At 58.5% G+C, this 57,671-nt stretch carries 49 protein-coding genes, 1 tRNA gene and 1 pseudogene (1 of these 51 cut by a window edge); 29 read left to right on the top strand and 22 right to left on the bottom strand.

The window, feature by feature from the left end; translation table 11 throughout:
* The 4 genes from ACYQ54_RS11310 to ACYQ54_RS11295 all read left to right on the top strand — a co-directional run.
* A protein-coding gene (locus ACYQ54_RS11310; RefSeq protein ID WP_460082200.1) for a hypothetical protein crosses the window boundary here: on the top strand, nt 1-146 show its 3' portion. The gene continues 109 nt to the left of window position 1, outside the view; only the last 146 of its 255 coding nucleotides appear in the window; the start codon falls outside the window, past its left edge; its stop codon occupies nt 144-146.
* A 152-nt stretch (nt 147-298) separates the two neighbouring features.
* Nucleotides 299-1,063, top strand: a complete 765-nt coding sequence (locus ACYQ54_RS11305) for a hypothetical protein (protein ID WP_460082198.1) — start codon at nt 299-301, stop codon at nt 1,061-1,063.
* A 5-nt stretch (nt 1,064-1,068) separates the two neighbouring features.
* Nucleotides 1,069-1,632 carry a hypothetical protein gene (locus tag ACYQ54_RS11300; RefSeq protein WP_460082196.1) on the top strand — a complete coding sequence of 188 codons (564 nt, stop codon included), beginning with the start codon at nt 1,069-1,071 and terminating at the stop codon, nt 1,630-1,632.
* A 6-nt stretch (nt 1,633-1,638) separates the two neighbouring features.
* The gene (locus ACYQ54_RS11295) at nt 1,639-2,184 is read left to right on the top strand and encodes a hypothetical protein (RefSeq protein WP_460082194.1); all 546 of its coding nucleotides are present in this window, start codon (nt 1,639-1,641) and stop codon (nt 2,182-2,184) included.
* A 39-nt stretch (nt 2,185-2,223) separates the two neighbouring features.
* On the opposite strand, the gene ACYQ54_RS11290 is transcribed toward ACYQ54_RS11295, so the two are convergent.
* On the bottom strand, nt 2,224-2,904 hold the full coding sequence (locus tag ACYQ54_RS11290) for an SOS response-associated peptidase (protein ID WP_460082192.1): 681 nt from the start codon (nt 2,902-2,904) through the stop codon (nt 2,224-2,226).
* Between the two features lie 128 nt (nt 2,905-3,032).
* Between ACYQ54_RS11290 and ACYQ54_RS11285 the strand changes: the two genes are divergently transcribed.
* From ACYQ54_RS11285 to ACYQ54_RS11245, 9 genes are all read left to right on the top strand, one after another.
* Nucleotides 3,033-3,737, top strand: coding sequence for a hypothetical protein (locus ACYQ54_RS11285; protein WP_460082190.1), 705 nt, complete (start codon nt 3,033-3,035; stop codon nt 3,735-3,737).
* 319 nt (nt 3,738-4,056) lie between these two features.
* Nucleotides 4,057-4,146: transfer RNA gene (locus ACYQ54_RS11280), tRNA-Ser, on the top strand.
* Between the two features lie 385 nt (nt 4,147-4,531).
* Nucleotides 4,532-6,859 (top strand): multiheme c-type cytochrome, encoded by a 2,328-nt coding sequence (locus tag ACYQ54_RS11275; protein WP_460082188.1) that lies wholly within the window; start codon nt 4,532-4,534, stop codon nt 6,857-6,859.
* Entirely contained in the window at nt 6,856-8,373 is a 1,518-nt protein-coding gene (locus ACYQ54_RS11270; RefSeq protein WP_460082186.1) for a hypothetical protein, read from the top strand. Before ACYQ54_RS11275 ends, ACYQ54_RS11270 begins: the two co-directional genes overlap by 4 nt.
* A gap of 43 nt (nt 8,374-8,416) precedes the next feature.
* Nucleotides 8,417-9,691: a 2Fe-2S iron-sulfur cluster-binding protein gene (locus tag ACYQ54_RS11265; RefSeq protein ID WP_460082184.1), complete on the top strand. Its 1,275-nt coding sequence runs from the start codon at nt 8,417-8,419 to the stop codon at nt 9,689-9,691.
* A gap of 52 nt (nt 9,692-9,743) precedes the next feature.
* Complete coding sequence (locus ACYQ54_RS11260; RefSeq protein WP_460082182.1) at nt 9,744-10,763, top strand: cytochrome c family protein; 1,020 nt, start codon at nt 9,744-9,746, stop codon at nt 10,761-10,763.
* 12 nt (nt 10,764-10,775) lie between these two features.
* A complete protein-coding gene (locus ACYQ54_RS11255; RefSeq protein WP_460082179.1) occupies nt 10,776-12,485 on the top strand; it encodes a 4Fe-4S dicluster domain-containing protein in 1,710 nt (569 codons plus the stop codon).
* The gene (locus ACYQ54_RS11250) at nt 12,482-13,309 is read left to right on the top strand and encodes a hypothetical protein (protein ID WP_460082177.1); all 828 of its coding nucleotides are present in this window, start codon (nt 12,482-12,484) and stop codon (nt 13,307-13,309) included. Before ACYQ54_RS11255 ends, ACYQ54_RS11250 begins: the two co-directional genes overlap by 4 nt.
* A gap of 2 nt (nt 13,310-13,311) precedes the next feature.
* Nucleotides 13,312-15,918, top strand: coding sequence for a cytochrome c3 family protein (locus ACYQ54_RS11245; protein ID WP_460082175.1), 2,607 nt, complete (start codon nt 13,312-13,314; stop codon nt 15,916-15,918).
* Between the two features lie 56 nt (nt 15,919-15,974).
* On the opposite strand, the gene ACYQ54_RS11240 is transcribed toward ACYQ54_RS11245, so the two are convergent.
* From ACYQ54_RS11240 to ACYQ54_RS11200, 9 genes are all read right to left on the bottom strand, one after another.
* Nucleotides 15,975-17,201 carry a tetratricopeptide repeat protein gene (locus tag ACYQ54_RS11240; RefSeq protein WP_460082173.1) on the bottom strand — a complete coding sequence of 409 codons (1,227 nt, stop codon included), beginning with the start codon at nt 17,199-17,201 and terminating at the stop codon, nt 15,975-15,977.
* Between the two features lie 239 nt (nt 17,202-17,440).
* Nucleotides 17,441-18,103 (bottom strand): phosphoglycolate phosphatase, encoded by a 663-nt coding sequence (gene gph, locus ACYQ54_RS11235; protein WP_460082171.1) that lies wholly within the window; start codon nt 18,101-18,103, stop codon nt 17,441-17,443.
* A complete protein-coding gene (locus ACYQ54_RS11230) occupies nt 18,100-18,654 on the bottom strand; it encodes a thioredoxin family protein (RefSeq protein ID WP_460082169.1) in 555 nt (184 codons plus the stop codon). The genes gph and ACYQ54_RS11230 overlap by 4 nt, the downstream gene beginning before the upstream one ends.
* Before the next feature lie 193 nt (nt 18,655-18,847).
* Complete coding sequence (locus tag ACYQ54_RS11225; RefSeq protein ID WP_460082167.1) at nt 18,848-19,651, bottom strand: ATP-binding cassette domain-containing protein; 804 nt, start codon at nt 19,649-19,651, stop codon at nt 18,848-18,850.
* Entirely contained in the window at nt 19,648-20,526 is an 879-nt protein-coding gene (locus ACYQ54_RS11220) for an ABC transporter ATP-binding protein (RefSeq protein WP_460082164.1), read from the bottom strand. Before ACYQ54_RS11220 ends, ACYQ54_RS11225 begins: the two co-directional genes overlap by 4 nt.
* Nucleotides 20,523-21,374 (bottom strand): ABC transporter permease, encoded by an 852-nt coding sequence (locus ACYQ54_RS11215; RefSeq protein ID WP_460082163.1) that lies wholly within the window; start codon nt 21,372-21,374, stop codon nt 20,523-20,525. The genes ACYQ54_RS11220 and ACYQ54_RS11215 overlap by 4 nt, the downstream gene beginning before the upstream one ends.
* Nucleotides 21,367-22,377, bottom strand: coding sequence for an ABC transporter permease (locus ACYQ54_RS11210; protein WP_460082161.1), 1,011 nt, complete (start codon nt 22,375-22,377; stop codon nt 21,367-21,369). The genes ACYQ54_RS11215 and ACYQ54_RS11210 overlap by 8 nt, the downstream gene beginning before the upstream one ends.
* A 100-nt stretch (nt 22,378-22,477) precedes the next feature.
* Nucleotides 22,478-24,007, bottom strand: coding sequence for an ABC transporter substrate-binding protein (locus tag ACYQ54_RS11205; RefSeq protein ID WP_460082159.1), 1,530 nt, complete (start codon nt 24,005-24,007; stop codon nt 22,478-22,480).
* A 50-nt stretch (nt 24,008-24,057) separates the two neighbouring features.
* Nucleotides 24,058-25,617, bottom strand: coding sequence for a phytoene desaturase family protein (locus tag ACYQ54_RS11200; RefSeq protein ID WP_460084757.1), 1,560 nt, complete (start codon nt 25,615-25,617; stop codon nt 24,058-24,060).
* Nucleotides 25,618-25,736: 119 nt separating this feature from the next.
* Here ACYQ54_RS11200 and ACYQ54_RS11195 point away from each other — a divergent pair, with 119 nt between their 5' ends.
* The 5 genes from ACYQ54_RS11195 (at nt 25,737) to ACYQ54_RS11175 (ending at nt 32,575) form a co-directional block, all read left to right on the top strand.
* Nucleotides 25,737-26,528, top strand: a complete 792-nt coding sequence (locus ACYQ54_RS11195) for a cyclase family protein (protein WP_460082158.1) — start codon at nt 25,737-25,739, stop codon at nt 26,526-26,528.
* Between the two features lie 11 nt (nt 26,529-26,539).
* The gene (locus ACYQ54_RS11190) at nt 26,540-28,096 is read left to right on the top strand and encodes a phytoene desaturase family protein (RefSeq protein WP_460082157.1); all 1,557 of its coding nucleotides are present in this window, start codon (nt 26,540-26,542) and stop codon (nt 28,094-28,096) included.
* Complete coding sequence (locus tag ACYQ54_RS11185) at nt 28,093-28,587, top strand: MarR family winged helix-turn-helix transcriptional regulator (RefSeq protein ID WP_460082154.1); 495 nt, start codon at nt 28,093-28,095, stop codon at nt 28,585-28,587. The genes ACYQ54_RS11190 and ACYQ54_RS11185 overlap by 4 nt, the downstream gene beginning before the upstream one ends.
* Nucleotides 28,588-28,874: 287 nt before the next feature.
* Entirely contained in the window at nt 28,875-31,025 is a 2,151-nt protein-coding gene (locus ACYQ54_RS11180) for a thiamine pyrophosphate-dependent enzyme (RefSeq protein WP_460082152.1), read from the top strand.
* Entirely contained in the window at nt 31,025-32,575 is a 1,551-nt protein-coding gene (locus tag ACYQ54_RS11175; RefSeq protein ID WP_460082150.1) for an indolepyruvate oxidoreductase subunit beta family protein, read from the top strand. The genes ACYQ54_RS11180 and ACYQ54_RS11175 overlap by 1 nt, the downstream gene beginning before the upstream one ends.
* 333 nt (nt 32,576-32,908) lie before the next feature.
* Here the strand turns inward: ACYQ54_RS11175 and ACYQ54_RS11170 are convergent, their stop codons facing one another.
* Nucleotides 32,909-34,042 (bottom strand): aminotransferase class V-fold PLP-dependent enzyme, encoded by a 1,134-nt coding sequence (locus tag ACYQ54_RS11170; RefSeq protein WP_460082147.1) that lies wholly within the window; start codon nt 34,040-34,042, stop codon nt 32,909-32,911.
* 243 nt (nt 34,043-34,285) lie between these two features.
* Between ACYQ54_RS11170 and ACYQ54_RS11165 the strand changes: the two genes are divergently transcribed.
* The 7 genes from ACYQ54_RS11165 (at nt 34,286) to ACYQ54_RS11135 (ending at nt 40,736) form a co-directional block, all read left to right on the top strand.
* Complete coding sequence (locus ACYQ54_RS11165) at nt 34,286-34,993, top strand: GntR family transcriptional regulator (protein ID WP_460082145.1); 708 nt, start codon at nt 34,286-34,288, stop codon at nt 34,991-34,993.
* A gap of 33 nt (nt 34,994-35,026) precedes the next feature.
* Nucleotides 35,027-36,115 carry a cupin domain-containing protein gene (locus tag ACYQ54_RS11160; RefSeq protein ID WP_460082144.1) on the top strand — a complete coding sequence of 363 codons (1,089 nt, stop codon included), beginning with the start codon at nt 35,027-35,029 and terminating at the stop codon, nt 36,113-36,115.
* Nucleotides 36,116-36,189: 74 nt separating this feature from the next.
* Nucleotides 36,190-37,392 carry an ABC transporter substrate-binding protein gene (locus ACYQ54_RS11155; protein WP_460082143.1) on the top strand — a complete coding sequence of 401 codons (1,203 nt, stop codon included), beginning with the start codon at nt 36,190-36,192 and terminating at the stop codon, nt 37,390-37,392.
* A gap of 17 nt (nt 37,393-37,409) precedes the next feature.
* Nucleotides 37,410-38,183: an ABC transporter ATP-binding protein gene (locus tag ACYQ54_RS11150; RefSeq protein ID WP_460082141.1), complete on the top strand. Its 774-nt coding sequence runs from the start codon at nt 37,410-37,412 to the stop codon at nt 38,181-38,183.
* Nucleotides 38,180-38,899 (top strand): ABC transporter ATP-binding protein, encoded by a 720-nt coding sequence (locus ACYQ54_RS11145; protein WP_460082139.1) that lies wholly within the window; start codon nt 38,180-38,182, stop codon nt 38,897-38,899. Before ACYQ54_RS11150 ends, ACYQ54_RS11145 begins: the two co-directional genes overlap by 4 nt.
* Nucleotides 38,896-39,786 (top strand): branched-chain amino acid ABC transporter permease, encoded by an 891-nt coding sequence (locus tag ACYQ54_RS11140; RefSeq protein WP_460082138.1) that lies wholly within the window; start codon nt 38,896-38,898, stop codon nt 39,784-39,786. Before ACYQ54_RS11145 ends, ACYQ54_RS11140 begins: the two co-directional genes overlap by 4 nt.
* The gene (locus tag ACYQ54_RS11135; RefSeq protein ID WP_460082136.1) at nt 39,786-40,736 is read left to right on the top strand and encodes a branched-chain amino acid ABC transporter permease; all 951 of its coding nucleotides are present in this window, start codon (nt 39,786-39,788) and stop codon (nt 40,734-40,736) included. The genes ACYQ54_RS11140 and ACYQ54_RS11135 overlap by 1 nt, the downstream gene beginning before the upstream one ends.
* 13 nt (nt 40,737-40,749) lie before the next feature.
* On the opposite strand, the gene ACYQ54_RS11130 is transcribed toward ACYQ54_RS11135, so the two are convergent.
* A complete protein-coding gene (locus tag ACYQ54_RS11130) occupies nt 40,750-41,208 on the bottom strand; it encodes an Lrp/AsnC family transcriptional regulator (protein WP_460082134.1) in 459 nt (152 codons plus the stop codon).
* A 113-nt stretch (nt 41,209-41,321) separates the two neighbouring features.
* On the opposite strand from ACYQ54_RS11130, the gene ACYQ54_RS11125 reads away from it, so the two are divergent.
* The gene (locus ACYQ54_RS11125) at nt 41,322-42,524 is read left to right on the top strand and encodes a methionine gamma-lyase (protein ID WP_460082132.1); all 1,203 of its coding nucleotides are present in this window, start codon (nt 41,322-41,324) and stop codon (nt 42,522-42,524) included.
* A gap of 257 nt (nt 42,525-42,781) precedes the next feature.
* Here the strand turns inward: ACYQ54_RS11125 and ACYQ54_RS11120 are convergent, their stop codons facing one another.
* On the bottom strand, nt 42,782-43,252 hold the full coding sequence (locus tag ACYQ54_RS11120) for an Lrp/AsnC family transcriptional regulator (protein WP_460082129.1): 471 nt from the start codon (nt 43,250-43,252) through the stop codon (nt 42,782-42,784).
* A 122-nt stretch (nt 43,253-43,374) separates the two neighbouring features.
* Here ACYQ54_RS11120 and ACYQ54_RS11115 point away from each other — a divergent pair.
* A pseudogene (locus ACYQ54_RS11115) lies at nt 43,375-43,635 on the top strand (transketolase); the annotation flags it as partial.
* A gap of 652 nt (nt 43,636-44,287) precedes the next feature.
* Here the strand turns inward: ACYQ54_RS11115 and ACYQ54_RS11110 are convergent.
* The 8 genes from ACYQ54_RS11110 to urtA form a co-directional block, all read right to left on the bottom strand.
* Nucleotides 44,288-44,581: a hypothetical protein gene (locus ACYQ54_RS11110; RefSeq protein WP_460082126.1), complete on the bottom strand. Its 294-nt coding sequence runs from the start codon at nt 44,579-44,581 to the stop codon at nt 44,288-44,290.
* Nucleotides 44,582-44,816: 235 nt separating this feature from the next.
* Nucleotides 44,817-45,191 carry an FmdB family zinc ribbon protein gene (locus ACYQ54_RS11105; protein WP_460082123.1) on the bottom strand — a complete coding sequence of 125 codons (375 nt, stop codon included), beginning with the start codon at nt 45,189-45,191 and terminating at the stop codon, nt 44,817-44,819.
* Nucleotides 45,192-45,274: 83 nt separating this feature from the next.
* Nucleotides 45,275-46,504, bottom strand: a complete 1,230-nt coding sequence (fmdA, locus tag ACYQ54_RS11100; protein WP_460082121.1) for a formamidase — start codon at nt 46,502-46,504, stop codon at nt 45,275-45,277.
* 58 nt (nt 46,505-46,562) lie between these two features.
* Entirely contained in the window at nt 46,563-47,252 is a 690-nt protein-coding gene (gene urtE, locus ACYQ54_RS11095) for an urea ABC transporter ATP-binding subunit UrtE (protein ID WP_460082118.1), read from the bottom strand.
* A 9-nt stretch (nt 47,253-47,261) separates the two neighbouring features.
* Nucleotides 47,262-48,017 carry an urea ABC transporter ATP-binding protein UrtD gene (urtD, locus tag ACYQ54_RS11090; protein WP_460082116.1) on the bottom strand — a complete coding sequence of 252 codons (756 nt, stop codon included), beginning with the start codon at nt 48,015-48,017 and terminating at the stop codon, nt 47,262-47,264.
* Between the two features lie 9 nt (nt 48,018-48,026).
* Entirely contained in the window at nt 48,027-49,190 is a 1,164-nt protein-coding gene (gene urtC, locus ACYQ54_RS11085; RefSeq protein WP_460082114.1) for an urea ABC transporter permease subunit UrtC, read from the bottom strand.
* Nucleotides 49,191-49,200: 10 nt separating this feature from the next.
* The gene (urtB, locus tag ACYQ54_RS11080; protein WP_031268940.1) at nt 49,201-50,127 is read right to left on the bottom strand and encodes an urea ABC transporter permease subunit UrtB; all 927 of its coding nucleotides are present in this window, start codon (nt 50,125-50,127) and stop codon (nt 49,201-49,203) included.
* Nucleotides 50,128-50,295: 168 nt separating this feature from the next.
* Nucleotides 50,296-51,474 carry an urea ABC transporter substrate-binding protein gene (urtA, locus tag ACYQ54_RS11075; protein ID WP_460084755.1) on the bottom strand — a complete coding sequence of 393 codons (1,179 nt, stop codon included), beginning with the start codon at nt 51,472-51,474 and terminating at the stop codon, nt 50,296-50,298.
* Between the two features lie 515 nt (nt 51,475-51,989).
* Here urtA and ACYQ54_RS11070 point away from each other — a divergent pair.
* Nucleotides 51,990-55,403 carry a hybrid sensor histidine kinase/response regulator gene (locus tag ACYQ54_RS11070; RefSeq protein WP_460082112.1) on the top strand — a complete coding sequence of 1,138 codons (3,414 nt, stop codon included), beginning with the start codon at nt 51,990-51,992 and terminating at the stop codon, nt 55,401-55,403.
* Nucleotides 55,390-56,319, top strand: coding sequence for a response regulator (locus tag ACYQ54_RS11065; RefSeq protein ID WP_460082110.1), 930 nt, complete (start codon nt 55,390-55,392; stop codon nt 56,317-56,319). Before ACYQ54_RS11070 ends, ACYQ54_RS11065 begins: the two co-directional genes overlap by 14 nt.
* Before the next feature lie 86 nt (nt 56,320-56,405).
* On the opposite strand, the gene ACYQ54_RS11060 is transcribed toward ACYQ54_RS11065, so the two are convergent.
* Nucleotides 56,406-57,455, bottom strand: coding sequence for a LacI family DNA-binding transcriptional regulator (locus tag ACYQ54_RS11060; RefSeq protein ID WP_460082108.1), 1,050 nt, complete (start codon nt 57,453-57,455; stop codon nt 56,406-56,408).
* Nucleotides 57,456-57,671: the final 216 nt, after the last annotated feature.

Here is a 57,671-nt window from a genome sequence, read left to right as displayed (position 1 = left end):
TCGAAGCGCAGAAAGACATGCATTTTCTGCGTGATGTGAGAAAAGATACGTCCAGCGTCAAAGGCAAGGTGATCAGCACCATTGTGGGGGCGCTGGCGTTGGCGGGACTTTACAAGCTGTTGTCTGGGATCAGGTGGGGACCGTAGCAACAATTTTTTCTACCAAAAAGTTGCCAGACTTTTATCATTTTTGAAAACTCAGTGTTGCATGCTAATGGTCGAGAAATTTTTCTTGATCGGCTGAAGCTTGCACGTTGGCAGACCCAACACGATATTAGTTTGATCACAAGAGGGGATTGGTGATTTTGTTTGGCGCCCGAAGTGTTCGTTTTATCTGGTTTCCAGAAAATGTTGAAAGCCTTTCTGCCTCCAAAATTTTTACAAGTTATGTGGGGTCGGAGCCGGATACTTTTCAAATGAATAAAGTGCCTTCACCGTCCAAACCGTTCTTTAGCCTTGCGAGCGGTTTTGTAGATGGCACAGAGTACAACGTTAGAGTTAATCCAGGTCGAATTGATTTGGTTGCAAAAGGGCAATCAGAGGCAAAGTTCGAGCAGGAGAGGCCATCTGTAATTGTATTATCAGAAGCTCTTAACAAGTTCTCAGATTGGTTAGATAGCGATGGTATGGCGCAGATTGGTGATGTGACACGCGTTTCCATCGTTGCAACTTTAGCTATTCCCTGTTCGGACCAGAAGGCTGCCAACCAAAAGTTTATTGATCTATGCGGTATTCCGATAAAGTCTGAGAATTTGTCCGATTTAATGTTTCAGATCAATAAAAGGAAACATATTTGTGACGATGTCGCAATAAATCGAGTTGTTAAGTACAATGTTGAGGAAACTCAATTCTATGCTGTTCAGTACGATAACGATAGCGGAACAGAGCTTTCTTCTACTCCATTGTCTGATAAGCGCTATTCTGTTTTAGTAAGTCTGGACTATAATACGGTTCCTTCGGGGGTGAAGTACGTAACTGTCGAGCAAAGGTCCTTACTCAAAGGCCTTCTAAGTGAATTGCAAGCATCTTCGGCAGATCCTTCGGTCAAGAAACTCGAGGAATAGGAACAATGACTGATCGTGAAAATCTGAGCATAACCGATTTTGATGAGTCTGAGCTTGGTTCGGCAATGAAAAAGGTTGCAACAGTTTCTTCTTCCTCAACCGGTGATCCTGAAAAATACATGATGAGTGTTGAGGGGAAGGCGTTCAATGGCCGTACTGAGCGTAATCCGGTGTTTTCCAACTGGCAAACGTCTTTATACGGGGACCTTTTTCAAGCCATTTATACGATGAGTGAATTGCCCGAATTTGACCAAATGCACCTGGAGCCAGACGTTGCTAAGAAAGCATCATTGGTGTTGGGGTTCTTGAAAGAACAGCTCAAAATGGAGCCGCCGAAAATTATCAATCAAGATCGCGAAGCCCTTTCTTTTACCTGGGAAGGTGGCGATTTCAAACGTTACCTAACGGTTGCAGAAGATGAGATTGACTTGATGCATCTTTCTTTGCCGCGCGTAGTACGTTGTGAGCAGATCTTATCAGAAGGTGTAGATATAGATTATAAGTCTATATTAGAAAATTTGTCCGCGAACACGCGATCGACATCAGTTGATGTAGACTTGGAAGATTGATGAAATATGCAAAAAGACGATTTGATTAGCAGGGTTGCTATATTTCCCAAATTTGTAAACGAAAATATTTTTGATTTTGAGCAGTTCTTCAACTTTCAATCCAATGATGACAGGAGCATGTATATATCTTCTGTTGTTTCAAAATTCATAATGAGGTGTGAGGATAGAATTCATGAATATGGATCTTCCGTCGCACAGTCCGCAAATCGGCGGCTAATTAGTCAGTTCGGAGAACATGTGCCTTCGGAGAAGGTAAATTATTACGTTGGATATTATGATATTCGATACTGTGACGCGATAAGTCCGGATTTGATGTATTATTCAATGCAGATTAAATGGCGTCCAGAAAACGACTGTGATGCGCATTTCCAGATTGAAATGGTGCAAAAGCCTAATTGTTTGGGTTCTAAACGCGAAAAGCGAAATGACAGGACCATTGGAGTTCACTCGCTCTCGAAAGCTTTGCGAGGTCCCACAAAAGCGCCATTTCCCATCGATAGCAGCCCTGCAAAAATTTTGGATTTGTTACCTGATACACCAAACGGAGTATGATCAGGAGACGAAGGGGCTCTCAGAGTTGGTTGGATTGACTCACAAAGATGTCGCCAACACGTTGGTAAGACCCGGGGTATTCCCCGACTTTGATGAATTCACTTCTCGTCCAACTCGGTAGAACTCAAACTCACTTCCACGATTTTTTGCAAGTAGTTCCTTCGCATCGAAGACCGACGTATTATGATCAAGCCAAGCGTCATATACCGTTTTATCAAGTACAATGGGCATACGGTTGTGCACCTGACTGATGGGCTCAACAGCAGGAGCAGTCAGGATCGTACACGACGTCACATCAAGCGCTTTGTTGTAGGCCCATAGACCGGCGAAAGAAAATGGCGCCATGTCCGGCAGGTGAATGAACCAAGGGTCCCGGCCGCCGTCTTCTCCCTTTGTCCATTCATACCAGCCATCGGCGGGGATTAGGCACCGGCGGGTCTTATACGCATCACGAAACGCCGGCTTCTTTTCCGCATCTTCCGAACGCGCATTAAACATTGGGTACTTACTCTGTAGCTCCTTCGCCCAATGTGGGACCAACCACCACCGACCATCTGAAACAGCTTGGTTTCCATCGTTGTCGAGATAGACGAAAGGCACGTCCTGGGTGGGCGCTATGTTGTAACGGGCCTCGGTGTTCCGCTGCAGGTACTTGTCATTCAGCCGGTAGAGGCGAACGATTTCCCGCCAGGGGCTTATGAGGGTGTAACGGCCGCACATTTATCCGGCTCCTACTTTAGAATTCAGTGCCCGATTGAAGTTACGGTTTCAATTTTATAGTTGCAAATCTCCATGCTAGGTTGGCGGTCGCTTATTTTTGCACTCAATCATCGCTGGGGGCGAAGGCAATGGAAGAAACTATCAAAGAATTAGAAGCCGAAATCACCAGATTGCGCGAAAAAGTTCATTTCTTCGATAAAGTGTTTTGGGCGGTAATCGCCGTAGCTGCGATATTTGGGATATCCGGCGCATGGGGTGTGACCTTAGTAATAAATGCGCGAGATACTATTGCTAAACTAGATCAATCGGTTGCGGTTGCTGAGTCTAGAATAGATGGACTTCAGAAAACGATAGATGAGTCCGAGCGGAAAATAACCATGTCTGTATTCAATGCTTCGGCGCAAATTGAAGAAAGAGGGAGGGTAGTTCAGAGGGAAACCGAAAGAACAATCTCAGAAGTTGTAACTCAATTAAATTCGGCGAAGGAAAATTTATACGCGGATCTTGATAAATATAAAGCCCAAGCGACAGGAGAAATCAAAGAAGAACTTCGAGAACATTTCGAAAATTTAGTCGAGCAGGAATTGAAAGGAATGTTGAGCAGAGTGGATGTTATTCAGGAAGATCTGAATATATTGAATAGTTACAGAGATAGGCTGAGTAAGTTGGAGAAAGAGCAATCGTCTTACTTGAAGGTCGGAGAGTCGATTAGACTTAGGGGGCAGAACGGGTACTTGTACAACACACAAAGTAATGTGGTTGTGCGTAGTTTTAAGAATAACAAACTACTAGAATCGACGCCGTACCACTACCTATGGGATGTAGAGCGGTAGCTAACTCGTCGCTAGGGGCCGAGATTGCTATTTTGAGGTTTTGATATTTGTTCTCACCATAGCTACTAAGCATCGAATCTTAGTGGTGGTGGAAGCCGGTTGAACTCGTTAGCCTTTTCTGCAGATCGCTCTTCCGTCAGCGCCCAGGGAACAAATCAGAACCAAACCGTCGGGGTTTTGCAGAAATCTCTCTGCAATTCCTTATCTGTTCTCTGCATGTTCCTGCGGGAAGTTGCCGGGATGGTGTGCGTGGAAAACCTTCGTCGGAGTTGAAAAAGGGCTTGCTTCCCAAGGCTTCGGGCACTAAACGGGACTGACCGGAGAGGTGGCCGAGTGGTCGAAGGCGCTCCCCTGCTAAGGGAGTAGACGGGCAACCGTCTCGAGGGTTCGAATCCCTTCCTCTCCGCCACTTTCCTTTCCCCATCATAAAAACCCGTCTTGTCTGTCCTGCGTGTGGGTTGGAGCGGTCGCATGTTTGCGGCAAAACGAAGTCTTGTCGTGAGATTTCATCGCGCGGAAACGGCACCGCCAGAGTTCCGTTTTGGACGGGTCGAATGTTGCTGGCAAAGCCGCTGAAACAAGTCATTTCCGGAAATCTGAAAGCGCCAGCTACGGCCAGGACAGTGCCGTCTCGCGCGGTCTTGCGAGGCCTTTTGCGGGTCGGCCTGGGCAAAAATGGGGCAAATTTGTGAACAGTTTTCTTTTGATGTTGTCCTGTGGTTTCCGTAGTGTGATTTTGTATTGGGGGATCGGTGTAAGCGATGGCCTGAGAACATGTTTTGTGTGGATCTGGAATGTCGCGTTTTTCGGAATTTTTTCGGCCGTTTTTGAAATATCTTTTCGGAATACTCATTCTTTCCGGCGCTGACGGTATTGATCGTGCTGCCGCTTTTTCAGATGAATTTCGGCAGTATCACCAGCAATGGCTGCAGTCGGGCGATGTGCGGGCGCTTGTCGACTTTGTGTCACAGCTCGAAGATCGCGATGAGACCGGAAGCCGCCTGCTCCTGGCGCAGGCCGCGCAGAACGATGACCTGCTGACGCCTTCCAGTGACGGACTTGCAGAAGAAGCGCCGGCCGAAGACGCGGTCTCGGACGACACGCTTTTGTCCGACAGCGATGACGACCTGTTGCCGTCTGATTCCGGCGGCGACGATCTGCTGACTGCAGAAGAGCCTGACGGCAGCCTTGCTTCCGAAAGCGACGATCTTCTGGCCGGTGATGATGCTCCGGCGAATGGCGATGATCTGCTCGCCGGGGAGGATTTGCTGGAAGGAGACGATCTGCTGGCGGGGGAAGGGGCCGATGTTTCGGGCGATGACCTGCTGGCCGGAGACGACGATCTTCTTGCCGACGATGACCTTCTGACCGTTGGCGATGATGACGACCTGTTGAGCGGCGGTGGAACCGGGCTGACCGAGACCGTTGAAGGCAAGAAGAAGGAAGAGACGATCCGGCGAACCGCCAATGCCGAACATGAAAAGCTCTTCCTGGAAAGCAAATATCCGTCCGCGAACACCTGCGCGACCTGTCACCCTGGTCAGTACGAACAGTGGTCCGTTTCCCAGCATGCCTATGCGCAATTGAGCCCGATCTACATGGCGATGCAGACCACCATCAACATGAAGACCAGCGCGACCAACGGCGATTTCTGCATCCGCTGCCATAACCCGGTGGGCATGAACATCGGCGAATCTCTTTATGTTTCCAACCTGAAGCGCAATCCGACCTCGCGGGAAGGCATCACCTGCGTTGCCTGTCACCGGGTCAGCCGGAACTACGGAAAGATCAGCGGGCGGTTCGCGCTCGAAGAGGGGGATGTGTTCTCGCCGGTCTACGGTCCCAAGGGCGGCGACGAGCTGAAGCGCGTCCTGAACACTCCTGAGGAATACCGGGTGTCGCAAAGTCGGGATGATCCGGGCCGCAGCATTCACACCGAGGCGAAGCCCTTCTTTGCGCTCACCAAACCCGGGTTTTGCGGCACATGCCACGATGTGACGCTGTTCAACGGCTTCAAGCTGGAAGAAGCCTTTGCCGAATACAAGCGCTCTCCGGCTGCCAAGCGGGGCGAAACCTGCCAGGACTGCCACATGGGCAAGGTCCAGGGAGTCGCCTCCGGCTATGACTATGGCCCGGCGGCGATCGTTGGTGACGTGCCGACCCGAAATCGCAAACTGACCAACCACATGTTCGCAGGACCCGACTACTCGATCATTCATCCGGGCATTTTTCCGCACAATGTAGAGGCGGCGGAGTTCAAGACCCTGGCGGAATGGCTGCAGTTCAATGTCGGTGCCGGCTGGGGAACGGACAAGTTCGAGGACAACGTCAAGGACGGCTACAAGTTTCCGGAAGCCTGGTCGTCCATCGATGACCGCTATGACGGCCGCGAGATCCTGGATACCCAGTTCGAGCGTCTGGAAAAGGCACGTCAGGCACGGCTCCAGGTGCTGCGCAACGGCTTCAAGCTGAGCGACATCACCATTGTCGACAATACCAGCCGGGCTCTCAAGTTTTCCGTCGACGTCAGCAGTGGCACGGATGGCCACGGTGTGCCGACCGGGTTCGACGCCGAACGGCTGATTTTCCTTCAGGTGACGGTCAAGGACAGCAAGGGCAATACGGTCTATGTGTCCGGCGACCGCGATCCCAATGGCGACGTTCGTGATGCCCACTCGCTTTACGTACACAATGGCGAACTGAAGCTGGACAAGGACCTGTTCAGCCTGCAGTCCAAGTTCGTGGTCCGGTTGCTGCGCGGCGGTGAACGCGAACAGGTGCTGGCGGTGAACACCTCGACGGACGTTCTGCCGCTTGTGCGGCCGGAACGCCGGGCAACCACCATTTACGGCCGGCCGCGTGGGGCCAGAAAGCACAAGCAGAACCTGGAGCCGGGGGCGAGCCGCACGGCGACCTACGCTGTTCCCGCCGACGTGCTGAAGCCGGGTGAGCGGTATTCGATCTCGGTGAAACTGATTTCACAGATGGTGCCGGTCAATCTGATTGCGGCCATCCAGGGCGCGGGCTTCGACTATGGCATGAGCCCGGCCGGGATCGCGCGCAAGGTGGTGCAGGGCAGCTCCGTTCTGTGGACCCGCAAGGCGAGTGTCGTGCTCAAATGAGAAATCAGGCAAGCAGCAATCGGTCGGGGCGGATCGGCGCGTGGGCGTTCACAACAGTAGCGGCGGCTGCACTTCTTCTGCAGGCGGGCTCACACGCCCGGGCAGCAGGCAGCGCCCTGAGCGACGACCCTATTCCGATGGTCACGGAAGCGGAAGTCCGCAAGCATCAGGAAGACAGCGGCGGGCCTGCACCCCTGATTGCCGGTGACCACCATTCGAGCGAATTGAGCACGGATGCGGTTCCGATTATCGCGGAAGACGAAGAACTGGTTCCGACACCGCCTATCTTCCAGCGTGGTGAGAAATTTCTCGCCAGCGGCAACCTTTCGCCCGGTATCGAACTGCCAACCGGGGCGATCTGGCAGCCGGCGCTCTGGGTGTTCGGCGATGCTCGCACGGCCATCGGCCATTATGCCAACGGCCTTGACGATCCGCGCCAGTTCTGGGCAAGCCGCATCGACATCTTTGCCAATCTGAAACTGACACCGACCGAGCGTATCCTTATCGGGTTCTCACCCCTGACGGAAAAGCGCCGCAACACGGGTATTCTCTATACGGATGAAGGTGGCGTTGAATATGTCAACGGGCTCAACCCTTATGTGACGACACTGTTCTTCGAGGGCGAATTCGGCGAGATTTTCCCGAACCTTGACCCGGACGACAACCGCAATTTCGATTTCGGCTTTTCCATCGGCCGTCAGCCCCTGTTCTTCCAGGAAGGCATGATGATCAACGACAGTGTCGACGCGCTTGGCATCACGCGGGACACGATTATCATTCCCGGACTGACACCGGACCTGCGGGCAACCGGTGTGTTCGGCTGGAACAATATCCGCCGCGGCGACAACGAACTCGACGACAGCGCCTTCCTGCTTGGCCTGTTCACGGAAGCCGACTTCCGCAAGAGCACGGCCAACCTGGATCTTGCCTATGTCATCAGCGATGAGGACGAAGGCGGCGATGGCTTCTATTTCGGGGCTTCTGCCGTGCAGCGGTTCGGGCTCTACAACACGGCATTCCGGATCAACACCTCGACGGCGATCGAAAAGCGAGGACCCGCCGTCGACAATGGCGTGTTGTTGTTTTCGGAAGTCTCGCGAACCGTGATCGCATCGGAAAACGTCGTCTATGCCAATGCTTTCTGGGCCATCGGCAACTACACGTCCGCTGCCCGTGACAGCCAGACAGGCGGTCCGCTTGGTCAGGTGGGCATCCTGTTTGCCGCGCCGGTTGTCGGTCTGGGCGGATCCGCTCTCTCCAACCGGGCGGACAGTGTTTTTGGTGGGTCGATCGGCCACCAGATGTTCTTCAACGAAGACAAGACACAGCTTGTTCTGGAAGTCGGTGGCCGGAAGGACACCGACGGCAGCGACGCCGGAGTGGTCGCGTTTGGCGGCCAGCTCTTGCATGCCCTCAACAACAGGAGCAGCATTCAGGTCGACGGGTTTGTTTCCGCCGGTCAGGACCGGAAGGCGGGGACAGGACTGCGAATGGAATTGAGAACGAGGTTCTGATGGGAAACATCGGCTCATTTCTGGTCGAAAAGGCGGCTTGCGTATGATCCTGGCACTGCAAATCGGCGGTGGTGCGATCGTAGCTCTCGCCCTGTTTCAGCTCTGCCTCGGGGTCTATTCGTCGATGGCTGCCGTCCTTCGGGAAAGGCGCCTGGACGCCAGGCACCTGCAGCATTTCAACGATCTGGCGCAGGCTGCCCTGCGCAATGCCGAAGTCGACAGGCTCAAGTCCGGAACAACCTGGGCCGGCAAGCGAAAGTTCCGGATTGTCGAAAAGCGGATCGAAAACAAATGCGGCGACATCTGTTCCTTCTATCTTCAACCGCATGACGGTGGCGAATTGCCTCCATTCCTTCCGGGGCAGTTCCTGACATTCGAACTGCCGATCGCGGATCAGCCCGCGCCGGTGATCCGTTGTTATTCCCTGTCCGACAGTCCGTCCCGGCTCGACCGGTACCGGGTGACGATCAAGAAGCTGCCACCGCCGCCGGATGCCGATGAAACCGTGCCCGGCGGGCTGTCCTCGACCTATTTCCATGCCAGCCTCAAGGAAGGCGACGTTGTCGACGTCCAGGCCCCCAGGGGAGGGTTCGTGCTGGATCTCCAGTCCGAACGGCCGGTTGTCCTGATCGGTGGTGGCGTCGGGCTGACCCCGGTCCTGTCGATGCTGAAAGCGCTCGATGATGCCGGCAGTCACAGGGAAGTGCATTTCTTCCATGCCGCGCGCAGTGGCGAGGATATCGTGCTTTGCGAAGAGATCCGGGAGATCGCCGAGCGGCGGAACAATGTTCACTACCGGGTCCTCTACAGCTCGCCGACCGACAATTGCGTCGAGGGAGAGGATTACGATTGCCCGGGCTTCCTGACGGTCGATGTCCTGAAGCGGTATCTGTCGTCTTCCAACTACGAGTTTTACGTTTGCGGGCCACCGCAGATGATGTCCTCGCTGACAGAGCAACTGCGTGACTGGGGCGTGCCGGATAGCGATATCCACTTCGAAGCTTTCGGTCCGGCCTCAGTCAAAACCGTCAAGACACCTGCGAACGCACGGGATGCTTCGGAAAGCGTGCAGGTGGAATTTTCGCGCTCCGGCAAGAAAGTTTCCTGGCAGGACCAGGACGGAACGTTGCTGGATCTTGCCGAGCGCAATGGCATTCGTGTCGCTTCCGGCTGCCGCGCCGGCAACTGCGGAACCTGCGCAACAGCGCTGAAGGAAGGCGACGTGACCTATGTCACGCGGCCCGCCAGCAGCCCGGCGCAAGGATCGGTGCTCATGTGTATCGCCTGCCCGGGGGGCAATATCATTCTGGACGCCTGACGACGCGCGAGGGTGTCCATCATTTTTGGATCAAAGGATTGAGGGATTGGATATGGCTGGATTACTGAAGGGCTTGCGTCAGGCGGCGTCCTGCCTTGCCATCTGTGCGATTGGATATCTCATGCTGGCCGGACTTACGCCGGCTCTGGCCGACCCGGACATGATCGTCGGACCGAACGAATGCGCCGAATGCCACAAGAAGGAAACCTCGATCTGGCAGAACACGCATCATTTCAGCACCTTCCGGGATCTGCCCAAAAGTGAGGATGCCGAAAAGATCGCTGCCAACATGGGCGTCAAGCGGCTGAAAGCAGAGAGCCTTTGCACCAACTGTCATTTCACCATGCAGGCGGTGGGTGGCAAGGAAAAGGCGATTGCCGGAAACTCCTGCGAGTCCTGCCATGGTGCGGCCAAGGACTGGTACAAGGTGCATTCGGGTTTCAGCGGCAAGAAGGAAGGCCAGGAAACCGAGGCCGAAATTGCTGCGCGCTGGGAAAAGGCAGAGGCTGCCGGCATGATCAGGCCCAAGATGACCTACGCCCTGGCGAAAAATTGCTTCAGCTGCCACCTGGTCCCGAACGAGGAACTGGTGAATGTGGGCGGGCACACGCCCGGCAGTGCCTTTGAACTTGTCAGCTGGAGCCAGGGCGAGGTGCGTCACAACACCTGGTACAACAAAGGCAAGTCCAACCCGGAAGCTTCCATCGAACGCAAGCGGATGCTGTTCCTCGTCGGGCGTATCGTCGAGCTGGAAACGGCGCTGATCGGCGTCAGCAAGGCGACCGAGAAGAAAGACTATGCCGTGAAGATGGCCAAGCGGGCGAGCAATGCGACAAAGGTCATGGCAAGCCTTGCCAAGCTGTTGCCCGAAGCACCCGAACTGGCCGAGATCCAGGAAATCGCGAGCGGTGCCAAACTAAAGCTGAACAACCAGGATGAACTGACCGATGCTGCGGCAAAGATCTCCGTCCTCGGCCTCAAGTTTGCTGACAATTATGATGGGACAGCATTCGCAGCCGTCGACAAGTACATTCCGGGCGCCGACAAGTTCAAGGGACCCGTGACGCAGTAGGGAGCCGGAGGGTTGGATCAGGAGCTTCGCGACGAGCGGAACCGGCGCTGGGACGAGCCGTTCGGCAAGGAACCGCTGGACCGGGAAACGGTGGACCGTGTCCTGGCCATGCCGGCGTTTGCGGATGTCAATCCGGGCGACTTTCCCGCATGGTTGCCCGTCGCAAGCGTCATCGCCAATGACGGCCGGATCCGAACCTATCAGAAAGGGGAAACCGTTCTTCGCAAGGGCGACTACGGCAGCTCGCTGTTCGTCATCCTGTCTGGGGCCGTGTTCGGCTTGACCGCGTCTGCGCCAACTCCAGGTTCAGGCCGGAAACAGCAGAAATCCTGGCACCGGTCCCTTGCCCAACTGTTTGCGCGCAGACGCCCGCCGGAGTATCGACCTGCGCGGCGGCGGTCTCGCAGACCCTCGACCGGAACCTCTTCTGGCGGAGACACAGCGAGGGCAAATGCGGTGGAAACCGCGCTTCGTGTGGACGCTGACGATCTGCTCGCGAAACACGAGACTTTCCTGCTCGAAGCCCCGCAGATGTTCGGCGAGCTGGCTGCGCTGACCCGCAGCCCAAGGCGTGCGACCATCTACGCACTGGAGGACGACACCGTCCTGTTTGAACTCCGCTGGCAGGGGTTGAGGGAAATTCGCGACTGGTCGGATGGCTTCCGTAAGAAGATCGACCAGCTCTATCACGAGCGTGGTTTGCTGACCCGTTTGCAGGAGTGTCCGGTCTTTGCCCATGTCGACAGTGCTGCGCTGGCGGAAATCGCAGAAGAGGCCCTGTTCGAGACCTATGGCAATTTCAACTGGACCCACCGGTTCAAGACCGAGATATCCAAGGAAGACGGCGCACAGCACATCATTCAGCAGGAGCCGGTGATCTGCGAACAAGGCAGCCATGTCGATGGATTGTTGCTGATCAACAGCGGCTTTGCCCGCGTCAGCGAACGGATCGATCATGGCGACAGGACCATTGGTCATCTGTCGAAGAACGACGTTTTCGGCCTGGACGCGATCGCGGCGTTTACGCGAGACAAGGTTTCGCCCGTTCTGGACACCAGCCTGCGTGCGATCGGCTATGTCGACGTCATCCGAATTCCAACGCATCTGGTCCAGAAGTACGTTCTTCCCGGGCTCGACCCTTCCTTTCTGCAGCAGGGCAGGCCGGACGATCGTGATGGATCGCGCGGTGAGTTGCGCCAGGGAATGATGGACTTTCTCGTTGATCACCGTTTCATCAACGGCGAGGAAGCCATGCTGATCAATCTGGAGCGTTGCGTCGGCTGCGACGACTGCGTGCGCGCCTGTGCGACCGCCCACGACAACAACCCACGTTTCGTGCGCCAGGGCAGCCGGTTCGAAAACGCGATGATCGCCAGCGCCTGCATGCACTGCACCGACCCGGTCTGCCTGATCGGCTGTCCGACCGGCGCCATTCACCGGGCTGAGGACAGCGGTACGGTGGTGATTGACGACAACACCTGCATCGGCTGCGCGACGTGTGCCAATTCCTGCCCTTACAGTAATATCCGAATGGTCGAGATCCGCGACGAGAACGGCCATTTCGTGACGGACCGCGAGGGGCACCCCATCAGCCGGGCAACCAAATGCGACCTGTGCGCCGATCAGTTGACAGGTCCCGCCTGCGTCCAGTCCTGTCCGCATGACGCGCTTGCGCGAGTCAACATGCGCGATACCGAAAGATTGCTGGAGTGGCTGAAATGAGTTGGCTCCTCAATCGCAACATCCTCCTGAAGCTCGGCGCGGCAGCGGTACTGCTTGCGGCGTTCATGACCGTAAACCAGGCCTACAGGATTTCTTTGCGCGACAGCCAGTTTTTCAACGGCTGGTTTCTGGTTGCGGTCATGGCCGCCATGCTGTTGCTGACCTTGCGCAAGCAGTTGAGCACGTTGCCGCTCGGGCGGGTCCGGCATTGGCTGCAGGTGCATTACTATCTCGGGTTCCTGACCATTGGCGTCTTTCTGGTGCACACGCATCTGCGGTTCCCGAATGCGCCACTGGAATGGCTTTTGTGGCTGCTTTTTGTGCTGGTGTCGGCAAGTGGCTGCGTTGGCGGCATTTTGTCCCGTGTCATCCCCGTGCGGCTGGAAGGGCGCGGCGACCGTGTTCTGTTTGAGCGCATCCCCGTGCTGCGGGCGCAGATTGCGGAAGAGGCCGAAGCCCTGGCATTGGCCTCGCTGGAAGACGGCGCATCTGTCAGCCTTGCCAATGTCTATCAGCGCGAACTCGGGCGGTTCTTTGCGCGGCCCCGGTACGTGTTCGCCCATCTGCGCCAGTCGAGCCTGCCAATCTCGCGGATCATGGGTGAGTTGCAATCCATTGAGCGGTATCTGGACGGCAAGGGCAAGGAGCGCCTGGAGCGGATGCGACAGCTGGTGCGTGCCAAGAATGACCTTGATTTCCAATATGCCAACGGTGGGCTTCTGAAGCTCTGGCTGTTCCTGCATGTGCCGCCGACCTACGCCCTCATCGTGGCGATCCTGGCGCATGTCGTCGTTGCCTATGCCTTTTCAAGCGGAATTGCCTGACCATGAGCCTGTTGCGCAGAATTGGTGTTCAGGAACGCCGCTACGAACGGCCGCAGGACGACTGGGTGTGCGGTCATTTGGCTGACGGGTGCCCGTGCCGTCAGGGACCGGACCGGAAAGGCAATTGCAGGGCAGGGCCTGTCTGCCAGCCAGTGCAGGACGATGACCGCTGGATCTGCCGTCGCTCCAGCCAGGAAGGCGGGCCGTGCGACAGTGGCCCGTTGCCTGACGGAAGCTGCTGCCAGACCCAGGAGCCATGCGTACCCAAGCCAAGCTTGCGCAAGCGCAGGCGGCGGGCGGCGGTTTGGCTTACCGCGCTGACAGCCGGGCTTGTGGCGATCATCCTGTCGGGTGGGGCGGCAAAGGATTATCTGATGCCGGGCCGGCTTGCGGCCCAGCACGCGAACCTGACCGATTGCCAGTCCTGCCATGCCGACGCACGTCCACAGGGCCTCGGCTGGCTGCATGGTCTTGCCGCAACGGCTGCAGGTCCGAAACAGACGGCAACCCTGTGCACAACCTGCCATGACGTCGGTCCTCAACCGTTCACTGCACACACGACTCCGGTAGAGCAACTCCGACAGATGACGCTTGCCCATGAAGCTAAAGGACGGGCCGGGCGTGACGAGAGCTGGACAAACCGCATCAAGTTCTCAATTCCAAGGGCAGGGGAAGCGCCGGATGCAGCAGGATCGGGATCGCCGGCGATTTATTGCGCGACCTGTCACCAGGAGCACCAGGGAAGCCTGGGCAAGCTGACCGACGTTTCAAACGACAGGTGCCAGACCTGCCATGTCGAAAAGTTCGGGCGCTTTGAAGACAGCCATCCGCAGTTCACCGGTTATCCCTTCTTTTTGCGGACCGGCATTATCTTCGATCACAAGTCGCATTTCGGAAAGCACTTCCCCGATACCACTGAAAAACCGGGTGGAACCGGCAAGGCTCCGGCGATGTGCGAGACGTGTCACGAGCCCGGGAGCGGTGGTCGCTACATGGCGGTGCGCGACTTCGAAGGCATGTGCGCCTCTTGCCACAGTGGCGATCTCCTTGGTCAGACCATCGTGAGCGGACCGAAAGGCACGAACTTCCTTTCCGTTCCGGGCCTGGACATGGAAACCCTGATCGAACGGGGGATCGACATCGGGGCGTGGCCGGAATCCTCCGAGGCAGGAATTACCCCCTTCATGAGAGCTCTTCTGGCCTTGGTGCTGGATGGCCGGGATATTGCCGGAGAGGTGTCGGATCTGGATCTTCTGGATCTGCGAAGCGCCGATGAAGACGATCTGGCAAAGGTTCAAACACTGGCCTGGGCGGTCAAGCAGTTGCTGGCGAACATCGAACGTGATGGTCTTCCTGCCGCGATGGGGGCCGAAGCGAGTGACAGCGAAACCATGACAGATCACAGGCAAATGGCCCTGATGGTCGGCGTCATGCCGCATGACGTGATTGCGACCGCCAATCGGGAATGGTTGCCGGAACTTTCCCAGGACCTTGCCCACCACGCTGATGGAGTGCCAACCCGTGCGTTCGAAGACGCCCGGCAGGAACTTGAAAAGAGCAAGGCTGCGGAGGCCGGGGAGGCTTCTCCCCCAACCTCGGGACAGGTGGCAACCGATATTCTGACCGGGACGGATGATGGCGATGATGACGGCGGTCTCATCCTTGGTGGGGGAGCGGATGGGGGTGGTGAACTGGCTTCAGACGACTTGTTGCTGGCACCTGCAGGTGCCGATGAAGCTGCGCCCGGCGATGATATTCTCGCTTCGGAAGACACGGTAGCCGGAGACGACATACCGCTTGATAGTGCGACTGATACCGATCTGTCGGAAGGCCTGGACATTCTGGCGGATGAGGGCACATCAAGTGGCACCGACGGAGACCTGCTCCTGGGCCAACCTGCGGGGGCCGAGGACATACTCGCGGGTGATGACATACTCGCCGGTGAGGACACCCTTGCTGCAGACGAAGACGGCACTGACCTGTTGAGCGATGCAGCGGCAGATGCCTCTGCTTCAACAGACGGTTCCGTTGCGCCCCCCTCGGAACAGCCGTTCGATCCGGAAAGCTGGGCTCTTTACGGCGGCTGGTACCGGCAGGATCACACGATCAGGTATCGGCCGACGGGGCACGAAGATCCGTTCCTGAAAACATGGCTGGACTATTCGGGCCATGCGGCGACGGAACAGGAAAAGGCCTTGCGGGATCCCGTTTTTGCGTCACTCAGCGACCCGGGAGCAGTCGGACGCTGCACCAAGTGTCACAGCGTGGACACGGCTGGCGTCGAAAAATCCGTGCGATGGCAACCATTCGATCCGGCGCAGGTGACGACACGGTTCACACGGTTTTCTCACGACCCGCACATCAGTGCGGTCGGCACGGAAGGATGCGTGACCTGCCATGCGCTGACGACGGGTGCAGATACCTATCTGAAGACCTATGAGCAGGGTGACCCTGCGGTCCATGCGCCGAATTTCACCCCCATCGACAAGGCAACCTGTGCCACCTGCCACACGGAGCGGGCGGCAGGCGAAGAATGTACACTCTGTCACCAGTACCACACGGGTGGGTTCAGTCTTCCGCTGGTTCGCACCGAGGTTCCGAAGGAATAAAGGGATGCCCGGTTGAATTGCCGGTCAGGTGCAGTCGTTACTTGTCAGGTCGGTCGTCAGTCGAAAACGATGGCATATTTGCCGCGTCCCAGGCCGGCGTCGAGAGAGACGGACTTCAGGTAGTCTTCTTTCGCCTGGTCACGCCGTCCCAACTGCAGTCTCAGGTTCGCCCGGCTGTAATAGGCCTTGGCAAAACCGTTGCTGTGCGCAATTGCGGCGTTGAAGTCGTCTTCCGCCTTGTTCAGATGCCCGGCTGCTAGATGCGCCTTGCCGCGGTTGTAAAGGGCGAGAGGATGGTTGGCGACAAGCTTCAGGACCGCGTTGTAATCCGCAATTGCCGCTGCATATTCTTCCAATTGCGCCTGAGCGAAAGCGCGGTTGAAACGGGCGGCGGCATAGTTGGTATTGATCGCGAGCGCCTTGTCGTAGTCGGCAATCGCTTCCCGGAAGAAACCGAGCTTGCGCCTGGCAAATCCGCGATTGTTATAGGCCGCTGCATATCCCGGCCGCATCTTCAGCGCGACATCGTAATTGGCGATGGCAGCGCCATAGTCGCCCATCATGCGGTAGACAAGCCCTCTGTTGTTATAGGCTTCCGGAAACTCCGGCCGCAGCCGGATGGCGACGGTGTAGCGCAGCAGTGCGGCTGAATAGTCCTTCGACTTTGCCAGCGACAGACCCCGGTTGTAATAGGTATTGGCGAGCCGGCGTTGCAAAGGCGCTTCGATCAGGCGGAAGTCCTGACAGGCTGTCTGAAAATCCTGCGTCTGGTCGAGGGTGAAATCGACCTCGGGGCCCTTGCCTTTTTTCCAGTCGGATGCCTTGTGCCCGGTGATCGAATAAACATAATTGCGAGTTTCATCAGGCAGTCGCCCGCCACCGCGTCGCCAGCTGTCGACCCGGTCTTCCCCCGCATTATAGGCCGCAGCCGCCAGACCGACGTTGCCGTAGCCCTTCAACAGGTAGCCCAGCAGGCGGGAAGAGGCTTCGATAGCCTCGACCGGTTCGAATGCGTTTTCCAGGCCCCAGTTGGCGGCCGTATAGGGCATGAACTGGGCGATGCCTTCCGCTCCGGCCGGGCTGATCGCATTCGGATCAAAGCGGCTTTCCTTCCAGATCAGCTTGGCGAAGAAGCCGGGCGGAAGGCCCTGCTTTTTCGCCGCCGCCTCGATGGTGCTGCACATCTGCTGGAGGAAGGCTGTTTCATCCCCGATCGTGTAAAATGGTCCATGTTCCTTGCGCGCCTTCAAGGTAGCCGCCTTTGCAGCGAGAACCGGCGCCATGATGACCGCGCCGGCGGGCTCTTCGGCAGAGACTGGTCTCAAGCCGGAAAGGCAAGCTGTGCCGGCAATCGCTAGGATGAGGAACTGTCGAATAGCCTTGGACACCGCAGGTTCGTCAATCGGGTGAAAGGGAAACGAAATACACGGAAACAACCATAGCCGCCTTGGCAGACCAGCTCAATGTCGGCGCTGTGCCCGTGACCGGGCCACGACCTCGTCAAGGAAATTGAAAGCGGGACTCAGGCCGTGGCTGACAGCAGGCTTTCGGCAAGTCCCGGAAGGTCCTTGAAACTGGAAAACACCACCGTATGCGGGATCTCGGAAACCGGCCGTTTGCGGTAACCTTCGCTGAACAGCGCGAAGGGCATGCCGGCATTGACGGCGGTTTCGGCGTCGACCTCGCTGTCGCCGACATAGACGACCGGCCCACCACCGAGGGACGACTGCAGATAGTGCAGGCCTGTGGGATCGGGTTTGCGGGCGGTCAGACTGTCGCCGCCAACCAGCCCGTCGAAGAAATGCGACAAACCCAGGTCCTCGACAATCTTTTCGGCAGGCCGTTGTGGCTTGTTGGTACAGATTGCGAGCGTGTATCCGGTCTGTTGCAAGAGAGCGAGTGTGACTTCAACGTCTGGGTAGGGGGCTGTCAGGTCGGTCGCATGGGCCTGGTAGTCCTCCAGGAAACTCGAGATCAGACGGGTGCGATCCCTGGACTGCAGGTCGGTGGCATCGATGATGCGATCGACCAGCGTCGGTATGCCATTGCCGATGAAGGAGCGGATGGTCTCAAGCGGCAATGCAGACAGGCCTTCGCCTTGCAGCAGGCGGCTTGCTGCTGCGTGCAGATCCTGGGCGCTGTCGATAAGCGTTCCGTCGAGGTCGAAAATCAGGATCGGTTTCATGCAGCCTTCCATTTGATGGAGCATCCCATGGACGGGATCTGGTCTTCCGGTCCCTTGCCCGTTTCCGCCACTTGCCGCATGGCTTCGAACAGGTCGCGCCGAAGGTCCGCGGGGCCGGTTTCCCGGCGCGACGCATCAAGTCGTCCGCGGTATTGCAGTTCCAGCGCCGAATTGAAGCCGAAGAAATCCGGTGTGCAGACAGCGTCATAGGCGCGGGCAACAGACTGGTCTTCGTCGTAAAGATAGGGGAAGGAGAAGTTTTCCCGGTTGGCCAGTTCGGTCATTTTTTCAAAACTGTCTTCAGGATAGCTTTCAACGTCATTGGCACTGATCGCGGCAACGCCGATGCCGAGCGCCTGAAGATCACGCGCATCACGCAGGATCCTGTCACGGACGGCAACCACATAGGGACAATGGTTGCAGATGAACATGATCAAGGTGCCCTTGGGGCCGGCAATGTCTGACAGCTTGTAGATTTTGCCATCGGTTGCAGGCAATTCGAAATCGGGGGCTTTCCAGCCGAAATCGCAAACAGGCGGAATGGCAGCCATCGTGTCGTCTCCCCTTGGAATGATGCGCTATCTCAAAAGGATAGAGTAGGTCACCCCTGTGTAGAATTGAAGAGACCGTGCGGACGAATTTGGACCTTGGGAAATAGGCAAGGCCTCTGCTGACCTGTTGGGAATAAAGATGCCCGACAGGCGATAGACGACAGGTTTTCGGCGCTGCCGCCGGGACGCTGCGTCAGAACCAGGCTTGCTCAGGATCAGGCAGGGGAATCGCGTCGAGCAGGGTGCGTGTGTAGTCCGCCTTTGGATTGGCAAAGAGCTCCGCAGTTTCGGAGTTCTCGACAATCTCGCCCTTGTAAAGCACCAGGATGCGGGTACACAGCCGCCGGATGACTGATAGGTCGTGGCTGATGAAGGCGAGCGTCAGACCAAGGTCCTTGACGAGGCCTTCGAGCAGGTTCAGCACCTGAGCCTGAGACGACACATCCAGGCCGGACACGATCTCGTCCGCCAGGATGAAATCTGGCTTGAGGGCAATTGCCCGTGCAATGCCGACCCGCTGGCGCTGTCCGCCGGAAAGCTCGTGTGGATACCGCGTGGCGAAATGCCGGGGCAGGCCGACCATGTCGAGAGCTTCATCGACACGGCCCTTGATGTTGTCGAGCCCTTGAAGTCGCAGCGGCCCGGCGATGATCCCGCCGACCCGCCGACGCGGATTGAGCGACGACATCGGGTCCTGAAAGATCATCTGGAAGCGCCGGCGCAAGGGCCGCAGGCTGTCCTCATGGAGATGGGTGATGTCGGTACCTTCGAACCGGATTGCTCCGCTGTCGGGTTCTATCAGGCGGATCAGAGCCCTGCCGAGCGTGGATTTGCCGGAGCCGGAACCTCCGACGATGCCGAGGACTTCGCCTTTGGGAATATCGAAAGAGAGCCCCTTCAGAACGTCGATGCGCGGTGCCGCACCCAGAAGCGGCTTGCGGGACATGTCCGGAAAGGACACGCGCAGGTCTTTCAGCTCGTAGATCGTCTCGCTCATGGCCGGGATCCCGCCGTCAATTGATCGTCAAACGCAGCCACTTCGGCTTCCACCGCTGTAATCACACTCTCGGGCACCGGCGTCAGCGATCCATTCGGATCGGTGTATTTCGGTGTTGCCGCAAGCAGGGCCTTTGAATAGGCATGAGAGGGTGCGGCAAAGAAATTCTCGACGGAGGTTTCCTCGATCACCTTGCCCGCATAGAGCACCGTCATGGACTGGGCGATCTTCGAGACGACACCCAGGTCGTGGGTGACGAACAGCAACGCTGTACCGTGGCGCTGTTGCATTTCGCGGATCAGCTTGAGAATCTGCTTCTGTACGGTCACGTCGAGCGCTGTCGTCGGCTCGTCAGCGATGATCAGCTTCGGTTCCGCCGCAAAGGCGGAGGCGATCAGGATGCGCTGGCGCATGCCGCCGGAAAGTTCGTGCGGATAGGCCTTCATCACCCGGTCGGGCGATTGAATGTGCACTTCCTCCAGCAACTCCAGGGCCCGCTTTTCCGCCTCCGGTCGCTTCCAGCCGAGAATATCGACCAGCCTGTCGGTGATCTGCGGCCCGACGCGCCGGGACGGGTTGAGCGCGGTGAGCGGATCCTGTGGAATAAGGGCCGCCCTTGCGCCGATCCTCTGACGCCGTGCTTTCGGTGAAAGGGTTTGCAGATCCTCGCCATCCAGCAGGATCTTGCCCCCCGTCAGCCTTGCCGCCTTGGGCAGAATGCCGAGAACAGCCTTGCCGATCATGCTCTTGCCGGCGCCACTTTCTCCGACAAGGGCACGCACTTCACCGGGTGCCACGTCAAGCGAGACATGCCGAAGCAGCGGCACGCCGTTCTTCAGCTGGACCGTCAGGTCCTGAATGGACAGAAAGCTCATCGCAGCACCGGATCGAAATGGTCCTTCAGGCCTTCGCCGAGCTGGGAAAAGCTCAGCACCGTCAGGAAAAGCGCGAATAGAGGAAACACCAGAACCCACCACGCCTGATAGATCGAGGTCCGACCTTCGGCGATCATGCCGCCCCAGGTCGGCTGGTCGGTGGAAATGGACAGGTTGACGAAGGACAGGATCGCTTCGACGATCACCGCGATGCCCATTTCCAGCGTCAGCAGAGCAACAATGGTTGGCAGCACGTTCGGCAGGATCTCGGTCAGGGCTGTGCCGAACCGGGTGCGGCCGGCAACTTGCGCCGAGGCGACATAGTCCATCGCACCCTGGCCCATCGCCTCCGCCCTGACGACGCGGGCAAAGCGGGTCCAGTCGATGACGACAATGGCGATGATGACCGACATCAACCCGGTGCCGAGCACGGCGATCAGCAGGATCGCGAACAGAACCGGTGGGAAGGCCATCCAGATATCGATGAAGCGCGAGATCACCAGATCTGCCCAGCCACGATAGTAACCTGCGATCAGGCCGAGGGTCGCCCCGATGAGGCAGGTGAGCGTTCCGGCGACCAGCGCAACAATCAGCGCCAGCCTTGCGCCATAAAGCATGCGGCTGAGCACGTCGCGGCCGAGGCTGTCGGTCCCCAGGAGATAGGCCGGGTCGGCGCCCTGTTCGAAGAAGGGCGGCAGGCGTCCGGCAAAGAGGTCCTGCGCCAGCGGGTCGTGCGGGCTTATCAAGGGCGCGAAGACAGCTGCCAGCACCAGAAAGGTGAGCCAGCCACCGCTGAGCCAGAGCCGCAGGCCGGGCATGCGGCGGATATGTCCACGGGCGTCACGCATGGCGAAGCCTCGGGTTCAGGGCGGCATAGGCCATGTCCACCACCAGATTGACCATTGTGAAGAGCAGAGCGAAGATCAGGACAATGCCCTGGATCAGCGGCAGATCGCGGTTGATCACCGCGTCGATCGCCATGTTGCCGAGACCTTCATAGGAAAACAGACGTTCGATGATGACCGTGCCGCCGATGAGGAAGGTGAACTGGACGCCTATCAGCGTAAGTGTCGGCAGGATCGCATTCGGCAGGGCATCGCGCAGGATGATCGAGCTCTCCGAATAGCCCTTTGTCCGGGCCAGGGTGATGTAGTCGTCGTGCATGCATTCCTTCAGGGACTGCTTGAGGAGCTGCAGGATGATGGCTGCCAGCGGGATCGCCAGTGCAAGCGCTGGCATCAGCATGTGCCCCATGAGATCCAGCACCACGTCGAACCGGAACCGGGCGAGCGCTTCGAAAAGATAGAAGTTGGAGCTGAACTCGAACCCGAGCGACGGAGAGATCCGGCCGGAAATGTGAAACAGTGGCCACAGGACACCGAACAGCAGGATCAGCGCCAACCCCCAAAGGAAATCGGGCAGGGACAGCGCAATGCCGCCTGCAACGTCGATCCCTCCCTCCACCTTGGAGCCGCGGTAAAGCGTTGCGGTGAGCGCGGCTGCACCGCCGATGAAAACGGCGATCAGCAGCGCCATGACCGAGAGTTCGAGCGTGGCTGGAAGTCGGCCGATCACCAGGTCGTAGACCGGCTGGCGCAGGGTGATTGACGTGCCGAAGTCGCCCTGGACCACATTGGAGATCCAGATCACGAATTGTTCGAAAATACTCTTGTCGAGCCCGTAGAGCGCTTTCAGCCGGTCAATATCGGCATCGGTCGCCCCCGGAGGCAGCATCATGGCAATGGGGTTGCCTGGAACAACACGGATGACCACGAACACGATGATCGCGGCCCCGAACAGGGTAATGAGCGTTGTGATGAGGCGCGTCAGCAGCGCGCGCACGATTTGCATGACGGTATTTGGCCTAAAAATCGGAAAAAGTCGCCGCAACACCCTGGGAGCAAGCTTTTGAGGGTGTTGCGGCGAAGGCGGGTTCGGAATTCCGGATTTTTTAAGAGCGCGTCATCAGGGCAGGCAGCAGCGCGCCGGAGGCATGCGGCGTGACCTTGACCTTGTCGCTGTGCAGGATCGGCTGAACGTACTGCAGCAACGGAATGACCAGGGCGTTGTCTGCGATGTAGCGGTCGACGTCCTTCCAGCCTGCGATGCGCTTGTCCTCGTCGGCTTCGCCCCACAGCGGCAGGATCTTCTGCATCAGCTCTTCGCCATCCCACACGGAATGCGGCGAGGGGCCAAACATGGCAAAGCCTGTCGAGGTGGTCGGGTCGCCGATGGCATTGCCCCAGTTATAGAAGGCTGCCGGGGCCAGCGTATCCGCCGCGCGCAATTCGTAGTGCTTGGCGATCTCGTAGACTTCGATTTCCGCCTCGATGCCGATCTTGCGCCACAGGCCGACGATAGCCTGGATAATTTCATAATCCTTTGGCTTGAAGCCGCGTGTGGTCTGGATCTTGAACTTTACCGGATTGTCCGGGCCATAGCCGGAAGCCGCCAGCAGTTCCTTTGCCTTGTCAGGATCGTACGGAACGGTGATGGAGGCATCATAGGCGGTGTAGTCGGGTGTCTGCAGCGTGTCGATGGGAACGCCGTAGCCCGACAGAAGCCGCTCGATGATGGTTTTCTTGTCAATGGCATAGGCCATGGCCTTGCGCACGTTTTCGTCCAGCATCGGATCGACATCGTTGATGAAGATCATGCCGATATCGGAGATCGGTGCTGCGGTGCCGACGATGCCGTCGTTTTCCTTCAGCCGGTCGAATTCCTCGTAAGGCATCTCCAGCGTGACATGGGCATTTCCGGACATCACTTCGAATGTGCGGCTGGAGGCGTCGGTGACGAACTTGATCGTGACCGTCTTGAACTCCGGTGCGCCGCCCCAGTAGTTCTCGTTGGCTTTCAGCCGGACGAAGGCGTTGCGTTCGAACTTGTCGACCATGTAGGGCCCGGTTCCGATCGGCTTGGCCTCGAAGCCGTCCGCGCCGACTTCCTCATAGTATTTCTTCGGCATGACGTAGCCGGTCAGGAAGCTCATCCATTTGAAGATGGTCGGCTCGTATTCCTTGACGTCAGCAGTGATCTTGTTGCCGTCGATCTGGAAGTTGCCGATCTTGCCCCAGATGAACTGGATCGGGTTGCCGGTGTCCGGATTGCCCGCGCGTTCCAGTGACCAGACGATGTCTTCCGGTGTCAGCGGATCGCCGTTGTGCCAGGTGACGCCTTCGCGCACATCCATCCAGATTTTCGATTTGTCGTCGTTCCAGCCCCAACCGGTGATGATGCCCGGTGCAAAGCTGAGGTCCGTGTTCTGATGAATGAACATGTCGAACACGGACTGATAGATGCCCTGGATGGTCGGGTTGACCGCCGACGGGCCGACCGTCGGATCCCAGCTCGGCAGGTTGACGTTGTAGGCAATCACCAGCTCTTCGATGTCGCTGGCAAAGGCGGCGGGTGTCCCGACGGCTGTCAGCAATCCGCTGGCGGCCGCACTTTTAAGAAGTGTGCGTCTTGAAACTCTCATGGTTACTGTTCCCCATTTTACCTCTGGTGCCGGTGCGCTTGTTTTTGTCGCTATCCGGCAAGTTTTTGTGCGAGCAGATATCCTGGCCCTGCGCCGGTTCCCGCACCCGGCCAGACGGCTGCGCCGGTGTGGTAAAGATTTCCAACCGGTGTGGTGCCGTCAGCAAAGCCGCGAACGGGCCTGAACATGAAATGCTGGGTCAGATGATGGCTTCCGCAGACCTGGTCTCCTCCGACCAGGTTGGGATTGTCCGCCTCCAGCAGGGCGGGCGATACGATATGACGGCCGAGGATCTTGGCTCTCGTGCCGGGGGCATAACATTCCAGAATGTCGAGTGCGCGTTCGGCGAAGGGCTCCGCCGCCTGGGCCCAGTCGGTGACTGTGATCTTGCCGGCGGCGTCACCCTTGATTGTGCCGGGCGCCATGCGCACCTGAAGCCAGAGAACATGCTTGCCTTCCGGTGCCCGGCTGGGGTCGACGACGGTTGGCTGACCGCAGACGATCACCGGCTCGTCCGGCAACAGGCCAGCCTGAGCCTGGGCATAGGTGCGGGCCATCTGGTCGAGATCCGGAGCCATGTGAACATAGGCAAACTTTTTCAGCTCTTCGCCTGCGGTCCAGTCGGGCAGGGCGTCCATGGCAAGATGGATCATCATCGTGCCCGGTGCATGTGCTGATTTCTTCAGGCCGAGGTCATACCGTGCATTTCCGGTCTCGCCGGTAAGTTTCAGCAGGGCAGACGGGGCAACATTGGCGATGACGGCCTTGCGCGCCATGACCTGTCGACCATCCTTGAGCTCAATGCCGCGTGCCTGTCCGTTTTCGACAATGACGCGCGTCACCTCTGCGTTGCAGGTCACCGAGCCGCCGGCCGCTTCGATCTGCGAAATCATCGCCTTGACGATCGTGTCAGCGCCGCCCTGACCCAGAACCATGCCGAACGCCTGGTTCGCCATGCCTTCCAGGTAGGGAAACAGCGCACCGCCTGAAATGTCGGGTGCAAAGTCGAGATGCATGCCCCAGGCAGCAAGAAGTGCACGCACCTTCGGCGATGTGAAGGTTGTGTTCAGCCAGTCGCGCGGGGAGGACAGCAGGAACCGACCGAGATCCAGCACGCCGTCAGAACCGCTTTTGCGCCACTCCCTGAATAATATATATGCAAATGCACGTTTTTTTGCCGGACTGCCCAGCAGAGCGAACAATGTCTCCGCGCGGCCGGGGAAATCCGACGTCAGTGACCGCCAGACATGCGCGTCTTCCGGGCAGATATCTTCGATTCGCGACGCTGTCGTTTCCAGATCGTTGCTGACGCCAAGCCAGGTGCCGTCCGGAAAAACGGAGGAGAAACAATCGGATGCAGGTGCGAAGGCAAGGCCGTGGCGACCCAGTTCTTCAGCGTATTCCTTGAAGAACGCGGAGCCGGCAAACAGGGACAGGTTCATGGCTGCCCAGTCATGGCGGAAGCCTGGAAGAGTATATTCCCCGGTTTTGACAGCGCCCCCGGGCTCTTCCGCGCGCTCGAATACGCCGATTTTCCATCCCTGGGCGGCAAGATGAACGGCGCAGGCCAGGCTGTTATGCCCGCTTCCTATGATAATGCCGTCCAACATCTCGGTCACGATAATCCCCTCCATCGTTCGCAGAAGATAATTGCAAATACAAATAAATCTGTCTAGCATTGAATTGTGATAACGAGCCGACAGGCCACAGAGGTACAGAGGGAACGAATATGTCTGCAGAGAGCGCGCTCAGCGGGCTTGGAGCAAAACTCCTGTCCGGAGAAGTGGAAGTGGTGGATTGCACGGGCGTTCTGGGTCCGGATACGCCGATCATCCAGCTTCCGCCCGATTTCGCGAAGAACACGCCGAAGGTCGAGATCCACAAGATCAGCGAATATGATTCCGATGGACCGTTCTTCGCCTGGAACTGGATGGTTCTGGGAGAACACTCCGGTACGCACTTCGATGCGCCGCATCACTGGATTACCGGCAAGGATTACAGTGACGGCTTCACCGATACGCTGGACGTGCAGCGTCTGGTCGCGCCGGTCAACGTGATCGATTGTTCCAGGGAGAGCGAGGCGAACCCGGATTTCCTGCTGACCGCGGATCTCATCAAGGCCTGGGAAGCAGAGCATGGCGAGATCGGTGCCGGTGAGTGGGTGGTGATGCGCACCGACTGGGACAAGCGCGCCGATGACGAGGCTGCGTTCCTCAATGCCGACGAGACCGGCCCCCACAGCCCCGGGCCGACCCCGGATGCCATCGAATACCTTTTGTCGAAGAAGATTGTCGGCTGGGGCAGCCAGTGCATCGGAACCGATGCCGGTCAGGCCGGCGGCATGGAGCCGCCGTTCCCCGCGCATAACCTGCTGCACCGTGACAACTGCTTCGGTCTGGCTTCGCTTGCCAATCTCGACAAGCTTCCGGCCAAGGGTGCGATCCTGATCGCCGCTCCGCTTAAGATCGAGCGCGGCACGGGCAGCCCGATCCGCGCGTTGGCTCTGGTTCCGAAAGCCTGAGGCAGCTTGGGATGGCCGCTCCGCATGTCATCATCGGCTCCGGTATAAATGCTCTTGTCGCGGCAGCTCTGCTGTCGCGCAAGGGAGAGCCGGTGCTTCTTCTGGAACGCTCTGACGTCCTTGGTGGCTGCATGCGTACCGAGGAGATCACGTTGCCGGGCTTCCGGCACGATGTGATGGCGGCCACCTTTGTCCTCTTTCTGACCTCGCCTGCGTATGCGGAGCTGGCGGAAGATCTTGGCCGTCATGGCCTCGACTTCTGCCACACGCCGCATCCGACCGCTGTTCTGCGGCCGGGGGGAGAGGTTGCGAGGCTTACGATGGACCGGGCGGCCAATGTGGCCGCGTTCGAGGAACTTGCAGCCGAAGACGGCAAGCAGCATGCCGCTGATGTCGGCGGCATCGAGGCTGATGCGGAGTTTCTGTTCGCCCTGTTGGGCAGTCCGCTCTGGTCCGGTAAGATGGCGCGCCTGATGGTAAGCCAGGCCTGGAAACGGGGTCTTGGCGGTCTGAAAGCCTGGATCGGTGCCGGTCTCCAGCCGGCGCGGGGCTGGCTGGAAGGAAATTATCAGAGCGAGACTCTGCAGGCGCTCTGGGCGCCCTGGGTTCTGCATACGGGGTTGACGCCGGAAAGCACCTATTCAGGCCAGATGGGCCGGGTCATCGCATTTGCGCTGGAAGCTGCCGGCGCACCGGTGGCAAAGGGTGGTTCGAGTTCCGTTCCGGAAGCGTTCAGGAAACTGATCGAGTCCAAGGGTGGCCAGATCCGCACCGGTGTCGATGTCGAGCGTGTCCTTGTGAAGGACGGCAAGGCTGTCGGCGTGGAAACGGCGAGCGGGGAAACCATCAAGGCGCGGTCGGTAATTGCCTCCGTTACGCCGACACAACTTTACCAACGGCTTTTGAAACAGGAAGCGCTTCCCGAAGCGACGCAGAAATACCGCTACGGCCGGGGCAATTTCCAGCTTCACTATGCTCTGGACGGTGATCCGGAGTGGAATGCAGAAGGTCTGGAAGATGTTGCGCTGATCCACTTGGCAGACGGCATCGACAGTGTGTCCAAATCCGCCAACGAGGCGGAGCGCGGCCTTTTGCCGGAAGTTCCGACGATCTGCGTCGGCCAGCCGCATCGTCTCGACCCCTCACGTGCACCGGAAGGTAAGGGCATTCTGTGGCTTCAGGTTCCTGATGCTCCGCGCAAGATCAAGGGCGATGCCGCCGGCAAGATCGAAACGCAAGTCGACTGGAGCGAAGCCGTGCGCGAAGCCTTTGCCGACCGGCTGGAAGAGATCCTCAAGCGGCATATCCGCAACTTTGATGAGATCAAGCTGGCCCGGCGCGCCTATTCGCCGGCTGATCTCAATGACCTGAATATCAACCTGGTTGGGGGCGATCCCTACGGCGGGGCCTGCAGCATCGATCAGTTTTTCATCTGGCGCCCCTTTACCCATTCCGTTAATAGCGCCACCCAAATCCGGAACTTGCACATGATCGGCGCTTCGACCCATCCGGGGCCGGGGCTCGGCGGCGGGTCCGGCTACAATCTGGCGAAATGGATGGGTGCATGAGCAACGAGGATCAGACGGACGTCGTCACGGAAGAAGCACGCGTTCAGCGGCTTGGCGAGATCGGACTGGAGAATTTTCCACCCTATCTGATGAACCGCATCATGGGCCGCTACAACGCCGCACTGCGCGAGGAAATGGCCAACCTGGGCCTGACGACACCAAAGATGCGTACGCTGGCCGTGCTGTCCGTGATCGACGGACTGCTGATCCGGGAACTTGCCATTTACGCGGTTGTTGAAGTGTCGACGCTCAGCCGGGCGCTGGATGCGCTTGAGCGGGACGGACTGGTCCGCCGGGTTGCGGACAAGGACGACAGCCGGGCCATCCGCATTCATCTGACGTCCAAGGGGCGCGATACCCATGAGCAGCTCTGGCCGCATCTGGCCAGTGCATACCGGCAGATGTTCAAGGGCATCAGCGATGCAGACCAGCGGGCCTTCGTCGCTACGCTGCAGGCAATTTTGAAGAACGTGCGCAAGCACCCGATATGAGTTGATCGCCTATACCAGAGAGAGTTGATTATGACCCATCTGACCGGTTTTGGCGGCTTCTCGGCTAGGCGCGCGTCGCAGGGTGATGTGGAGCATCGGACAAGACGTGCAACGCGGCCCGAGGTGCTGCCAAAACCGGCCTCCGGTGGGTCATTTTCGCCCGCCGGACTTCGTTGCACCACTTGTCCGGTCATCCAGACCGGCCGGCGCGTTGCGCCGCGCCGGCAAACGGAAGTGGCCCATCAGATGGGTCATAATCAAAACTCTTTGGTATTAGGGAGGGGCCGATGGCCGAAAGGTCGTTCAAGGCTGAGGTAGAGCATCTTCGCAAGGGAACAGGTGATACCTTCACGGGTGAAGGTATTCTGGCTATCACGAAGGCGCTTCTGGAAAACGGTGTCGGCTATGTCGGCGGTTATCAGGGCGCGCCGATCTCTCACCTCATGGATGTTCTGGCAGATGCCGAGGACCTGCTGGGTGAACTTGGCATCCGTTTCGAGGCCAACGCGTCTGAAGCTGCCGCGGCCGCCATGCTGGCCGCCTCCGTGCATTATCCCATTCGCGGCGCCGTCACTTTCAAGGGCTCGGTCGGCGTCAATGTCGCCTCGGATGCCCTGGCCAATCTGGCGTCTTCCGGCGTCAATGGCGGCGCGCTTGTCATTGTCGGCGAGGATTACGGCGAAGGCAGCTCCATCATGCAGGAGCGCTCCTACGCCTTTGCCATGAAATCGCAGTTCTGGTTGCTCGATCCTCGGCCCAACCTGACGTCGATCGTCAAATCCGTCGGGGATGGCTTCGCCCTGTCGGAGGCCAGCAATTCGCCGGTCATGCTGATGGTGCGTATCCGCTCCTGCCACGTTACCGGCCAGTTCGAGACCCGGGACAATGTTCCGCCGCCGCTTTCCGTGCGCGATGCGCTCTCCAGTCCGATGCGCGACTTCAAGCGCGTCGTTCTGCCGCCCATGTCCTATGCCCATGAGCATGACAAGATCAATAATCGCTGGCCGGCAGCCGAAAAATTCATTCTGGAGAACCGCCTGAACGAACATTTCGGACCGGAAGAGGGCAAGGTCGGCATCGTCTGCCTTGGTGGCATCTATAACAGCGTCATTCGCGCTCTGCAGCGGCTTGGTCTCGCCGATATCAGCGGCAACACCTCGATCCCGCTTCATGTGCTCAACGTCACCTATCCGCTGGTGAAATCCGAACTGCTTGAATTCTGCGCCGGCAAGGAAGCCGTGTTGATGGTCGAGGAAGGTCAGCCGGAGTTCATCGAGCAGCAGCTCGGAGCAATGCTCTACAAGGAAGGCCGGACGACAAAACTGGAAGGCAAGGGAATTTTCCCGCGTGCGGGTGAATACACCGGCCAGATCATGCTCGACGGCCTTGATACCTTCGTCCGCCAGTATGCGCCGGAGCTGCTGCCGGGCAAGGTTCTGGCCCCGAACGCGCCGAAGCCGGAGCTTCCGGATCTCGCGAAAACCGTGCCTATCCGCCCGCCAGGGTTCTGCACGGGATGTCCGGAACGTCCGATCTTTGCCTCGTTGAAGATGGTGGAACAGGAAGTCGGCCAGCATCAGATCACCGGCGACATCGGTTGCCACCTGTTTGCCTGCCTGCCACCTTTCGAGATCGGCGGGTCGACCATGGGTTATGGTCTCGGGCCTGCCTCGAACGCAGCCTTCGATGGCGGTGGCGAAAGACGGGCGATTTCGATCATCGGCGATGGCGGCTTCTGGCACAACGGCCTCAGCACCTCGATCGGCAACATGGTGTTCAACAAGTCCGACAGTGTCGCGATCATCGTCGACAACTATTATTCGGCAGCGACCGGTGGACAGGATATTCCCTCCAGCCGGGCGCAGAACAAGACCAAGTCGACCAACAACCCCATCACCAAGGCGTTGCAGGGGGCAGGGGTCAAATGGATCCGGCAGATTGACCGGACCTATGATGTTACCCGGATGCGCGAAACCATCCGCGAGGCGCTGACGACCGAATATGACGGTCCGAAGGTGATCGTCGCGTCGTCCGAGTGCATGCTCAACCGCCAGCGCCGGGAAAAGCCCCAGCGCAACAAGGCAATTGCAGGCGGAGAACGGGTCGAGATACCTCGCTTCGGGGTCGATCAGGATGTGTGCACTGGCGATCACGCCTGCATTCGTCTGTCCGGATGTCCGTCGTTGTCCCTTAAGAAGCTGGACGATCCGCTGCGTGACGATCCTGTGGCCCATATCGACCAGTCGTGTGTCGGGTGCGGCAACTGCGGCGAAGTTGCCGACGCGGCCATACTGTGTCCGTCCTTCTATGAAGCCAAGGTGGTTCATAATCCGACCGGGTTCGAGGCCTGGCTTGCCGGCCTGCGGACAAAGACCATTACCTGGCTGCAGACACGGCGGACCGGCTCCCGCCTGACCTTTACCGGGGAGGGCGCGTGATGTCGCTTGCATTGCCTCTGGATGCCAGACCGGCCGATCCGGCACTGGCAGGAATCATCAAGCTCGCCATCATGGCCGTCGGCGGCCAGGGCGGTGGTGTTCTGACAAACTGGATCGAGAGCCTCGCCAGATCGCAGGGCTACCATTGCCAGGCAACGAGCGTGGCCGGCGTCGCTCAGAGAACCGGAGCGACCATCTATTACATGGAGATGGCACCGGGAGATGTCGCCGCTCCTGTCTTCTCGCTCGCACCATCCGCGGGTGATGTCGATATCATTATTGCGGCGGAAATGATGGAGGCGGGCCGCGCGATCATTCGCGGCTTCGTGACCCCCGATCGGACAACGCTCATCGCCTCGACGCACCGCATGCTTGCTGTTTCCGAAAAGACGGTGCCGGGCGATGGCATGGCCTCTTCGGAAGAAGTGAAAGCGGCGGCGGAACTGGCCGCGCAAAAGCTCGTCCTGGCCGATATGGACACGGCAGCCCTGAAAGTCGGCTCTGTGATCTCCGCCTCCCTTTTCGGTGCTTTGGCCGGTTCAGGTGCCTTGCCTTTCGAGCGGGCTGCGTTCGAAGAAGCGATCCGCGCGGGCGGCAAGGGTGTGGAGGCAAGCCTCAGGGCATTCGCTGCCGGTTACGATCTGGCGAAAAACGGCGAAGAGCTAAAGGTTGAGGCCTCCAAACCCGCAAGGCAGGAAATTGTGAGGCCGGCCGGGCCGGACATGGCCCAGAAGGCGTGGGCGTCGCTGGAAGCCAAGGTAGCGGCCTTGCCGGAGCCCGTTCGCGAGATGGCACGGGCAGGACTGCAGAAAGTCGTCGATTTCCAGGACACGGATTACGGTGCGGAATATATCGGCCGGCTGGAAAGTCTCGTCAGCCGGGATAGCGCCGAGAAAGAGTACGAACTCTCTCGCGAGGCCGCAAAATATATAGCCAACGCCATGGCATATGACGACGTGATCCGGGTTGCTGATCTGAAGACGCGTCCGCAGCGTTTCGATCGAATCGAGTCTGAAATGAAGGTCAAGGACGGCAAGCTGTTGCATCTGACCGACTATCTCCACCCGCGTGCGGAAGAAATCGTCGGCCTTCTGCCGGAGAAGATGGGCCGCAGGATGGAAAGCGATCCGGCGTGGATGAAACGGATAGACCGCTGGTTCAACCGTGGCCGTCGTATCCGCACCGACAGCCTGCGCGGCTTTGCAATGCTGTACTTCCTGGGTGGTTTGCGCGGCTGGCGACGTCGGACCCTGCGCCATCGGATGGAACAGGACCATATGGATAGCTGGCTGAAAATGGTGTCAGGCTATCTGCCGGACCGCTACGCCATGGCCGTCGAGGTACTGAAGTGCCACCGGCTGATCAAGGGGTATTCCGATACCCATGCCAGAGGCCTGTCGAAATTCGACAAGGTGCTGGCTGGCGCAAGGTTGGTGGAAAGCAGGGAGGACGGACCGGAATGGGTCGCTCGCCTGCGCGAGGCCGCCCTGAAGGACGAGAAAGGTACTGATCTCGACGGGGCGTTGAAGACGGTCGAGAGCTTCGTGTGAGCGGGTTCCGGCATCCCCCGTCGATTGTCACCCCGGGCGAGCATAGCGAGGCCCGGGGCCTACACATTTCCGGCGTGTCTGGGCTTCAAGGCCGGTTCTCGGGAGATTGATGACGAAGCTGGCCGGTCGTTTCCTCAGTCTTTTCCGATCAGGCGGGGTGTACAGTCCATCCTTCGAGACAGCGTTTCGCGCTTCCTCAGGATGAGGTTGGAACAAGTTTATGATTCAGAGAGGCAACGTTCGGCGCCTCGGCACCGCCCCCTCATCCTGAGGAGGGCCAAAAGGCCCGTCTCGAAGGATGGGCCGCTTGTTCCGGCAAAACTGCTTCCCGATTTACCCTGTCAGGGCTGTCCGCAGTTCCGTCACCACTTCGCGCGTGGCGTCTTCCGTCGTCTGGATGCCGGGAGACAGCCGAAGGGTCGCACCGCGGGTATCGGCGGAAATGCCGGCATTTCGCAGGTGGTTCAGAACCTGGGTGGCCTGGTCTGCGGAGGCAAGGCCGAACATCAGGCTGCCACCGCGCTCTTCCGCCGCGCGGGGTGTAAGAAGTTTGAGGCCGAGTGCGTCGGCTCCTTCGATCAGAATACCGCATAGATGCCGGTTGCTGTTCAATATGGCGTCCCTGTCGGCGCTTGCATGCCATTTGAGTGCGGGAACGGAAGCTGCCGCAGGCATGATCGACGGGGTGCCGTTGTCGAAGCGGCGAATGTCCGGAGCATATTCGAAGGCGTCGATATCCCAGTTAAACGGATTGTCCTGGCTGAACCAGCCGCACAACTCCGGCCTGCAATCCTGAATCAGGTCGGGATGAACGTAGAGGATGCCCGCGCCCGGCGTGCCGCACATCCATTTCAGGCTGGTTGAAACCACAAAATCCACATTCGGTGCCTCGACTGAATAGGGCAGGAGGCCGGCTGCCTGGGTGATGTCGACGCCGATGATGCTGCCCATCGCGCGGCCATGAGCGACAAGGCTATCCAGGTTGGAACGACGGGAAGTAGTTGAGCTGACCCAGGTGATCAGGCAGAGAGCGACATCGCGGTCCCACTCGGCAATCATGTCTTCGTCGGCAACGAAATTAGCGCCCTGACGGGCCCGCACGGTCACCAGCTCGAAGCCGAGCCGTTCCTGCAGGCGGGTCAGAAGAAAGTGGTTGGACGGGAAACAATCCGCGGCCACCAGTACCTTGCGGCCACGCAAGAGGCCGTCAGGCAACGATCGCATCACCATGTCGACGCCCTGGGTGACATTCTCGCAAGTGGTTGCGGAACCTTCAGGAGCGCCGATGATCGCGCGCCAGTGGTCGATGAATTCTCCGCGCTTGCCGAGCAGATACGGCCATTGCTGATCGTCCGGGGCACTCCAGACGGCGGCAAGCTCTGCCATCGCAGTGCTCAATCCGGCTTGCTTGCCGGGATACTGGCCGATGGAGTGATAGAGGAAGTAGCCGTCTTCCCTGGTCGTCATGCGGTCCCCCGAAATATCGTTTCTGTCGGTCAATCAAGGTGCCGAAACAGATCCGTTTCTGCATCAAACACGCTATTGACCGTCACAGGAATATTCGTATACAGTTTTTGAGATAGTTCAAGCTTAAAGGACTTTTCAGATGTCTGAAAAAGGGTTGAAAGCGGTAATGCTTCAAATTGGCTTGAATTTTTCTGTATACGATTTTCTGTTGCTGACAGGCAGTGCAGCGAAGGAGGCGGGCAGGTGACTGATGGAAAATCGTCTGCCTCTGCGTCCGCTGCACAAAGCACCAGCGGACAGATTCACGACCTGCTCATGGGGCGCATCCAGCGTGGGGAGCTTGGTCAGGATGTCCGGCTTGTTGACACCGCCGTTGCTGCCGAATTTGGGGTGTCCCGCATGCCGGCGCGCGACGCGTTGATGCGGCTTGCCCATGAAGGTTATCTCGAGCCGACAACGCGCGGCTTCGTGCTGCCGCGTCTCGATCATCAGGAAATTCTGGAAATTTTCGACCTGCGACGTCTTCTGGAGCCAAGGGCAGCCGCCATGGCGGCGCTAAGCCTGTCGCAAGACGAATTGAAGGGGCTGGACGACATCCTGACGGATGCGCGTACAGCCATGGCCGCTGGTGATACCGAACGGTTGCACCGGGCCTGCGAGATATTCCGCAACAGCTGGATTGCGGCGGTGCCGAACGCTTCGCTGCGCAAGGCGCTGCAGCGCTACATGACCCAGGTTCAGGCCGTGCGGCTGATGACCTTTGCAGATCAGGTCAATCATCCGTTGATCGTTGCCGGCAACACCCAGCTTTACCAGGCTTTCTGCCGCCGGGATGCGGTCGCTGCCAGCGACAGGATCCTGCGGTTCGTTTTCGAAGGGGAGGCCGCCTACCTCGCTGCACATGAGGGCGGGCGACATCAGAACACAATAACCTCCGCGCAGGCAGGCTGACGTGTGGGGCACAAGGGAGCGATGGACAGGAACATGACGGAGACCCGCGCGGAAGTCAGACTACCGACCCAGGACCTTTCGAAGGACCTGCCGTTTTTCACCAAGAAGCTGAACATGCGGCTGGACATGATCTATCCGGCCGACAGCCCGGAAATTGCGGTTTTCTCGGGTCACGGCCTGCGCGTGCGGGTGGAAAAGGGGGCGGATGAAGCTCCGGGAACCTTGCGCATCCTGACCGATGATCCTGATGGATTTGCCGACGGCGAGCGCCTTCTGGTTTCGCCGAGTGGGACGCGCGTCGAGATTGACGAACTCAATCCGCCGCTGATTATGCCGCAGACCGAGCATGCCTTCGTGGTGCGCCGTCTGGCGGACCAGGCCCCCTGGGTGATCGGCCGGGCAGGCATGTCCTACCGGGATCTCGTGCCCACGCGTCTTGGCGGGGCCATGATCGCTTCGCACATCCGGGTGCCGGACGGGCCGGTGCCGGACATGGTGCACTTCCACAAGGTCGGTTTTCAGCTGATCTTCTGCGTTCACGGCTGGGTCGACGTTCTCTATGAAGACCAGGGAGGCATGCGCCGCCTGCGGGCTGGTGACTGTTTCATCCAGCCTCCGGAAATCCGGCACCGGGTGATGCATGCAGCCGATGGTATCGAGGTGATCGAGATCGGCGTTCCTGCCGAGCACATCACCGAGATCGATCACGAGATGACCTTGCCGACACCCCATGAGCGGCCGGACAGGGAATGGCAGGGGCAGAAATTCGTACACAGCCTGGCAAAGGACGGTGTCTTCAGGCCGTTCCGCATTCCGGGTTTTGAAGCACGCGACACCACTATCTGTGACAACACCAAAGGTGTGGCATCTGTTATGGTGGCTCGGCCGTCCGGGGAGGCATCTCCCTGGACGTGCCATGACTGCGATATTCTATTCAACTTTGTGCTGGCAGGCGAAATGACCCTGGAGGGCGAAGGCAAAGATCCTTACCGCCTGTCTGCCGGAGACGCCTTCGTGATCCCGCCGAACATGGCGACGCGATACACGGATGCAACTGCCGACCTGGAACTGCTGGAAGTCAGCTTGCCGGGCCGGTTTGAAACAGAGGTTCTGCACGACTGACAAGATAAAGCCTGTCGAGGAGGAAAGAACAGGCTGTGCAGGATTTCAAGGTCAAGCAATGAGGGGATGACAGCATGAGAAAGTTGACGACAATTGTGGCCGCGGCAGCACTGCTGGGCACAGGAACTGCCGCATTGGCGGATGACACCAAGATCGGCATTCTGATGGACATCACGGGTCCGATCGCCAATTTCATTCCGCCGCTTCAGAACGCGGCCGATCTCGCGGTCAAGCAGGTGAACGAACAGGGTGGCTTGCTCGGCGGCACCGCTGTTGCCGTTTATGGTGACACCACCGGCACCGCCCAGGGCGCGGTCGACGCTGCCCAGAAGCTCGTGAACGTGGAAAACGTGCCGATCATCATGGGCTCGCTCATGTCCGGCACCACCATCGCCGCAGCGGAAGCCGCGATTATTCCGGCAGGTGTGCCGCAGATCTCGCCGACGGCAACATCGCCGGCCATGACTTTCCTGGAAGACAATGGCCTGGTGTTCCGCATCGTGCCCTCCGACAACTATCAGGGTGAGATCCTCGCCAAGATGGTGATGGACGAAGGCATCAAGAAAGTCGCGCTCACCTTCGTCAACAACGACTATGGCGTCGGCATCGGCGAAACCTTCATCGACGCCTACACGGAAGCCGGCGGCGAGATCGTTGCCGAGGCTAAGCACGAGGAAAAGAAGGACTCCTACCGATCCGAACTTGCAAGCCTTGCCAAGGACGATGCCGAAGCACTGGTTGTAATCGCCTATGCAGGTGACAGTGGCGGCAAGATCGTCCGTCAGGCGATCGAAGGCGGTCTCTTCACCAAGTTCATCGGTACGGACGGTCTTCGCGACGAACTTCTGATCCAGAACGTCGGCGCTGATGCGCTGAAGACTTCGTTCTTCTCTTCCCCGACCTCTCCGGCGGAAAACCCGGCCCAGAAGTCGCTGCATGACGCCTTCAATGCCGAATATGGCGAAGGGGCCGACAAGGCATTCGTCGATCAGACCTACGATGCGACCTTCCTGGCGCTGCTCGCGGTTGAAAAGGCCGGATCGACTGACCGGGCCAAGATTGCCGAAGCCCTGAAGGAAGTCGCGATGGCTCCGGGCGAAAAAGTCGGACCGGGTGAATGGGCAAAGGCGATTGCGCTCATCAAGGAAGGCAAGGACATCGATTATGACGGCGCCAGCGGCTCCGCAGAGTTCGATGAAAACGGCGATGTCGGCGGTTATATTGGCAAGTTCGTCGTCGACGGCGACGGCTATAAACAAGTCGAAATCGTCGAATAAGCCGACAAGGCGACAGCGTGATTGAGCTGGAAAAAATCTGCGTCGATTTTGGTGGTTTGCGGGCCATTGACCAAGCAAGCTTCAAGATCGACGCAGGCCGCATTACCGGCCTGATCGGGCCGAACGGTGCGGGAAAAACAACCGCCTTCAACGTCATCGCAGGTGCAATCCGGCCGAGTGCCGGCCGGGTGCTGCTGGACGGGAAGGACATAACTGCGCTCAAACCCCATCAGCGGGCCAAGGCAGGTCTCGCACGCACCTTCCAGATACCCCATGAATTCGGGCATCTCTCCGTCCTGGAAAACCTGATGGCTTCCGCCTCGGCACCAGAAGGCGAGAATGTCTTCAACGTGATTTTCCGGCGCGGGCACTATCAGGCGGAGGAGCGTCAGATCTATGAGACGGCGCGCGATACCGTTCACCTTCTGGAACTGGACCATGTCATCGACGAAAAGGCCGGCAACCTTTCAGGGGGCCAGAAGAAGCTGGTGGAACTCGGCCGTGCGCTGATGCGCAATCCGAAGATCATCCTGCTGGACGAGATTGGGGCAGGCATCAATCGGACGCTTCTGTCCAAGCTGGCCGACAAGATCCTGATGCTCAACCGGGAGCGGGGCCTGACGTTCTGCCTGATCGAGCACGATCTCGATTACGTTTCCAAGCTGTGCGACCACGTGCTTGTCATGGCGCAGGGCACGCTACTGACGGAAGGCACGGTCAACGAGGTGCGCAACGACGAAAGGGTGATCGAAGCCTATTTCGGCGGCGGCAAATATGAGGCGCAGCTATGACCGAAAGACTTGCCGTGACAGGTGTGAGCGCCGGCTATGGCGGCCCGCCGATCATCGAGGATGTGTCGCTGACGGTAGAGCCGGGCGAAATCGCCGTCATTCTCGGGCCGAACGGAGCGGGAAAATCGACGTTGCTGAAGACTATTTTTGCCCTCACGTCGGTGTCTGCGGGCTCCATCAAGCTGGGTGACAGGGAGCTTTCGGGCTGCAAGACATCGGCGCTGGTTCCGCTTGGAGTGTCGGCCGTGCCTCAGACGAAAAACGTCTTTGCGTCCATGACCGTAGACGAAAACCTTGATGTTGGAACCTATGCAGCTCCACCAAAGGATAAAGCGGCAACGCGCGAGCGCGTGCTCTCGTTGTTCCCGGATCTGAGGGACAAGTTGAAACAGCCTGCGGGAGAGCTTTCAGGCGGGCAGCGACAGATGGTGGCCATGGGGCGCGCCCTGATGAGCGATCCGAAGCTGGTGCTTCTGGACGAACCGACTGCCGGGCTGTCGCCTGCCTATCTGGAGCGGATCTTCGACCTGCTTCTCGACATCCGCAAAACCGGGATCACGATATTGATGGTGGAACAGAATGCCCGCCAGGCCCTGCAGATTGCCAACCATGGCCATATCCTGGTGAACGGGCGGAACTATGCCAGCGGCACCGGCAAGGAACTGCTTGCCGATGAAGACGTCCGGCGCCTCTTTCTCGGGGGGGCGGCTGCATGATCGAATTTGTGAATTTCTATCTGTTTCCGGCTCTTGCCATCGGCAGCATTTACGCTCTTGGCGCGGTCGGCATCTCCATGATCTTCGGTATTCTGCGGTTTGCCCATTTCGCCCATGGCGATCTGATGACCCTGGGGACCTATGGCGTGCTGGCCATGGCGGCCATCGTACCGGTCAATCCGTTGCTGCTGATCCCATTCGGCGTGGCGTTGACCATTGTGTCCGCGCTGCTGGTCGATCGCTACTTCTACAAGCCGTTGCGCGAGTTGCCGACCATCTACACGGTGATTTCGTCCTTCGGCATAGCGCTGGTTTTCCGTTCGATCGTTCAACTGGTCTGGGGATCGCAGAACCAGGTATTTTCAACCGGCGTCAAACCGCCCTTGGTCCTGTTCGACACATTCCGGGTATCTGTCCTGCATCTGCAGGCGGTGATCTCAACCGCGATCATTGCCGTGCTGCTGCATTACTTCCTGACCGTGACCAGAACCGGCCGGTCGATGCGGGCGGTTGCCGACGATCCGGAACTGGCGGAAGTGTCCGGCCTCGACACGGCCAAGGTCATTCGCTGGACCTGGATCATCGGCGCGGCTCTGGCGGCAATTGCCGGAACCTTTGCAGCACTCAATACCAGTGCCCACCCCAATCTGGGCTGGAACCTGCTGATGCCGATGTTCGCCGCCGCCATTCTGGGTGGGATCGGCAAGCCGATGGGCGCCATGGCAGGTGGTTTCATCATCGGCCTGGCCGAGGAATTGTCCTCCTATCACTGGATCGGTGACGATGCCCTCATTTCACCGTCCTACAAGACGGCGGTCGCTTTCGTCCTGATGATCGGTCTGCTCATCTTCCGGCCCCAGGGTCTCTTCAAGGGGAGGTTGCTCTGATGGAACTCACCGGTCTCTTTTTCTATGCCGTCAGCCTTCTGATCCTGGGCGGGATCTATGCGATCCTGTGCCTTGCCCTGAATGTGCAATGGGGCATGGGCGGGCTCTTCAATGCCGGTATCGCCGGGTTCTATGGTGTAGGCGCTTATACCTCTGCGATCCTGACAACGGCTGCCTCATCCAAGCATCTCGGTGGCTTCGGTCTGCCTGTGCCGATAGGGCTGATCGGGGCTGCGGTCCTCGCCGGACTGGCGGGGTGGGCGGTTGCCAAGATCTGCGTACGCCTCAAGAGCGACTATCTGGCAATGGCGTCTATCGGCATCGCGGAAATCCTGCGGCTTGTCATCGTCAACGAAAGCTGGCTCACCAACGGCAGCCTGGGTCTTTCACGCATTCCAAGACCGCTGGCGGATCTCACCACCGGGCGGATGGGCGATATCGTGTTTCTCGGCTTCATCTGGTTCGTGGTGCTTCTGGTCTATCTGGCGGCTTCGCGTTTGCACGACAGCCCCTGGGGCCGCAGCCTGCGCGCAATCCGTGACAACGAGGCATCTGCGGCTGCGGCCGGCAAGAATGTCGAGAAGTTCCGGATCCAGACCTTCGTCATCGGCTGTGCCATCATGGGGATCGCAGGTGGCCTGTCGGCGCACTATTTCCGGTTCCTGTCACCAACGGCAACCGATCCGCTGCTGGTGACCTTCCTGGTCTGGGTGATGCTGATGGCCGGTGGCTCCGGCAACAACAAGGGTGCGATCCTCGGGGCCTTGACCATCTGGACGCTGTGGTCGGTGACGGAGATCTTCACAAACCGCCTGCCACCGGAATGGGCGACCCGTAGCTCCTTCATCCGCATGTTGCTGGTAGGCCTGCTTCTGCAAGTGGTGCTGCAGCGCTTCCGGTCCGGGCTGTTGCCGGAAAAATCGCCTCCGGTGAAGTTCCGGCAGGAATAGGCAAAGGGCCCGGTCAGGCTAGCGGTGGAAACACTGCGGTCTTCTTGACGGTACCATAGACGAAACTGGTATCGATCGACGCAATGCCGCCGATCGGATGAATGCGATTGCGAATGAAGGTTTCGTAGGCTTCAAGGTCCGACACCACCACGCGCAGTTGATAGTCCATGGCACCGGTCAGCACATGGCATTCCAGGACCTCCTCGATGGTCTGCATGCGGCTTTCGAACCGGCGCACATCCTCTTCGTTGTGCCGCTCCAGCCGGATGCGGACGAAAACCGTGATCGGCAATCCGTAGGCGGCGGCATCCACATCCACCGAAAACCCCTTGATTGCTCCCGAAGCTTCCAGATTACGCAGCCTTCGCAGACAGGGGGACGGCGACAGATTGACCGCCTCGGCCAGGTCCTGGTTGGTCATGCGGCCGTCCCGCTGCAGGGCGCGGATGATTTGTCTGTCTTTCCTGTCCATTTGGCGCTCTTTTGGCAGATAATGCTAATTTGAAAACTACCACTGACAGATTTTGAAATCTATTGCTCTTGAACTTGGATCATATTGCTCTGGCTGAAATCAGGGAGACAGCCATGAGTGCCTACAAGGGTTTTGCCAGCCGCGCGATCCACCTCGCTTACAATCCGCATGAAAACGAGGGGTCACTGACGCCGCCGCTGCATCTGACCTCCACTTTCGTATTCGAGACGGCAGAGGCCGGTGGCGAGATGTTTGCCGGCGAACGGGCAGGGCACATCTACAGCCGCATTTCCAACCCGACGCTGGATCTGCTGGAACGTCGCATCGCAGATCTGGAAGGGGCGGAAGCCGGTCTGGCCCTGTCTTCCGGCATGGGTGCGATCAGCGCGACCCTTTGGACGCTTGTTGCGCCTGGAGACGAGATCATTGTCGACGAGACCCTTTATGGATGCACCTTTGCTTTCATGCGCCACGGCCTGAGCAAATTCGGCATCAAGATCACCCATGTCGACCTGACCGACCCGGAAAACCTGCGCGGCGTCATTTCCGACAAGACCCGCGTCGTCTATTTCGAGACCCCGGCCAACCCGAACATGCGCCTTGTCGATATCCACCATGTTTCGGAAATCGCACATGAAGCGGGGGCAACAGTGGTTGTCGACAACACATACGCGACGCCTTACCTGACGCGTCCGGTCGAGCTTGGCGCTGACCTCGTCCTGCATTCGGCCACGAAATATCTCGGTGGTCATGGGGATGTCGTGGCGGGACTTGTTGCCGGCCGGGCCGAACAGATCCAGGAAATCCGCCTTGTCGGCATGAAGGACATGACCGGAGCGGTGATGGCCCCGTTCAGTGCCATGCTGATCCTGCGTGGCCTGAAGACGCTGGCCCTGCGCATGGACAGGCACTGTGCCTCGGCGCAGAAAATCGCCGAGTGGCTGGAAGCCCATCCTGCGGTATCAAAGGTCTATTTCCCGGGCCTTGAAAGCTACGAGCAGCACGAACTGGCGAACAGGCAGATGAGCCAGCCGGGTGGCATGATCGCCTTTGAGCTTAAAGGTGGTCTGGACGCCGGTATCTCCATGATGAATGGCCTGAAGATGATCCAGCGGGCCGTGTCCCTGGGCGATGCCGAAACACTGATCCAGCATCCGGCCTCCATGACCCATTCCACCTACACCCCGGAAGAACGCGCTGTCCATGGCATCAGCGACGGCCTCGTGCGCCTGTCCGTTGGGCTGGAAGATCTCGGCGACATTCTTGAAGATATGGCGCAGGCCATGCCGCAGGTTCCTGCGGCCGTTGCTGCCTGAGGGTGGCGCGAACCGCAGGCCAATCCCCACTCTTCAGTCTCTCCTCTCGTCCTCTCAACCTCATCCTGGGGAAGCGCGAAGCGCTGTCTCGAAGGATGGGCGGCATACTCAGAGCAAGAGGCCCATTCTTCGAGACGGGCCGTTGGCCCTCCTCAGGATGAGGGAGTCGGGGATGCGAAGGAATGGCGAAGGAGAGGGAGTGAGGGGGACGTGAGCTGAGGGCGTGAGCAAGTGACAGGGCCGGCAGCCGGCCCGGATCACGGCGTCCGCGCCACGCCGGATTTCACGCGCCGCAGTGGAATGGAGCTTTCGATATTGGCAACGCCCGGCACCTTGGTCAGCTTTCCGGTCAGGAACGTCTCGAAAGCCGCGAGACCGGTGGTCGCCACCCGCAGGAGATAGTCGCGATTGCCGGTCATCAGCCAACAGTCGACGACTTCCGGAAACGCCTGAATGGCGGCTTCGAACTGATCCAGTGTGACGTCGATCTGCTTGTCGAGCTGCACCGATACGAACACCGAAACCTCGTAACCAAGCTTTACCTCGTCGATCAGCGCGCAATATCCGGTCACGATGCCGCGTTCTTCAAGGTGCCGAAGACGGCGGGCAGCCGGCGTCGGGCTCAGGCCGATACGTTCGGAAAGATCTTGAATCGATATTCTGCCGTTCTGACGCAATTCTCGCAGGATCTGAATATCAAAAGTGTCGAGTGTGTCGGAAATCGCCAAAGAAAGCTCCTTTCTTGGTGAAACTCACCAAGACTTAACCGAAGAGCTTAGGAAATAGCAAGAAACCGGTTCTTGTCGGAAGCTAGAGTAACGGCAAGTACGCACTTAACGGGAACGCCTCAATGAGCACCGAACACCTGAAGACCATCGAACAGCGTTTGCTGTGGCTGTCGCACTGGATGATCCATCACGCCAATCATATCCGTCCCAAGGCGGACGGCATCAAGGTTGGCGGTCACCAGGCAAGTTCGGCTTCGATGGTGTCGATCATGACGGCGCTCTATTTCTCGGTGCTGAGGCCGGAAGACCGGGTGGCGGTCAAACCGCATGCCTCGCCGATCTTTCACGCGATCCAGTATCTGATGGGCAATCAGACCCGCGAACCTGAAGGTCGCAGGTTCAAATCCTGCTCCCGCAACCAAATTAAAAACCCCATCAGTAATCCTGGTGGGGTTTTTTGTGGCCTATTGGCGACGTGGATCATATGGAGGGGAAACTCCCCAAAAATTTTGGCAGGTTCACGGCACCCGCACACACTGATCACGGGCCGTTGTTTCGAGAGTCCCAGTGTCAGGGACCATCACGACCAGGCACTTGCCAATTGGTGGCTTATGGGCAGTGACGGCACGGAACGGATGCAGGGTACCAGCTACGCGCAGATTGCTGAAGATGGCCGCTTTGCCGCTTTTACCGGGTTCTTCTGATCTACGCGACACCATCGCAGACACTATCCGAACGCGACGTCTGGCTCTTAGACCGTCTCGCAGCCTTACGGTGTGACGTCGAAATGCTTCCCATCGGGTGAGCATTCGGGCCCCCTGCACGGCGGGGACCACAACAGTCTGGAAATCTGGGCCGGCATCGCCACGTTGCTGGCAGCGGCAAGCTACGCACTTGGGGCACTATTCATCCAGTGTATGAAACTCCCAAGCATGCTGGCAGTTTCTTTTGCCCAGCTTGTTCCTGCCAGCGTCTTGCTGGCAATTGGAGCAGCACTGTTCAGCGAAGCCGCTCCTGCCGAGCATTCAGTCAGGGTCATCCTCTTTCTGGCAGCTCTAGGTACGCTGAGTTCAGCCATTCCGGTCGCTTCATTTTTACCCTTGTGCCGATGGGAGGGGCGTCTTTTGCATCGCTTTCGACTTTCTCCATCCCGTTCGTCGCGGTCGGATTTGGAATATTGCTCTTGGGCGAGACGATTTCCATCGCAGCAATAATCGGCTTTGCGCTTGCTCTGGCTGGATCGTATCTGGTTTCCGCAAACCTCGGCTCGGCGAAGCGGGTAACAGCACCTGAACAGCCATTCCGACCAACGCCAGACAGCCGCGACAATCAGGATTTCCACGAATGACTGGTGAGGAGCGAGAGTTACCGCAGAAGGTGTCCAGACGAATGTCGGTGTAGGTCAGCTAACTTCCGGATCCGCAGGCGTCAGTCAGCAAAGCGCCCCCAAGCCGAAGGTGCAATCTCTCCCACTCCGTTCCTGAAAGCGGCCTGTTAGTGCCGCTGCAGCCAGGTCTTGGTCAATCCCGTCGCAAACCTGTTTTTGCGTCCGCACAAACCTGTGTCAGTGGCTGATCATCCAGGGACGCTTGCTGGGAAAGGTCTTGCTGCCATCGGCCTTGTAGACCGCGCTTGACCGGAAACTTCCCTTCGAACCCGAACAACAGGAGCAGCCCGATGGATGGCGCTTGCGGTTCTCCCGGCTCCTGTCCTCGCGATCCGACTTGGTGGAGAAGGCGGGATTGTGCCGGGACGTCTCGTTGCGCAGATGGGCAGCCCGGTCGCTGGGAGACAGTCCGGACATATGCGGCGCCTGCAGGATTGCGCGCGGGGCTTCCGCCTTGCAGATCGGGCATTCGATCGGATCCGCATGAGCGGACATCGGGCGGTTGGCGGAAAGGGGGCCGCAGGTAGCGCACAGATAATCGTATGTCGGCATGATTGATCCTGAAACACGGAGAGCCGGATTACCGGCGGAAAAGGTTCGAGACGGGCAGGGCCCGTCTCGTCGTCGCGGCCGGATCAGAGATCCGGGGCAAGTGGAACGTCGACGGAACCGTCGATGAAGGTTTTCGGGCCTTCCGCACCTGGCATCATGTCGAAGTCAAAGATGTCGGTCGGCAACCACAAGGTGGCGCAAGCATTTGGAATATCGACCACACCTGAAATATGTCCCTGCACAGGCGCCGTGCCCAGGATGGCGTAGGCCTGCGCGCCGGAGTATCCGAACTTCTTCATGTACTCGATGGCGTTGAGGCAGGCCATGCGATAGGCGATGTGCACGTCGAGGTAATGCTGGGTGCCGGCCTCATCAACCGAAATGCCCTCGAAGATCAGGTAGTCGTCATATTTCGGCGTGATCGGCGAGGGTTTGAAAATCGGGTTCTTGATGCCGTATTTCGCGACACCGCCCTTGATCAGGCTGACCCGGATGTGCAACCAGCCGGCCATTTCGATCGCGCCGCAGAAGGTGATCTCACCGTCTCCCTGGCTGAAATGCAGGTCGCCCATGGAGAGACCGGCACCGTCCACATAGACCGGGAAATAGATCTTCGACCCGCGTGACAGATCCTTGATATCGCAGTTGCCGCCATGCTCGCGCGGGGGAACGGTCCGCGCGCCTTCGGCAGCTGCCTGGTCCTTTGCATCGCCTTTCAGTTGTCCCATATGCGCCGACTGGGTGTTCGGCAGGGCGGCAAGTGCCGGAACGCGGTCGGGATCCGTATCGAATAATGATTTTTCGCGACTGTTCCACATGTCCAGCATCTTGCGGTCCGGCAGGCAGCCGATCAGGCCCGGGTGGATCAGGCCGGCATAGCTGACACCCGGCACGTGGCGGGAGCGGGTGAACATGCCTTCGATGTCCCAGATGGATTTCTGGGCCTCCGGGAAATGCTCCGTCAGGAACCCGCCGCCGTTCTGCTTGGAGAAGAAGCCGTTGAAGCCCCAGAGCATTTCTTCCTTGGCGCCGATGTCGAGAATATCGACGACCAGAAGATCGCCCGGCTCGGCTCCTTTGACACCGATCGGTCCGGAGAGGTAGTGAACCTGTTCCAGCTCGACATCGCGCACATCCGCAGCGTCGTCGTCATTCTTGATCTGCCCTCCGGTCCAGTCATAGGTCTCGATCTTGAAGTCGTCACCGGGCTCCACCCAGACCGCCATCGGAATATCGGGATGCCAGCGGTTGTGGACCTTTTCGTTGGTATGCGGCGACTCGCTCAAATCTACCGAAATCAGGGTATCTGCCATGGGGTTCTCCTCTGGATATGCACCTGGAATGCGTGCGCTGTTGAACTGGATGAGCTGGTTAGACGGACAGGAACGCCGAAACTTTTTCCTCATCGACGCTGGCCCGGGGTTCGTCGTGGACAAGGCGGCCGTTTTCCAGGACGAGTACCCGGTCGGCGACGTCGAGGGCGAAGGACAGAACCTGTTCCGACACAACGATGGAAAGCCCGCGCTCGTCGCGGATACGTTTCAGGACACGGCCCATCTCGCGAATGATCGACGGCTGGATGCCTTCGGTCGGTTCGTCCAGCAGAAGGACCTTCGGATTGGTCGCCAGCGCGCGGGCAATCGCCAATTGCTGTTGCTGACCGCCGGAAAGATTGCCGCCGCGGCGGCCCTTCATGTCGAGCAGGACAGGAAACAGCTCGTAGATGTCGCCGGGAACCTTGCTCCGGCCGCTGATCGTCAGTCCGGTCTCGATGTTTTCCTGCACCGTCATGGTCGGAAAGATCATCCGCCCCTGAGGGACATAGGCGATGCCCCTGGCGACGCGCTCGTAGCTCTTCATGGTGGTGATATCGACGCCGTCGACGGCGGCAGCGCCGTTGCTGGTGGGCACGATCCCCATCAGGGATTTCATCAGCGTGGTCTTTCCCATGCCGTTGCGGCCCATGATGGCGATGATCTCTCCCGGTGCGACCGTGAAGTCGAGGCCGTGAAGGACTTCGCTCTGGCCGTAGGCGACGTGATAATGTGTAACATTGAGCATGGTTGCCTCCTAGTGGCCGAGATAGACGTCAATGACCTTGGGATCGGCCTGCACCTTGGCCATGGATCCCTCGGAGAGGATCTTGCCCTGGTGCAGGACGGTGACGCGGTGGGCGATGTCCTCGACAAATTTCATGTCGTGTTCGACCACCATCACCGAGCGTCCCTTGGTGATTTCGTTGAGAAGTTTCGCGGTCTGCTTGCGCTCCGAGACGCTCATGCCGGCGACAGGTTCATCGAGCATCAGGAGCTCCGGGTCCTGGATCAGCAGCATGCCGATCTCCAGCCACTGCTTCTGGCCGTGGCTGAGAAGGGCCGCCTGCATGTTCAGGAGCGCGTCGAGGAACACCATTTCGGCAATCTCGCGCACGCGTGTCGTCACCTCGGCATCGCGTTTGAAGGTGAGGGCTCCGAAGACGCTCCGGCCGCGGGGAAAGGAAAGCTCCAGGTTCTCGAAGACCGTCAAATCTTCATAGATGGACGGATTCTGGAACTTGCGGCCGACCCCCTCGCGCACAATCTCGTGCTCGCGCAGCTGGGTCAGTTCCTTTTTGCGGAACTTGATCGAGCCTGCAGTCGCCTTGGTGCGGCCACAGATCAGATCGAGAACCGTTGTCTTGCCCGCGCCGTTCGGTCCGATGATGACGTGGATCTCATTCTCGTCGACGTAAAGGTTCAGGTCGTTCACTGCCTTGAAGCCGTCGAAGGAAACGGACAGGTTTTCGATGGACAGCAGGAAGTCGGTGTTGTTGCTGATGGTATTCATGTGGGTCTCCTACTCGGCTGGCTTTGCGGTAGCTTCGCCGTCGAGATCGGGCGGAGGGCTGACGGGGTGCAACGGATTGGCGCTACCGCCCCTTGAAATCAGCCGGTGGACAAGCGGTGCCAGGTAGGCGCGATAGAGGCCGGACAATCCGTTCGGGAACACCAGGACAACGGCGATGAAGAGACCGCCCAGGCCGAAGAGCCACAATTCGGGGAAGGTTTCGGAAAAGGTGGTCTTGGCCCAGTTCACCAGCAGTGTTCCGTAAACCGCGCCGAAGATGGAAAGCCTGCCGCCGACCGCACAGAAGATGACCATCTCGATGGACGGAACGATGCCCACGAAAGAGGGGGACATGAACCCGACCTGCAGGGTGAACATGGCGCCGCCTATGGCAGACAGGACAGCCGCAAAACAGAAGACGAAGATCTTGATGTTGGAAACGTCGTAACCGGAAAACCGGACCCGGTCCTCCTTGTCCCTGACGGCCACCAGCAGACGGCCGAGCTTGCTTTTGAGGACGAACTGGCTCAGCAGCAGAACGGCGATCAGAAGACCTCCGTTGACATAGTAGAGAACGTATTTGGCCTCGTCGGTGCGGATGTCCCATCCCTTGAGGGTCCTGAGATCCGTGATGCCGTTGACACCGCCGGTATAGCCCTGCTGGCCGATGATCAGGATCGTCAGGATGGCCGCAATCGCCTGGGTGATGATGGCGAAATAGACGCCTCCGACCCGCCGCTTGAACATCGCTGCACCGATAACGAAGGCGAACAGTGAGGGAATGACGATGATGGCCAGCAGCGTGAACGTCAGGCTGTTGAAGGGTTCCCAGAACCAGGGCAGGGTCGTGATCTGGTTCCAGTCCATGAAGTCGGGAATACCCGGGGTGGACTGGATCGCCGTCGCTTCCGGTGTGGAGGCTTCCAGCTTCAGGTACATGGCCATGCAATAGCCGCCCAGGCCGAAGAAAACGCCTTGCCCGAGGCTCAGGATGCCACCCTTGCCCCAACACAGCACCAGTCCGATGGCAACGAAGGCATAGGTCAGATATTTGCCGAACAGGTTGAGGCGGAAGATGTCCATCGACAGGGGCATCACAACGAAGATCAGCGCGGCTACGACCAGCAGTCCGATCAGTTCCTGTCGAGACAGCAGGGATTTCACATGTGTCATCGGAACCTCCTCAGCGACGGATTTTCAGGGAGAAGAGACCTTCGGGACGCAGCATCAGGATCCCGACGACGGTCAGCAGGGTGAGGACCTTCGCCATGGAGCCGGAAAGGAAGAACTCCATGGTCGACTGGGCCTGACTGATGGCGAAGGAAGACGCGATCGTTCCGAGCAGGCTTGCGGCGCCGCCGAAAACGACGATCAGGAAGGTGTCGACGATATAAAGCTGCCCGGCGGTGGGGCCGGTCGAGCCGATCATGGTGAAGGCGCTGCCTGCAATGCCTGCAATGCCGCAGCCAAGAGCAAAGGTGTGCCGGTCGACCTTTTCGGTGTTGATGCCGACGGCACCGGCCATGACGCGGTTCTGGACCACCGCGCGGGTCTGCATGCCCATTCGCGAGCGGAACAGGATGAAATAGACGCCGATGGCAATGACCAGCGTCAGCACCATGACGAAGATCCCGTTGATCGGGATTTCGATGATGTCCGTCAGCGGCACGGAACCGAGCAGCCAGTTCGGCAGGCTGACGCCCACTTCACGTGCTCCGAAGATCGACCGGTAGGCCTGCTGCAGGATGAGGCTCAGACCCCACGTGGCCAGCAGGGTATCGAGCGGACGCTTGTAGAGATGCCTTATAAGAGACCATTCGACGAGAGCTCCGAGCGCGCCTGCCGCGACAAAGGCCAGCGCCATGGCGAAGAAGAAGTAGATGCCGAACAGGGACGGGACATAGGTCTCGACGAAATTGGAACAGAGATAGGTGACATAGGCGCCCAGGATCATGAACTCGCCGTGAGCCATGTTGATGACGCCCATCTGGCCGAAAATGATTGCAAGACCCAGGGCCATGAGGACGAAAACGGAAAACAGGATCAGTCCGGCAAAACCCTGCATGGCAAATATGGACCCGAGTTCCGTCCATGAATAATCGGCGAACATTGCGCGCGTCTCCATGCTGCGGGGTGAAGGCGGTGTGCCTCTGCCCCTGCTTCGAATAAGGGTTTGAAACGAAAGGGACGGGCGCTGCGCAGGCTGCCTCCACGCAGCGCCCCGGGTGTGCCCGCTTACTGGAAGGGCGTTTCCATCCCTGGGGGAACTATCGGAGGCTTATTGGTAGCCTTCCGGGAACGGATCCGGCTCCATCAGGTCGGCCGTCTCGTAAACCAGCTTGTATTGGCCGTCCGGCTTGGCAAGTCCGATCCGGGTCTTGGACCACAGGTGGTGGTTTTCGTGGACGCGGACATAGCCTTCCGGCGCGGTGGTGAGTTCGATGCCCGGGGAGGCAAGGCGCACCTTGTCGATGTCGAAGCTGCCGGCTTTTTCAACCGCTGCCTTCCAGAGCCAGGGACCGAGATAGGCGGCCTGGGTCACGTCGCCGATGACGATGTCATCGCCCCACATTTCCTTGAAGGACTTGACGAATTCGGCGTTGTTCTCATTGTCGAGAGACTGGAAGTATTTCATTGCGGCGTAAGCGCCTTCGATGTTCTCGCCGCCGATGCCGCGGATTTCATCTTCGGTTACCGAGATTGTCAGAAGAACCGGCTTTTCCTTGGTCATGTCGATGCCGGCAGCCTTCAGCTGCTTGTAGAAGGCAACGTTGGAACCGCCCACGACGATGGCGTAGATCACGTCCGGCTTCTTCAGCTTGATCTTGTTGATCACCGAATTGAACTGGGTATGGCCGAGCGGATAGTACTCTTCGCCGACGACCTTCAGGCCAAGCTTCTCGATGTGTTTGCGGGCGATCTTGTTGGATGTCCGTGGCCAGATATAGTCGGAACCGAGCAGGTAGAAGCTCTTGGCGCCTTTTTCCTTGGCGACCCAGTCAATGCCGGCGATGATCTGCTGGGTGGCTTCCTGGCCGGTGTAGATCACGTTGGGCGACTGCTCCAGGCCTTCATAGAAGGTCGGATAATAGAGCATGCCGTTATATTGCTCGAAGACGGGCAGAACGGCCTTGCGCGATGCGGATGTCCAGCACCCGAAAACGGCTGCGACCTTGTCGTTCACCAGCAGTTTCTTCGCCTTTTCGGCAAAAGTCGGCCAGTCTGACGCGCCATCTTCCTGGATGTATTCGATCTTGCGTCCGAGCACGCCGCCCATGGCGTTGATCTGGTCGATGGCGAGCTTTTCAGCCTGCACGGATCCTGTTTCGGAAATCGCCATGGTTCCGGTGACGGAGTGCAGGATGCCGACCTTCACGGTGTCTTCGGTGACCGCAAGTCCGGTCGTGTTGGCGTCGTCGGCCATGGCAGGTGCAAATGTACTGGCAGTGGCCAGCATTGCCGCGGCTGCAGTGCCTGACAGCACGGATCGGCGAGACAGCCGGTGATCAATCAAATCTTTCAGACGTTTCATTCTCTGGACCCCTCTGAGGTTGAGGTTGAAGCAGAGCGCCGTGAAGCCCCTCCGCATGCATCCAAGGCTCGTCTGGAATTGTGCAGTGCCGCAATGCGTCAGTTGCTGTGGGTTATTTGACTTATTTCTCCGAGCTGCAGCATGTGAAAGACTTCCATGTTTGGAATAAATTCGAAGTCAAAAATCAAAACATAGATCATCAGTTAAGTTGTAACTCGTATTTTTCGATTTTTTTCAATTCTGGAGAGTGTAAATATTGTGATTTTTTAATATTTTCCGAATGAGGCATAGAAATTGCTAGAAAGTAGTTTGATTGGTGTTTGCCGATCAATTCACGGGGGAGGTCGCAAATCTTGAACAAAAATGTGCATGAAAAATAGATGCAATGCACAATGAGCGGGCTGGCGCGCCGGTTCCGGTGGGCAGGATGGTGATGGGCAATGGGTAGTCATCAGCGGGTTGTACGCCTGCGGAGAACATACAATCAGTGGGTCGCAAACCAGACCCTGGAGGACTTTGCGCTCCGTTTCACCGCCAAAAGCGCCCGCCGCTGGTCTCCGGTCTGGGTTGCCAACACCGCGCTAGGTGCGATTTCCTTTCTGGCCCTTGAGGCGATTGGCGCTGCCGTCACCTACAACTACGGTTTCACGAATGCTGTTTCGTCGATTGCCGTCGTCTGCCTGCTCATCTTCATCACCGGTCTTCCGATTGCCTATCATGCAGTGAAATACGGCGTGGACATCGATCTGCTCACCCGCGGTGCCGGGTTCGGTTACATCGGCTCGACGGTAACCTCGCTGATCTACGCAAGTTTCACCTTCATCTTCTTCGCCCTCGAGGCAGCCATCATGGCAACGGCGCTGGAGCTGTTTCTCGGGGTGCCGCTCAACATCGGCTATCTTCTGTGTACGCTTGTGGTCATTCCGCTGGTGATCTACGGCATCACCCTGATCAGCCGGCTGCAGATCTACACCCAGCCACTCTGGATCGTGTTGCAGATCCTGCCGTTTGCTTTCCTGGCCTGGCAGGGCGTTGCCCCGCTGGACGACTGGCAGAGCTTCTCCGGCCGGCTCGGGGACGAGGGCGGTCGGTTCAGCCTCCTTCTTTTCGGGGCTTCGAGCGCCGTTCTGTTCTCACTGATCGCGCAGATCGGCGAACAGGTCGATTTTCTAAGGTTTTTGCCGCGTCAACGGCGGGGACAAAGGCTGAAATGGTGGTTTGCCCTGCTGGCCGCAGGACCTGGCTGGATCCTTATCGGCGCGGTGAAACTGCTTCTGGGGTCGTTTCTTGTGGTGCTGGCCCTGCAGAGCGGCCTCAGCCCGGACAAGGCAATCGAACCGACGCACATGTATCTGGTCGCCTTCACCAAGGCGACGTCGCCGGAAGTGGCAGTCGCCCTGACCGGGCTCTTCGTGATTGTCTGCCAGGTCAAGATCAACGTGACCAACTCCTATGCGGGTTCCATTGCCTGGTCGAATTTCTTCTCCCGCCTCACCCACAGCCACCCGGGTCGGGTGGTCTGGCTGGTCTTCAATGTGTCGATTGCGCTCGCGCTCATGGAGCTTGGTGTCTACAAGGCGCTGGAACGCACGCTCGGTCTGTATTCCGTGGTTGCCGTTGCCTGGATCGGCGCGATCTTTGCCGATCTCGTCATCAACAAACCGCTTGGGCTGAGCCCGAAACACATAGAGTTCAAGCGCGCCCATCTTTGCGATATCAATCCGGTCGGTCTTGGCTCGATGGGTGCGGCGAGCCTCATTGCCCTGATTGCCTATTCCGGAGTGTTTGGCCAGACCGCCCATGCGCTGGCAAGCTACATCGCTCTTTTTACCGCTATTCTTCTTGCCCCGCTGATCGCCTATGCGACTGGCGGTAAATATTATATCGCCCGTGAACCCGAGAGGGCTGCAACTGTCGACGGAGAGCGGCCCCCCGACATTCAGTGCTGCATCTGCGAACATACCTTCGAGCACGAGGACATGGCTCATTGTCCGGTCTACTCGGGGCCGATCTGCTCGCTGTGCTGCTCACTCGATGCGCGTTGCGAGGATGACTGCAAACAGGAAGCACGCATTGGCGACCAGGTCGCCGTGCTGCTCCATTCGATCCTTCCGGATCGGATCGCAGGCTGGATGAGTTCGCGGATCGGGCTTTATTTCAGCGTCATGATCCTGATCACCGCTTCGCTCGGGGCAATCCTGTCGCTTGTCTATGTCGAGGCGGAAACCATTTCACCAGGGGCGGGAAGCGAAGGGGTCGGCAGGGCCCTGACCCAGGTCTTCTTCATTCTTCTGGTCACCTCGGGTGTCATGGCCTGGCTGTTCGTTCTCGTCCACGAGAGCCGGAAATTCGCAAACGAGGAAACAAGGCGCCAGACCAGCCTGCTGATGAAGGAAATCCGCGCGCACAAACGCACTGACGCCAAGCTGCAGAAGGCGAAGGAAGCTGCAGAGGCCGCCAATGAAGCCAAGAGCCGTTACGTGGTCGGCATCAGCCACGAATTGCGCTCGCCGCTGAATGCGATCTCCGGTTATGCCCAGCTGATGCGCAAGGACCCGGCAATACCCGCTCACAGACGCGACGCCGTGAAGGTGATCCAGCATTCGGCCGATCACCTTGCCGGGCTGATCGAAGGTCTGCTGGATATCTCCAAGATCGAGGCCGGACATCTCACCATCTACCGGGAACGCTTCAATCTGCATGAGTTCCTGGCGCAGACCGTCGACATGTTCCGCCTCCAGACGGATGCGAAGGAATTGCGCTTCCTGTTCGAACCGGCTGAAAACCTTCCTGTCTTCGTGTTCGGTGACGAAAAGCGCTTGCGGCAGGTGCTGATCAACCTTCTGTCGAATGCGATCAAATGGACGGACACAGGCAGCGTCAAACTGAAGGTGTCCTATCACAGCCAGGTTGCGGAATTTGCGGTGGTCGATACAGGCATCGGCATCGCTCCGGAAAATCTCGAGCGGATCTTCAATCCATTCGAACGTATCGAGGAAGACGGCACGGAGGCTGTTCCAGGAACGGGGCTGGGTCTGACGATCACCAAGCTCCTGAGTGAGGTGATGGGTGGAGACATCCAGGTCTCAAGCACGCCCGGTGTCGGCAGTACGTTCAAGGTTCGCATGCTGCTGAGCGCCGCGGAAGCGCCGATCCAGGCGGGGCGCGCGGAAAAACGCATTCGCGGATATCACGGCCCGATCCAGACGATCATGGTGGTGGATGACGATCCTGCCCAAAGGACACTGGTCAAGGATTTCCTGTCGCCGCTTGGTTTCAAGGTTCTTGCCGCTGCAAGCGGCCGCTCGTGCCTGGCGATGGTACAGGACGAATGTCCAGACGCCTTCCTGCTCGATATCAGCATGCCGGGCATGAGCGGCTGGGACCTTGCCCGGAAACTGCGGGAAAGCGGATTTGGCGACGCTGTCATCATCATGATTTCGGCCAATGCGGATGACAGCGGCCGGGACCCGGTGCACCGGATCTATCATGACGATTACCTGGTGAAACCCGTGAGGCTGCAAGAACTGCAGGACAAGCTTCAGCTGGCATTGAAACTCGTCTGGCGCACGGACGACCCTGCGGCGGCGCCACCGGTTGACGGCTTGCGACCGTCGGGCAGGGCGATATTCGAGAAGGCCTGCCTGCCGTCGGAAGAAAGCCTTGGCATTTTGAAACAGCTGAGCGACATCGGCTACGTGCGTGGAATCAAGGCAAAGCTCGACGACATCGAGGCGCATGAGCCGCATGCGGCGGACTTTGTCCATCACATGCGGCGTCTCATCAAGGAATTCGATCTCACCCAATACGACAAGCTTCTGGAAAGGCTCGGACATGATCATGAATGCTCCTAGTCAGGCCGAGACGGTGCTGCTGGTCGATGACACACCTTCTTCCCTGGGCATGCTTTCGGACGCCCTGGAGGAGGCGGGGTTCACCGTTCTTGTGGCTCAAAGTGGTCGGAAAGCGATAGAAATCGCTGCCCGCGTGATCCCCAATGCGATCCTCATGGACGCGATCATGCCGGAACTCGACGGTTTCGAGACCAGCAAACGCCTGAAGGCATTGGAAGACCTTCGGGATGTGCCGGTACTTTTCATGACCGGATTGAGCGAGACGGAACATATCGTCATGGGGCTGGAGGCCGGCGGTGTCGACTATGTCACCAAGCCGGTCAATCCTGACGAACTGATTGCCCGCCTGCGTGTTCATATTTCCAACGCCCGGAATTCGCGCAGCGCCCATGTGGCGCTTGATGCATCCGGGCGCCACCTCATGTCGGTCGACCTGTCCGGGGCCGTGTGCTGGGCGACGCCGCAGGCCTCAGCGCTTCTTGGAACGGGCACAGCCGAGAACGCAGCTGCTGCCGGGCAACTCCCCGAGGTCGCTGTCGACTGGTTGCGCCTTTACCTGCTGCCGCAGGGCAAGGCTGCCCAGAAGGAGGAAGAACTCGTCGCCAGTGTCAATGGCCGGGAGCTGCGCTTCACCTATGCCGGCAATATCAGCGCAGGCGAGCATTTGCTGCGTGTATCGGATGTCTCGGACAGCGTCCCCTCCGAAATCCTGAAGGACGCCTTCGATTTGACGGAACGCGAAGCCGAAGTCTTGATCTGGATTGCCAACGGTAAGTCCAACAAGGAAATCGCCTCGATTCTGGACATGAGCCCCCGCACGGTGAACAAGCATCTCGACCGGATCTTCGGGAAAATGGGAGTTGAAAACCGAACCTCAGCCGCTGTCGTATCGCTGAGACGTATTCTGGAAAACTGAGCTGAATTTTGCTATTTCTGAATGCTGCCGAGTAGCGGAAATGCGTCCCATTCCGGACGTTTACAGTCCACGTTGCATTTCCAAAATCAGAGCCTCTGGCTCACGGGCGCCGTGGAACGGCGCTTGACGAGTTTCACGGCTGTTTCCGTGTAGGTCGCAATCCTGTCCCTCGACTTGATCCGTTCAAGCAGCCGGTTGATGCCCCTTTCCCCTATGTCTTCTGCTTCCACGCGGATCGTCGTGAGCGGAACGGAGTTCATGGCAGCTGTTGGAATATCGTCAAAACCAACAACTGACACGTCGTCCGGTACGTTGAGGCCGGCTTCGTTCAGGGCAGCGATAGCTCCGAAGGCACAATCGTCGTTGCAGCACAAAATGGCCGTGAAATCTGCGGAACCTTTGGCGTCAATGCGGTCCCTGATAGCGTTGAAAGCGAGATTGGAGCGCATTGCCTCCAGTTCTATGGTCAGGCCTTCTTCGCACTCGATGCCAGCTTCCCGCATGGCTTTCCGGCTTCCGGCGATCCTGTCCCGGATCGTTGGTCGCTTTGAATGCGACAGCGTAAGGATGCGTGTGTGGCCGTTTTCGATCAGGTGACGCGCTCCGATATAGCCGCCGGTCCTGTTTGCCGGAGCAACTGAATCGATCCGCATCAACGGCTCGCGCCCATTCACGATAACCGCAGGAATACCACGGTCATGTATGGCCTGGACCAGATCCTCGTGCTGCATCGAGAAAAGCAGGTAACCTGATGTTTCTTCATCGAGCTCCAGTTGCGCCAAACTGTTTGGTCCAACGAGTTTCATGGACAGGGCTAGCCCCAGCTCCTGGGCTCTTTTTTCCATACCGCGCTGAACCGCGAGCATGAATTCTCCGGATGTGCTTTCGGCCAGGTGCATGTCGGAGAGGAGCGTGATCTGGGCGATGCTTTGTGCCGCACCCTGATAATTCAGTCTTTCGGCAGCCGACTGGATCCGGGCACGGACTTCTTTGGAAATTCCCGGAGCTCCGGCAAGTGAACGAGACGCAGTGCTGATCGAAACGCCCACAGCTTCAGCCACATCGCGAAGTGTCACTTTGCCGGTGGAATTTCCGGGCGTTTCCGCGCCGACCGGGCGCCGTTCAATACCAGCCATTCACAACGTCCATTCTTCGTGTCGCATCAACCCATAATTTCCGTACGGCCTCGAGTGGCTTTTCACAAGCCTCAATTTATATAATTTGCGCAAATCATGCAAATTTGTGCAGTTTGATAAATTTGTTGACATTTGCATAGTTGCGCGGCTGGAATGTCAGTCCAATGAAACTGGGAGCGGTCCGGAGGAGGGGGCGTGTTCAGCCAGGAAAAAACA

This window comes from Roseibium sp. LAB1, from assembly GCF_054658235.1.
The sequence above is the reverse complement of the archived record's forward strand: the minus strand, read 5'-3'. Positions and strand labels throughout refer to the sequence as shown.

What these genes read in the sequence shown, in the direction of transcription:
- ACYQ54_RS11300 (WP_460082196.1), top strand. Translation starts at nt 1,069, where the DNA reads ATGACTGATCGTGAAAATCTGAGCATAACCGATTTTGATGAGTCTGAG.
- ACYQ54_RS11295 (WP_460082194.1), top strand. Translation starts at nt 1,639, where the DNA reads ATGCAAAAAGACGATTTGATTAGCAGGGTTGCTATATTTCCCAAATTT.
- ACYQ54_RS11290 (WP_460082192.1), bottom strand. Translation starts at nt 2,904, where the DNA reads ATGTGCGGCCGTTACACCCTCATAAGCCCCTGGCGGGAAATCGTTCGC.
- ACYQ54_RS11285 (WP_460082190.1), top strand. Translation starts at nt 3,033, where the DNA reads ATGGAAGAAACTATCAAAGAATTAGAAGCCGAAATCACCAGATTGCGC.
- ACYQ54_RS11275 (WP_460082188.1), top strand. Translation starts at nt 4,532, where the DNA reads ATGTCGCGTTTTTCGGAATTTTTTCGGCCGTTTTTGAAATATCTTTTC.
- ACYQ54_RS11270 (WP_460082186.1), top strand. Translation starts at nt 6,856, where the DNA reads ATGAGAAATCAGGCAAGCAGCAATCGGTCGGGGCGGATCGGCGCGTGG.
- ACYQ54_RS11265 (WP_460082184.1), top strand. Translation starts at nt 8,417, where the DNA reads ATGATCCTGGCACTGCAAATCGGCGGTGGTGCGATCGTAGCTCTCGCC.
- ACYQ54_RS11260 (WP_460082182.1), top strand. Translation starts at nt 9,744, where the DNA reads ATGGCTGGATTACTGAAGGGCTTGCGTCAGGCGGCGTCCTGCCTTGCC.
- ACYQ54_RS11250 (WP_460082177.1), top strand. Translation starts at nt 12,482, where the DNA reads ATGAGTTGGCTCCTCAATCGCAACATCCTCCTGAAGCTCGGCGCGGCA.
- ACYQ54_RS11245 (WP_460082175.1), top strand. Translation starts at nt 13,312, where the DNA reads ATGAGCCTGTTGCGCAGAATTGGTGTTCAGGAACGCCGCTACGAACGG.
- ACYQ54_RS11240 (WP_460082173.1), bottom strand. Translation starts at nt 17,201, where the DNA reads ATGGCGCCGGTTCTCGCTGCAAAGGCGGCTACCTTGAAGGCGCGCAAG.
- gph (WP_460082171.1), bottom strand. Translation starts at nt 18,103, where the DNA reads ATGAAACCGATCCTGATTTTCGACCTCGACGGAACGCTTATCGACAGC.
- ACYQ54_RS11230 (WP_460082169.1), bottom strand. Translation starts at nt 18,654, where the DNA reads ATGGCTGCCATTCCGCCTGTTTGCGATTTCGGCTGGAAAGCCCCCGAT.
- ACYQ54_RS11225 (WP_460082167.1), bottom strand. Translation starts at nt 19,651, where the DNA reads ATGAGCGAGACGATCTACGAGCTGAAAGACCTGCGCGTGTCCTTTCCG.
- ACYQ54_RS11220 (WP_460082164.1), bottom strand. Translation starts at nt 20,526, where the DNA reads ATGAGCTTTCTGTCCATTCAGGACCTGACGGTCCAGCTGAAGAACGGC.
- ACYQ54_RS11215 (WP_460082163.1), bottom strand. Translation starts at nt 21,374, where the DNA reads ATGCGTGACGCCCGTGGACATATCCGCCGCATGCCCGGCCTGCGGCTC.
- ACYQ54_RS11210 (WP_460082161.1), bottom strand. Translation starts at nt 22,377, where the DNA reads ATGCAAATCGTGCGCGCGCTGCTGACGCGCCTCATCACAACGCTCATT.
- ACYQ54_RS11205 (WP_460082159.1), bottom strand. Translation starts at nt 24,007, where the DNA reads ATGAGAGTTTCAAGACGCACACTTCTTAAAAGTGCGGCCGCCAGCGGA.
- ACYQ54_RS11200 (WP_460084757.1), bottom strand. Translation starts at nt 25,617, where the DNA reads ATGTTGGACGGCATTATCATAGGAAGCGGGCATAACAGCCTGGCCTGC.
- ACYQ54_RS11195 (WP_460082158.1), top strand. Translation starts at nt 25,737, where the DNA reads ATGTCTGCAGAGAGCGCGCTCAGCGGGCTTGGAGCAAAACTCCTGTCC.
- ACYQ54_RS11190 (WP_460082157.1), top strand. Translation starts at nt 26,540, where the DNA reads ATGGCCGCTCCGCATGTCATCATCGGCTCCGGTATAAATGCTCTTGTC.
- ACYQ54_RS11185 (WP_460082154.1), top strand. Translation starts at nt 28,093, where the DNA reads ATGAGCAACGAGGATCAGACGGACGTCGTCACGGAAGAAGCACGCGTT.
- ACYQ54_RS11180 (WP_460082152.1), top strand. Translation starts at nt 28,875, where the DNA reads ATGGCCGAAAGGTCGTTCAAGGCTGAGGTAGAGCATCTTCGCAAGGGA.
- ACYQ54_RS11175 (WP_460082150.1), top strand. Translation starts at nt 31,025, where the DNA reads ATGTCGCTTGCATTGCCTCTGGATGCCAGACCGGCCGATCCGGCACTG.
- ACYQ54_RS11170 (WP_460082147.1), bottom strand. Translation starts at nt 34,042, where the DNA reads ATGACGACCAGGGAAGACGGCTACTTCCTCTATCACTCCATCGGCCAG.
- ACYQ54_RS11160 (WP_460082144.1), top strand. Translation starts at nt 35,027, where the DNA reads ATGACGGAGACCCGCGCGGAAGTCAGACTACCGACCCAGGACCTTTCG.
- ACYQ54_RS11155 (WP_460082143.1), top strand. Translation starts at nt 36,190, where the DNA reads ATGAGAAAGTTGACGACAATTGTGGCCGCGGCAGCACTGCTGGGCACA.
- ACYQ54_RS11145 (WP_460082139.1), top strand. Translation starts at nt 38,180, where the DNA reads ATGACCGAAAGACTTGCCGTGACAGGTGTGAGCGCCGGCTATGGCGGC.
- ACYQ54_RS11140 (WP_460082138.1), top strand. Translation starts at nt 38,896, where the DNA reads ATGATCGAATTTGTGAATTTCTATCTGTTTCCGGCTCTTGCCATCGGC.
- ACYQ54_RS11135 (WP_460082136.1), top strand. Translation starts at nt 39,786, where the DNA reads ATGGAACTCACCGGTCTCTTTTTCTATGCCGTCAGCCTTCTGATCCTG.
- ACYQ54_RS11130 (WP_460082134.1), bottom strand. Translation starts at nt 41,208, where the DNA reads ATGGACAGGAAAGACAGACAAATCATCCGCGCCCTGCAGCGGGACGGC.
- ACYQ54_RS11125 (WP_460082132.1), top strand. Translation starts at nt 41,322, where the DNA reads ATGAGTGCCTACAAGGGTTTTGCCAGCCGCGCGATCCACCTCGCTTAC.
- ACYQ54_RS11105 (WP_460082123.1), bottom strand. Translation starts at nt 45,191, where the DNA reads ATGCCGACATACGATTATCTGTGCGCTACCTGCGGCCCCCTTTCCGCC.
- fmdA (WP_460082121.1), bottom strand. Translation starts at nt 46,504, where the DNA reads ATGGCAGATACCCTGATTTCGGTAGATTTGAGCGAGTCGCCGCATACC.
- urtE (WP_460082118.1), bottom strand. Translation starts at nt 47,252, where the DNA reads ATGCTCAATGTTACACATTATCACGTCGCCTACGGCCAGAGCGAAGTC.
- urtD (WP_460082116.1), bottom strand. Translation starts at nt 48,017, where the DNA reads ATGAATACCATCAGCAACAACACCGACTTCCTGCTGTCCATCGAAAAC.
- urtC (WP_460082114.1), bottom strand. Translation starts at nt 49,190, where the DNA reads ATGACACATGTGAAATCCCTGCTGTCTCGACAGGAACTGATCGGACTG.
- urtB (WP_031268940.1), bottom strand. Translation starts at nt 50,127, where the DNA reads ATGTTCGCCGATTATTCATGGACGGAACTCGGGTCCATATTTGCCATG.
- urtA (WP_460084755.1), bottom strand. Translation starts at nt 51,474, where the DNA reads ATGCTGGCCACTGCCAGTACATTTGCACCTGCCATGGCCGACGACGCC.
- ACYQ54_RS11070 (WP_460082112.1), top strand. Translation starts at nt 51,990, where the DNA reads ATGGGTAGTCATCAGCGGGTTGTACGCCTGCGGAGAACATACAATCAG.
- ACYQ54_RS11065 (WP_460082110.1), top strand. Translation starts at nt 55,390, where the DNA reads ATGAATGCTCCTAGTCAGGCCGAGACGGTGCTGCTGGTCGATGACACA.
- ACYQ54_RS11060 (WP_460082108.1), bottom strand. Translation starts at nt 57,455, where the DNA reads ATGGCTGGTATTGAACGGCGCCCGGTCGGCGCGGAAACGCCCGGAAAT.